Source organism: Alicyclobacillus sp. CIJ1 (genome assembly GCF_057538885.1).
The window spans coordinates 115,344-173,014 of the sequence record NZ_BAAJPH010000067.1; the positions used below are offsets into that span (position 1 = coordinate 115,344).

At 64.3% G+C, this 57,671-nt stretch carries 49 protein-coding genes (2 of these 49 cut by a window edge); 38 read left to right on the forward strand and 11 right to left on the reverse strand.

What is annotated here, in order from left to right:
- Window positions 1–826, forward strand: the 3' portion of a protein-coding gene (locus AC27E8_RS03985) for an ammonium transporter (RefSeq protein WP_487098534.1). Its footprint begins 530 nt before the window's first position; the window shows 826 of its 1,356 coding nt (coding positions 531–1,356); its start codon lies beyond the left edge, outside the window; its stop codon occupies window positions 824–826.
- Here the strand turns inward: AC27E8_RS03985 and AC27E8_RS03990 are convergent.
- Window positions 823–2,091, reverse strand: coding sequence for a glutamine synthetase family protein (locus AC27E8_RS03990; protein WP_487098500.1), 1,269 nt, complete (start codon window positions 2,089–2,091; stop codon window positions 823–825). The two genes, AC27E8_RS03985 and AC27E8_RS03990, sit on opposite strands and share 4 nt — an antisense overlap.
- 106 nt (window positions 2,092–2,197) lie before the next feature.
- On the opposite strand from AC27E8_RS03990, the gene AC27E8_RS03995 reads away from it, so the two are divergent.
- From AC27E8_RS03995 to AC27E8_RS04005, 3 genes are all read left to right on the forward strand, one after another.
- On the forward strand, window positions 2,198–3,226 hold the full coding sequence (locus tag AC27E8_RS03995) for a putative nucleotidyltransferase substrate binding domain-containing protein (RefSeq protein WP_487098533.1): 1,029 nt from the start codon (window positions 2,198–2,200) through the stop codon (window positions 3,224–3,226).
- 32 nt (window positions 3,227–3,258) lie between these two features.
- On the forward strand, window positions 3,259–3,879 hold the full coding sequence (locus AC27E8_RS04000; protein ID WP_487098499.1) for a 3'-5' exonuclease: 621 nt from the start codon (window positions 3,259–3,261) through the stop codon (window positions 3,877–3,879).
- 63 nt (window positions 3,880–3,942) lie between these two features.
- Entirely contained in the window at window positions 3,943–4,422 is a 480-nt protein-coding gene (locus AC27E8_RS04005) for a flavin reductase family protein (protein WP_283203039.1), read from the forward strand.
- 28 nt (window positions 4,423–4,450) lie between these two features.
- On the opposite strand, the gene AC27E8_RS04010 is transcribed toward AC27E8_RS04005, so the two are convergent.
- Window positions 4,451–5,431 (reverse strand): LacI family DNA-binding transcriptional regulator, encoded by a 981-nt coding sequence (locus AC27E8_RS04010; RefSeq protein WP_487098498.1) that lies wholly within the window; start codon window positions 5,429–5,431, stop codon window positions 4,451–4,453.
- A 309-nt stretch (window positions 5,432–5,740) separates the two neighbouring features.
- Here AC27E8_RS04010 and AC27E8_RS04015 point away from each other — a divergent pair, with 309 nt between their 5' ends.
- Genes AC27E8_RS04015 through AC27E8_RS04040 form a run of 6 tightly spaced genes read left to right on the forward strand, consistent with a single transcriptional unit; the run spans window position 5,741 to window position 12,713 of the window.
- Complete coding sequence (locus AC27E8_RS04015; protein WP_487098497.1) at window positions 5,741–7,069, forward strand: Gfo/Idh/MocA family oxidoreductase; 1,329 nt, start codon at window positions 5,741–5,743, stop codon at window positions 7,067–7,069.
- Window positions 7,070–7,086: 17 nt separating this feature from the next.
- Entirely contained in the window at window positions 7,087–7,965 is an 879-nt protein-coding gene (locus tag AC27E8_RS04020) for an alpha/beta hydrolase family protein (protein WP_487098496.1), read from the forward strand.
- 17 nt (window positions 7,966–7,982) lie between these two features.
- On the forward strand, window positions 7,983–9,308 hold the full coding sequence (locus AC27E8_RS04025) for an ABC transporter substrate-binding protein (protein WP_487098495.1): 1,326 nt from the start codon (window positions 7,983–7,985) through the stop codon (window positions 9,306–9,308).
- 59 nt (window positions 9,309–9,367) lie between these two features.
- Entirely contained in the window at window positions 9,368–10,300 is a 933-nt protein-coding gene (locus AC27E8_RS04030) for a carbohydrate ABC transporter permease (RefSeq protein WP_487098494.1), read from the forward strand.
- 19 nt (window positions 10,301–10,319) lie between these two features.
- Window positions 10,320–11,165, forward strand: coding sequence for a carbohydrate ABC transporter permease (locus AC27E8_RS04035; protein ID WP_487098493.1), 846 nt, complete (start codon window positions 10,320–10,322; stop codon window positions 11,163–11,165).
- A 21-nt stretch (window positions 11,166–11,186) separates the two neighbouring features.
- Window positions 11,187–12,713, forward strand: coding sequence for a glycoside hydrolase family 28 protein (locus AC27E8_RS04040; protein ID WP_487098492.1), 1,527 nt, complete (start codon window positions 11,187–11,189; stop codon window positions 12,711–12,713).
- A gap of 103 nt (window positions 12,714–12,816) precedes the next feature.
- On the opposite strand, the gene AC27E8_RS04045 is transcribed toward AC27E8_RS04040, so the two are convergent.
- Both AC27E8_RS04045 and AC27E8_RS04050 read right to left on the reverse strand, forming a co-directional pair.
- The gene (locus AC27E8_RS04045; protein WP_487098491.1) at window positions 12,817–13,899 is read right to left on the reverse strand and encodes a multicopper oxidase domain-containing protein; all 1,083 of its coding nucleotides are present in this window, start codon (window positions 13,897–13,899) and stop codon (window positions 12,817–12,819) included.
- 11 nt (window positions 13,900–13,910) lie between these two features.
- Window positions 13,911–14,990: a multicopper oxidase family protein gene (locus tag AC27E8_RS04050; protein WP_487098490.1), complete on the reverse strand. Its 1,080-nt coding sequence runs from the start codon at window positions 14,988–14,990 to the stop codon at window positions 13,911–13,913.
- A gap of 105 nt (window positions 14,991–15,095) precedes the next feature.
- Here AC27E8_RS04050 and AC27E8_RS04055 point away from each other — a divergent pair, with 105 nt between their 5' ends.
- Complete coding sequence (locus AC27E8_RS04055) at window positions 15,096–15,326, forward strand: hypothetical protein (RefSeq protein WP_487098489.1); 231 nt, start codon at window positions 15,096–15,098, stop codon at window positions 15,324–15,326.
- A gap of 114 nt (window positions 15,327–15,440) precedes the next feature.
- On the opposite strand, the gene AC27E8_RS04060 is transcribed toward AC27E8_RS04055, so the two are convergent.
- Window positions 15,441–17,144: a M3 family oligoendopeptidase gene (locus AC27E8_RS04060; protein WP_487098488.1), complete on the reverse strand. Its 1,704-nt coding sequence runs from the start codon at window positions 17,142–17,144 to the stop codon at window positions 15,441–15,443.
- A gap of 130 nt (window positions 17,145–17,274) precedes the next feature.
- On the opposite strand from AC27E8_RS04060, the gene AC27E8_RS04065 reads away from it, so the two are divergent.
- Complete coding sequence (locus AC27E8_RS04065) at window positions 17,275–19,215, forward strand: AMP-binding protein (protein ID WP_487098487.1); 1,941 nt, start codon at window positions 17,275–17,277, stop codon at window positions 19,213–19,215.
- 22 nt (window positions 19,216–19,237) lie between these two features.
- On the opposite strand, the gene AC27E8_RS04070 is transcribed toward AC27E8_RS04065, so the two are convergent.
- Together AC27E8_RS04070 and AC27E8_RS04075 are read right to left on the reverse strand one after the other, a co-directional pair.
- On the reverse strand, window positions 19,238–20,425 hold the full coding sequence (locus AC27E8_RS04070; RefSeq protein ID WP_487098486.1) for an acyltransferase: 1,188 nt from the start codon (window positions 20,423–20,425) through the stop codon (window positions 19,238–19,240).
- Window positions 20,426–20,566: 141 nt separating this feature from the next.
- Entirely contained in the window at window positions 20,567–21,511 is a 945-nt protein-coding gene (locus AC27E8_RS04075) for a G1 family glutamic endopeptidase (protein ID WP_487098485.1), read from the reverse strand.
- Between the two features lie 344 nt (window positions 21,512–21,855).
- Between AC27E8_RS04075 and AC27E8_RS04080 the strand changes: the two genes are divergently transcribed.
- From AC27E8_RS04080 to AC27E8_RS04150, 15 genes are all read left to right on the forward strand, one after another.
- Entirely contained in the window at window positions 21,856–22,395 is a 540-nt protein-coding gene (locus AC27E8_RS04080; protein WP_487098484.1) for a small multi-drug export protein, read from the forward strand.
- A gap of 314 nt (window positions 22,396–22,709) precedes the next feature.
- Complete coding sequence (gene dxs, locus AC27E8_RS04085) at window positions 22,710–24,605, forward strand: 1-deoxy-D-xylulose-5-phosphate synthase (RefSeq protein WP_487098483.1); 1,896 nt, start codon at window positions 22,710–22,712, stop codon at window positions 24,603–24,605.
- Between the two features lie 37 nt (window positions 24,606–24,642).
- A complete protein-coding gene (gene fni, locus AC27E8_RS04090) occupies window positions 24,643–25,737 on the forward strand; it encodes a type 2 isopentenyl-diphosphate Delta-isomerase (protein WP_487098482.1) in 1,095 nt (364 codons plus the stop codon).
- A gap of 110 nt (window positions 25,738–25,847) precedes the next feature.
- Window positions 25,848–26,858, forward strand: a complete 1,011-nt coding sequence (hpnH, locus tag AC27E8_RS04095; RefSeq protein WP_487098481.1) for an adenosyl-hopene transferase HpnH — start codon at window positions 25,848–25,850, stop codon at window positions 26,856–26,858.
- Window positions 26,855–27,481: a phosphorylase family protein gene (locus tag AC27E8_RS04100; protein ID WP_487098480.1), complete on the forward strand. Its 627-nt coding sequence runs from the start codon at window positions 26,855–26,857 to the stop codon at window positions 27,479–27,481. Before hpnH ends, AC27E8_RS04100 begins: the two co-directional genes overlap by 4 nt.
- Entirely contained in the window at window positions 27,466–28,455 is a 990-nt protein-coding gene (gene hpnA / locus AC27E8_RS04105) for a hopanoid-associated sugar epimerase (protein WP_487098479.1), read from the forward strand. The genes AC27E8_RS04100 and hpnA overlap by 16 nt, the downstream gene beginning before the upstream one ends.
- A 37-nt stretch (window positions 28,456–28,492) precedes the next feature.
- A complete protein-coding gene (gene shc / locus AC27E8_RS04110; protein ID WP_487098478.1) occupies window positions 28,493–30,388 on the forward strand; it encodes a squalene--hopene cyclase in 1,896 nt (631 codons plus the stop codon).
- 8 nt (window positions 30,389–30,396) lie between these two features.
- The gene (gene hpnC, locus AC27E8_RS04115; protein ID WP_487098477.1) at window positions 30,397–31,272 is read left to right on the forward strand and encodes a squalene synthase HpnC; all 876 of its coding nucleotides are present in this window, start codon (window positions 30,397–30,399) and stop codon (window positions 31,270–31,272) included.
- Complete coding sequence (locus tag AC27E8_RS04120) at window positions 31,269–32,138, forward strand: phytoene/squalene synthase family protein (RefSeq protein WP_014465453.1); 870 nt, start codon at window positions 31,269–31,271, stop codon at window positions 32,136–32,138. Before hpnC ends, AC27E8_RS04120 begins: the two co-directional genes overlap by 4 nt.
- Window positions 32,105–33,448, forward strand: a complete 1,344-nt coding sequence (gene hpnE, locus AC27E8_RS04125) for a hydroxysqualene dehydroxylase HpnE (protein ID WP_487098476.1) — start codon at window positions 32,105–32,107, stop codon at window positions 33,446–33,448. The genes AC27E8_RS04120 and hpnE overlap by 34 nt, the downstream gene beginning before the upstream one ends.
- A gap of 129 nt (window positions 33,449–33,577) precedes the next feature.
- Window positions 33,578–34,885 carry a S1C family serine protease gene (locus tag AC27E8_RS04130; RefSeq protein ID WP_487098475.1) on the forward strand — a complete coding sequence of 436 codons (1,308 nt, stop codon included), beginning with the start codon at window positions 33,578–33,580 and terminating at the stop codon, window positions 34,883–34,885.
- 85 nt (window positions 34,886–34,970) lie between these two features.
- Window positions 34,971–36,761 (forward strand): spore germination protein, encoded by a 1,791-nt coding sequence (locus AC27E8_RS04135; RefSeq protein WP_487098474.1) that lies wholly within the window; start codon window positions 34,971–34,973, stop codon window positions 36,759–36,761.
- Window positions 36,762–36,773: 12 nt separating this feature from the next.
- Complete coding sequence (locus AC27E8_RS04140) at window positions 36,774–37,976, forward strand: Ger(x)C family spore germination protein (RefSeq protein WP_487098473.1); 1,203 nt, start codon at window positions 36,774–36,776, stop codon at window positions 37,974–37,976.
- Window positions 37,973–38,179 carry a hypothetical protein gene (locus AC27E8_RS04145; protein WP_014465448.1) on the forward strand — a complete coding sequence of 69 codons (207 nt, stop codon included), beginning with the start codon at window positions 37,973–37,975 and terminating at the stop codon, window positions 38,177–38,179. Before AC27E8_RS04140 ends, AC27E8_RS04145 begins: the two co-directional genes overlap by 4 nt.
- Window positions 38,180–38,186: 7 nt before the next feature.
- Entirely contained in the window at window positions 38,187–39,284 is a 1,098-nt protein-coding gene (locus AC27E8_RS04150) for a GerAB/ArcD/ProY family transporter (protein ID WP_487098472.1), read from the forward strand.
- On the opposite strand, the gene AC27E8_RS04155 is transcribed toward AC27E8_RS04150, so the two are convergent.
- Together AC27E8_RS04155 and AC27E8_RS04160 are read right to left on the reverse strand one after the other, a co-directional pair.
- Window positions 39,285–39,683, reverse strand: coding sequence for a VOC family protein (locus tag AC27E8_RS04155; protein ID WP_008337281.1), 399 nt, complete (start codon window positions 39,681–39,683; stop codon window positions 39,285–39,287). It abuts the gene before it with no gap.
- Window positions 39,684–39,697: 14 nt separating this feature from the next.
- Window positions 39,698–40,519 carry a phosphosulfolactate synthase gene (locus AC27E8_RS04160; protein WP_487098471.1) on the reverse strand — a complete coding sequence of 274 codons (822 nt, stop codon included), beginning with the start codon at window positions 40,517–40,519 and terminating at the stop codon, window positions 39,698–39,700.
- 323 nt (window positions 40,520–40,842) lie between these two features.
- On the opposite strand from AC27E8_RS04160, the gene AC27E8_RS04165 reads away from it, so the two are divergent.
- Window positions 40,843–42,018 carry a C40 family peptidase gene (locus AC27E8_RS04165; protein WP_487098470.1) on the forward strand — a complete coding sequence of 392 codons (1,176 nt, stop codon included), beginning with the start codon at window positions 40,843–40,845 and terminating at the stop codon, window positions 42,016–42,018.
- Between the two features lie 156 nt (window positions 42,019–42,174).
- Here AC27E8_RS04165 and AC27E8_RS04170 read toward each other — a convergent pair whose 3' ends face one another.
- Window positions 42,175–43,368 carry a glycosyltransferase family 2 protein gene (locus AC27E8_RS04170; protein WP_487098469.1) on the reverse strand — a complete coding sequence of 398 codons (1,194 nt, stop codon included), beginning with the start codon at window positions 43,366–43,368 and terminating at the stop codon, window positions 42,175–42,177.
- A 161-nt stretch (window positions 43,369–43,529) separates the two neighbouring features.
- Here AC27E8_RS04170 and AC27E8_RS04175 point away from each other — a divergent pair, with 161 nt between their 5' ends.
- The 6 genes from AC27E8_RS04175 (at window position 43,530) to AC27E8_RS04200 (ending at window position 52,749) form a co-directional block, all read left to right on the forward strand.
- Window positions 43,530–45,617, forward strand: a complete 2,088-nt coding sequence (locus AC27E8_RS04175) for a peptidoglycan D,D-transpeptidase FtsI family protein (RefSeq protein ID WP_487098468.1) — start codon at window positions 43,530–43,532, stop codon at window positions 45,615–45,617.
- Window positions 45,618–45,708: 91 nt separating this feature from the next.
- On the forward strand, window positions 45,709–46,353 hold the full coding sequence (locus AC27E8_RS04180) for an HlyD family secretion protein (protein ID WP_487098467.1): 645 nt from the start codon (window positions 45,709–45,711) through the stop codon (window positions 46,351–46,353).
- Window positions 46,354–46,365: 12 nt separating this feature from the next.
- On the forward strand, window positions 46,366–48,051 hold the full coding sequence (locus tag AC27E8_RS04185) for a DHA2 family efflux MFS transporter permease subunit (RefSeq protein ID WP_487098466.1): 1,686 nt from the start codon (window positions 46,366–46,368) through the stop codon (window positions 48,049–48,051).
- Between the two features lie 238 nt (window positions 48,052–48,289).
- Window positions 48,290–50,488: an ArnT family glycosyltransferase gene (locus tag AC27E8_RS04190; protein ID WP_487098465.1), complete on the forward strand. Its 2,199-nt coding sequence runs from the start codon at window positions 48,290–48,292 to the stop codon at window positions 50,486–50,488.
- On the forward strand, window positions 50,460–51,521 hold the full coding sequence (locus tag AC27E8_RS04195; protein WP_487098464.1) for a glycosyltransferase family 2 protein: 1,062 nt from the start codon (window positions 50,460–50,462) through the stop codon (window positions 51,519–51,521). The genes AC27E8_RS04190 and AC27E8_RS04195 overlap by 29 nt, the downstream gene beginning before the upstream one ends.
- Window positions 51,514–52,749: a glycosyltransferase 87 family protein gene (locus AC27E8_RS04200; RefSeq protein ID WP_487098463.1), complete on the forward strand. Its 1,236-nt coding sequence runs from the start codon at window positions 51,514–51,516 to the stop codon at window positions 52,747–52,749. Before AC27E8_RS04195 ends, AC27E8_RS04200 begins: the two co-directional genes overlap by 8 nt.
- Here the strand turns inward: AC27E8_RS04200 and AC27E8_RS04205 are convergent.
- On the reverse strand, window positions 52,700–53,254 hold the full coding sequence (locus AC27E8_RS04205; RefSeq protein WP_487098462.1) for a precorrin-2 dehydrogenase/sirohydrochlorin ferrochelatase family protein: 555 nt from the start codon (window positions 53,252–53,254) through the stop codon (window positions 52,700–52,702). The two genes, AC27E8_RS04200 and AC27E8_RS04205, sit on opposite strands and share 50 nt — an antisense overlap.
- Before the next feature lie 369 nt (window positions 53,255–53,623).
- Here AC27E8_RS04205 and AC27E8_RS04210 point away from each other — a divergent pair, with 369 nt between their 5' ends.
- The 4 genes in view from AC27E8_RS04210 to AC27E8_RS04225 are tightly spaced (at most 22 nt apart) and all read left to right on the forward strand, a layout consistent with a single transcriptional unit that may run on beyond the window.
- Window positions 53,624–54,328, forward strand: coding sequence for a phosphoadenylyl-sulfate reductase (locus AC27E8_RS04210; protein ID WP_487098461.1), 705 nt, complete (start codon window positions 53,624–53,626; stop codon window positions 54,326–54,328).
- A 12-nt stretch (window positions 54,329–54,340) separates the two neighbouring features.
- Window positions 54,341–56,023, forward strand: coding sequence for an NADPH-dependent assimilatory sulfite reductase hemoprotein subunit (locus AC27E8_RS04215; RefSeq protein ID WP_487098460.1), 1,683 nt, complete (start codon window positions 54,341–54,343; stop codon window positions 56,021–56,023).
- 22 nt (window positions 56,024–56,045) lie between these two features.
- On the forward strand, window positions 56,046–57,476 hold the full coding sequence (gene cobA / locus AC27E8_RS04220; RefSeq protein WP_487098459.1) for a uroporphyrinogen-III C-methyltransferase: 1,431 nt from the start codon (window positions 56,046–56,048) through the stop codon (window positions 57,474–57,476).
- Window positions 57,473–57,671, forward strand: the beginning of a protein-coding gene (locus tag AC27E8_RS04225) for a sirohydrochlorin chelatase (protein WP_487098458.1). The gene runs 581 nt beyond the window's last position; only the first 199 of its 780 coding nucleotides appear in the window; it begins with the start codon at window positions 57,473–57,475; the stop codon falls past the right edge of the window. The genes cobA and AC27E8_RS04225 overlap by 4 nt, the downstream gene beginning before the upstream one ends.

The window sequence follows — 57,671 nt, forward strand, 5'->3', positions numbered from 1 at the left end:
GGGCACCGTGGTGCACATCTCGTCCGGTGTGGCTGGTCTCATGGCTGCGCTCTATCTCGGGCGCCGCGCGGAGCATGGCACCGGTGAGATCAAGGCGCACAACGTGCCGTTCGTCCTCCTAGGCACGGCGCTTTTGTGGTTCGGCTGGTTCGGGTTCAACGCGGGCAGCGCGGTTGCGGCCAACTTTCTTTCCGCGGAGGCGTTCCTTGCCACGAACACGGCAACGGCGGCTGCTGCAGTGGGTTGGATGATCGTGGAGAAGCTCCGGACGGGGCATGTCACGCTGGTCGGCGCCTGCGCCGGTGCTGTTGCGGGGTTGGTGGCTATCACGCCGGCGGCCGGCTTCGTCTCGCCGGGCTACTCTATCGTTCTCGGTTTGCTTGGTGGCGCGTTCTGCTACTTTGCGTCGACCTTCATGAAGGCGAAGCTCGGGTACGACGACGCACTCGATGCGTTCGGCGGTCACGGCATCGGCGGAACGTGGGGCGCCATCGCCACCGGTCTATTCGCATCCACTGCGGTCAACCCGTCGGGAGCCAACGGCCTTGTGCACGGCAATCCGCATCAGGTGCTGCTCCAGCTCATCGGCGTGGCGAGCACGTGGGCGTTCTCAGGTGTCGGCAGCCTCGTCTTGCTCTGGATCGTCGACAAGGTCATGGGGCTGCGCGTGACGAAGGAAGAGGAGATCATGGGGCTCGATCTCGCCCTGCACGCGGAATCCGCGTATCCAGAGACGCTCACGGCTTCGGAACTGCCGAAGTATTTCGGCGCCAACGTGACGCCGCTTCTCAAGGAGTCACCCCTTGAGCACGGAACTCAGAACTAAAGCGTGAGGTACTGCTCCCGTTCCCACACATGGACGGTCCTCGCATAGGCAGCCCATTCGAGTCGCTTGGCCTCCAGGAAGTGGTGCATGGCGTGATCGCCGAGCGCCACCTGGAGGCAGTCGTCTTGTTCGAGTGCATCGAGCGCATCCCGCAGCGTTTCGGGGAGCGCGGCGACGTGCCGCAGAAACCGCTGTTCTTCCGACCACATTTCCGGTCGTTCGTCCAGCCGGTCCGGCAGGGGCATCGCCTGTTCGATCCCGTCCGCTCCTGCAGCGAGCGCACAGGCGATGGCGAGGTATGGATTCGCAGACGCGTCGGGCGCTCGCCATTCCCACGCGCTGGCGACGGCGCGCAAGTAAGGGGCCGGATGGTGGTCGGACCAGCCGACGAATCCGGGCGCTTCGCTTCCGCCGAGGCGCTTGTAGCTGTTCACCGTCGGATTGGCGATGGCAGAGAGCCCGCGCGCGTGTGCTAGAATGCCTGCGGCAAATGCAGCACAGCGCGCTACATCGGCCGTCTCGCCGGCAGGGGCGAAGGTGAGGTGCAGGCCGGAGCCGGGATGGTCCGTGAACGGCTTCGGCATGAAGGACGCCGTGAACCCGAACCGCGCGGCTTCGCGGCGGATGACGAGTTTCGCCGTGACCAGGGCGTCCGCGGCGCATAGTGGCGGCAGCGCGGCGAGATTGATCTCATATTGGTGCGGGGCTGCCTCGTGGTGGATTTGGGTCACGGGAACGCCCGCCTCGGTGAGTCCTCCGGCCATCGATCGCAGACAGCGCGCGGCGATGTCGGAGGAGGGCGCGTCAAAGTAGCGGGCGGGATCGCCGAGATGCGCGTCTTCCAAGCGCTCGTCCTGCGGGAGCAAAAAGAACTCCAGTTCGGCAGACACCGCCATCTCCGGCGCGCCGGCTGCCCTGGCCCGCTCCGCCGCGCGGGCCAAGATGCGGCGCGGGTCACCTGCGAAGGGCACGCCGTCAGGGAGCACGACGTCGCAGATGATGCGCAGTGCGCGTTCACTGAAGTCGGAGGGCCATGTGCAGGCCGTCGCGAGGTCGGGCACGAGGCGCATGTCGGACTCTTCCTCCCGCGCAAACCCTTCGACGGACGATCCGTCAAAGCCCACGCCCCGGCCGAGGACGTCTGGTAGTCGACTTGAGGGGATGGAGACCACTTTCACCGCGCCCATCAGGTCGGTGAACTGGAGCTGCACGGTGTCGATGCGCTCGGCCTCGAGCTGGCGAAGCAGTGAAGCAATACTTGACATGATGAGCCACCACCCGGACGAGATTCTGGATTGATCATAAAGCACGAAATCTCGAAAATCTAGCAATCATCGCATGAACAAGGGTTAGGGCGGAGGGATAGCCGTGATGGTGCCGGGATGCGTGACGAACGCAGGCGACATTCGGGAGCGCGGAGAGGAGTTGCAGCGCGCGTGGTGCGAATCCGTGCTCCAGGACGACGGTCCGCCGGACGACACTGCGGCGTTTCGGCGCTGGTTCGAAGGCTATCAGGTTCAACGCCGGGCCTTCGTGCTCGCGGGCTGGGCGGAAACTGTGTCGCCGGACGTCCGGCGCCGAGCGCGTCTCGTCGCGCTTGGGTCGCTCGCGCGCGGAGAGGATCTGCCGCAGAGCGATCTCGACTTTGCGCTCGTCACGACTGCGGACCTTCGGCTCGCCGACGCAGTCCCGGACATTGAGCGGTTCGTGCGCTGGATGGGCCCCATGGGCTTTGCGCCCTGCATGGGCAACGTGATGGGTGCCAATCCGCGCTGGTTCGGCCCTGCAGGCGCATGGACGGCGCGCATTCAGTCGTATGCGGAGTTTCCGGACTGGGCCAACGTCCGCTACCTGTACATGACGGTGGACGCGCTTCCTCTTGAGGACGCGCCGGACTGGGCGCCCGTTGCGGCGCGGGTGCGCGATGTCATCGCGGGATCGGCATTCATGAAGTGGCAGATGGCGCATCTCGGCATTCGCGGGACCGTCGGATTTCGCGCCCTGCGCGGCGTGCGCTGGGAAGCGAGCGGCGCGGATATGGTCTTTCATATCAAGGACAGGTTCCTCGCGCCTATGGTCCACGCGCTTCGCTTGCTCAGTCTGCATCATGGGGTCGACGCGCTCGGCTCGGTCGATCGCGCCGCATCACTCGGCCGCCTCGGCGCCCTCGGAGACTTGCAGCCGGAGGCGATTGTGCAAGCGCTCTGGTTTGGATGGAGGCTGCGGGCGCGCCACCACGCGGAATGCTGGCTCCGGGGCCAGCGAGACAGCGTCGATCTCGTCCCTCGGTCGAGTTTGTCTCCCGCCTGGCAGGAAGCGCTTCACGAGCATTTGCGCACGGCCCAAGCCCTCGAGCGCCTGGTGTGTCGACGATTTCCGAAACCGAGGGGATCCAGATGAGGTGGTTTTTCTCCCTCCGGAGAGACGCGCCCTTGACTCCTGAACCTGTGCCGGTCTGGGAGCGGCCCCTCGGCGAAGCGCCCTACTTTGTGCTCGACCTCGAGACGTCTGGCTTTTCTCCTGTGCGCGACAAGATCCTCTCGGTCGCCTGCGCCACGTTTTCCGGGTGGCGAAGTGAGCCTGACGAGAGCTTCTACGCCATCGTGCGCCATGACGACGTCGCGGACGTCCCCCCGCACATTTGGGAGCTGACCGGCCTCACGCCACAGGCCGTGCGGGGCGGCGAGCCCCTTGAGGCGGCGCTTCGCCGCGCGCTGGAGCTCGGCGCAGGCCGCGTCTGGGTGGCCCACCACGTCCGGCACGATCTCGGCTTTCTGCAGCGCGCGACGGACGCGCTGTGGCGGCTCCGGCTGCGGCCCATCGCGATGGACACGGCGGTCGTGGCCCAGGTGCTGGCGCGGGCCGCGAGGCCCCTGACGCTCGACGAGGCCTGCGAATGGCTCGGAATTCCGGTGGTCGGCCGCCACCAGGCGGATGCGGACGTGCGCATGACCGCGGCCGTCTGGCGCAAGGAAATGGAGCTGTGCGGGCGCCTCGGGCTGCAGACCGTGAAGGACGTGATCGACTGGGTGAGCGCCCGCGCCACCGGGTGATGGAACGGCAGGGAAGCGGTATACTCAAATGGGAAACGCCTTTCGGCATCAGGAGGTGCGAGGATGGACGAGCAAGCGAAGAAGACGGCGCTCCGCCACATCACGTACGGACTCTACGTGATTGGCACCAAAATCGGAGAGGATGATGTCAACGCGTTCACCGGCAACTGGGTGACGCAGGTTTCCTTCCAGCCGCCGCTCGTGGCGATTGGCGTCAAGAAGGGCACCACGTCGTGCGACGGCATCCTCGAGAGCCGCGTGTTCTCGGTGAACGTTCTGGAGAGTGGGCAGAAGGACCTCGCCTTCAAGTTCTTCAAGCCCCTGAAGCGCGTGGGGAACAAGTTTGAGGACGTCGAGTTCTACACCTCGACGACCGGAAGCCCCATCCTGCGCGACGCGCTGTCCTGGTTTGAGTGCCGCGTGACAGACGTGGTCGACCGGGGCGATCACACGCTCATTGTAGGCGAGGTCGTGGACGCCGGGGTGCATCGCGACGGCAAGCCGCTTACGCTCGCCGAGACGGGGCTTTTCTACGGGGGTTGAGCCCGGCGGGCGCCGACGGCGCCCGAGCTCAATCCACGTCCCTGTCGGGCGCTCGTTCGACGGACGCGCGCGGAATGAGGATGGGTTGAATCACGTGCGCGTCCGGCCCGGGTTTCCCGTTGATCATGTCGACGACGCGGTGCGCCGCAAAGTCCGCCACTTCTTCGAGCGACGGGCCGACCGTCGTGATGGGCACCTCCGCAAACTGCATGTCGGGCAAGTTATCGTATCCAATGAGGCTCACGTCCTGAGGCACCCGGTAGCCGAGTTCAAGCAGCGCGCGAAGCGCCCCCTTCGTGATCAAGTTGTTCAGCCCGATGAAGGCCGTCGGCATGGGAATGTCTGGCCTCGCGTATCGAATCGCCCGGTAACCTCCCTCAAAGGTCGGTTCCGCCGGATACAGCCAGTCCGGGGACGGCTGAAGCCCCGCTTGTTCCACCGCCTCCAAAAAGGCCCGCACCTTGATCTCCTGGGAGCTGCCGATGAATCCAATCCTCCGGTGCCCAAACGAGCGCAGGTATCGGACGGCTTCCGCAATTCCGGCGCGGCGGTCAAATCGCACGTGCGGCAGCGGCACGGGCTCGTCCGTCCCGATGACGAGTGTTTTCGCCTGCCAGCGCCCCAGCTCCTCCATCAGGTGCGGGTGGCGCGAGACGAGATCGGCCCAAATCACGAGGCCATCGGCGCGCATCTGATTCAACAGGTCGATCTCGTCCGGCGAAATCGCAATCACCATCCGGTAGTCGAGCGCGGCCAGGGCCCGGTGCAGCTGAATGGTGAGGTTGGCGAAGATGGGGTTTCCCAGGTTCACGAGCCCGAAGCCAATGAGCCGCGTGCGGCCCGACACGAGGTGGCGTGCGAGCAGGTTTCGCTGATAGCCCATGCTGCGCGCGATTTCCAGGATGCGCCGCTTGGTCTCCTCCTTGACCAGCGGGCTGTCGTTGAGCGCCTTCGAAACCGTGCTGTAGCTGACGCCCGCGCGTTCCGCGATATCCTTAATGCTCACCATGGCGGGTCTCCCTCTGTCCAAAGTCCATGGGCCTCGCGGCGTCTTGCGCGTGCCGCAAAGCCAACAGGTCTGTGATTTCCTCGACATTTTAACACAAATAACAACGTTATTAAAGAGAATGTGAAACGATTCGGCGATTGGAGACGCACGTTGAGCGATTTCGAGCGTTTTCGCCATGATCGTGTCCAAAAAAGTCAAGAAGAAATGAAAACGTGGTTATTGATATCCATGAAGAACTGTGCTACCTTTTAGCAACAACGAGATGAGGTCAACTAACAACGTGGTTAATACGAGGGGTGACGGACGGCCATGACCAACTATTGCATTGTCGGGCTCGGATCGCGCGGCATCTCGATGTTCGGGCGCGATCTCGTCACGCATTACCGGGACGTCGCGCGGGTCACGGGGCTTTGCGACCGCAACGAGGGCCGCGTCCGGTATGCGCAGGAAGTCCTGGGCAAGGACATTCCGGGCTTCACGGATTTCGACGAGATGCTGGACAACGTCGAATGCGACTGCGTCATCGTTACGACGATGGATGCGACGCACGACCATTTTATCGTGAAAGCGCTTGAGCGAGGCAAGGACGTGATCACCGAAAAGCCCATGACCATCGATGCGGAGCGGTGCCGCAGGATCCTGGATGCCGAGCGGCGCAGCGGCAAGACGGTCCGCGTCACGTTCAACTATCGATACGCGCCATATAAGACCGAGATCAAGCGGCTGTTGCAGGAGGGCATCATCGGCGAAGTCCACTCGGTGGAGTTTCGCTGGTACCTCGACACCGTGCACGGCGCGGACTACTTCCGGCGCTGGCACGCGGAGAAGAAGAACTCCGGCGGCCTGTTTGTTCACAAGGCGACGCACCACTTCGACCTCATCAACTGGTGGCTGGGCCTCGAGCCCCAGGAGGTTGTCGCCATGGGATCGCGCCATTACTACGTGCCGGATCGCATGCCGGGCCACGGCGAGCGCTGCGCCACGTGCAAGGTGACGGATCGCTGTCCGTTCTACCTCGATCTCGGCCGCGACGACACCCTGAACGCGCTCTACAAGCAGGCGGAGGCCTATGACGGGTACCACCGCGATCAGTGCGTGTTCTCCGAGCGCATCGACATTGAGGATACGATGGGGGCGCTCATCCGCTATCCGAATGGCGTGCAGGCGACGTACATGCTCACTGCGGCCACCCCATTTGAGGGCTGGCAAGTGGCGTTCAACGGCAGCAAGGGTCGGCTGGAGGCGTTCGAGCCCGAGTTCTTCATCACCGAGGAGGACGCGACGGACTTCGCGCGGAGGAGCTCGAAGGACGTTCGCCGCACGGTGGACTGGCGGTTTGGCGATCCGTCGTCCGCCGAAGAGGTGCGCGAGCTGGAAATCCGCTTCTATCCCCTCTTTGGCGGCGTCCAGGTGTTCCGCGTGCCGCATGTGCGCGAGGGCCACGGCGGCGGCGACAGGCGCCTCAAGGACCACCTGTTCCGCGGCGTCGAGAGCGATCCCTACGGCCACGTGGCCGGATCGCGCGCGGGGGCCATGTCCATCCTGATCGGCGTGGCGGCGAATCTCTCGATGGCCACTGGGCAGTTCGTGCGCATCGCGGATCTGTTGGGCGAAAGCGCGCCGGTCGGCGTCCGGTGATGAGGGAGGGAAGCCTGGTGTCGCGGGGGGCGGCAAGCGAACGAGTCGAGGCCCTCGCTCGGCTGCTCGGCCTGGAGCGGTCGGAGAAGCCGAGGACGTTGAGCGAACTCGTGGCGGATCGCGAAGTCCACGTGCTCCTTCCGGAGGGCACGGCGCCCGCGGGCGGCTATCCCACCGCCGTGTTGATCCATGGCCATTCGCCGCTCGGCTACGATTACTTCCGCAGCGCGAACGAGGTGTACGTCAAGGGCGCACCCGTTGCGGAACTGCTGCGGGACGCGGGCTTTGCGGTCGTGCTCCCGTCCTTGCGCGGGTTTGGCGCCACGATGGATCCGGCGGATCGCGCCCTGGGCCTGGAGCACAGTTGTGAGCGGTTCGCGCGGCAGCGATTGCTCGTCGGCCGGACGCTCCTCGGCGACCGCGTCCGGGACCTGATAGAGCTCCTGGACGCGATGGAGATGGACGGGCGCTTCGACATGGAGAGCCTTGTCACGGCGGGATTTTCAGGCGGCGGGACGGCCGCGCTGTTTCACGCGGCGTGTGATTCGCGGGTCCGCCACCTGATCCTCCTGTCGGCGATGTGCACCGCACGCTATTCGCTCCTTGCCACGCGGCACTGCCTGTGTAACTACGTACCGGGTCTTCTCAACTTCGGCGATTGGGGGGATGTGGCGGCACTCGTGGCGCCGCGGCGCCTGACCATTGTGCATGGCGAACGCGACGGCGTGTTTCCGTTCGAAGGTGCGCGTGCAGCGTTTGCGGCCGTCAAAGCGGCGTACGAGGCCTTGGGTGTGACAAATGGGGCGGTGTTTCTTGCACAACCGGGGGGTCATGAGCCGTATCCGGAGGTTTTGTGGCAGTTGATGGGTGTCGGTCTCAAGCGTGTGACAACGTGAAACGAGGAGGAATCCGCATGCGCAAAAAGAGATGGACGTGGACGGCGAGCGCCGCGGCTGCGCTGGTGTTGGCGGGATGTGGAACTGCGGCGGCGCAAGGCGGGGCGAGCCCGTCGCATCCGGAGCAGGCGGTGGGCAGCGCGGACTCGAAGCCGGTCGTCACGCTTACCTTCGGCTTCTGGGGCGATGCGAAGGAAGAGGCAGTGACGCTGGCCGCGGTGAAAGCGTTTGAGAAGGCGTATCCGAACATTCACATCCAGACCGAATTCGGAGGACCGTTCAATCAGTACTTCACGAAGCTGTCCACCGAGGTCGCGGGCGGCAACGCGCCGGACATTATGCAGATGGACTACGAATACATTGACGCCTACGCCAAGGAAGGCCAGTTGCTCAACCTGAAGGGCGCCAAGGGCATCAATCTCTCCACCATCAGCCCGAGCGTCCTGAAGAGCGGCTACATCGACGGCGGGTTGTATGGCATTCCGAACGCGCTGAACAACTACGCGGTGATCTACGACGCGGCCGCGTTTGCCAAGGCGGGCTATCACGGTCAGCGGGTTTCGTGGCAACAGTGGGCGAGTATCCTCGAAAAGGTCCATAAGGCGACAGGCAAGTGGGCCGAGAACGACGACGAGAGCTGGCAGACCTTTGGATACTGGGCGCGTCAGCACGGACAACACTTGTACAACGCTTCCGGGACCAAGCTCGGATTTACCGAGAGCACGCTCGTCTCCTATTTGAACTATTGGGCGAATTTGCGCAAGGAGGGCGTGGTTCCGCCTGGGACCGTGACATCGCTCATCAAGCAGACGGCCGATCCGACGGATCCGATGGTGCAAGGCAAATCGGATGCGGAACTCACCTGGGTCAACTACGTCGTCAGCCTGCAGAGTGAGATGACGCGAAGCTTGGCGCTGGCCCTTCCACCGACACAGCCGGGGGGAGATGAGGGCTTGTACATCAAGCCGAGCCAGTTCTGGAGCATCTACTCGAAGACCAAGTATCCGCAGCAGGCCGAGCTCTTTGTCAACTTCTTACTGAACAACGTACAGGCAGGCAAGGCACTCGGTCTCGTGCGCGGCATTCCCGTGTCGTCTTCGGTGCGCAGTCAGTTGATGGCATCCGGCATCTCGGCACCTGAAAAAGCAGAATTCCAGTTGGTGAACGAAGCACTCAAGGTCGCCACGCCGATCGATCCTCCGCCGCCGCAGCAGGACAAGGAGATCGACCAGGATTTCGCGAACATGGTCCAGGCTGTGCAATACGGCAAAGAGACGGCTCAGCAAGGCGCCGAACAGTTTATGCAGGAGGCGAACGATCTCCTGCAGAACGGCGGTGAATGACGTCTCCGAGGACGGGGCCCGGCGCAACGCCGGGCCATTCCGGAAAGCGGGGTGATCGCGTGGCTGTGGCAACCTCGACCAAAGCCAATGTCCAAGCGAACGGCGAGGCCGCGAAGGCCGTGCGGCCGCGCAACGAGAAGGTCGCCTATCTGTTTCTGAGCCCATGGATGTTCGGCCTGGTGGTCTTTTCGCTCGGGCCCATCCTGGTCTCGCTCTACCTTTCGTTTACCAACTACAATCTCCTACAGCCACCCAGGTGGATAGGTCTCGAGAATTATGTGCACATGTTCACGCAGAGCCAGTTGTTTGCCACTTCGCTCGTGGACACGCTGGAGTACATCTTGATCTCCGTGCCGATCAAGATGGTGGTCGCCCTCGCCATCGCTCTGCTCCTCAGTCTCGAGGTCAAAGGCATCGGCGTGTACCGGACCGTGTACTACGTTCCGTCGCTCATCGGCACGAGCGTCGCCGTCGCCTACCTGTGGCAACAGATGTTTGGGCCCGACGGTCTCATCAACAAAGGCCTGGCGCTCGTCGGCATTCATGGGCCCAATTGGCTCGCCGAACCACGCACGGCCCTGTTCACGCTCGCCATGCTGCAGGCTTGGCAGTTCGGTTCGGCGATGATGATCTTCGTGGCAGGACTGAAGCAGATTCCCGAGTCGCTGTATGAGGCCGCCATCGTGGACGGCGCGGGCCGCCTGTATCGGTTCTTTCGCATCACCATTCCCATGTTGTCGCCGGTCATTTTCTTCAACTTGATTATGTCGATCATCAATGGGTTCACCCAGTTCACGCAGGGATACATCGTCACGGACGGCGGACCGCTGAACGCGACGCTGTTTTTCGCGCTCTACCTGTACGAGGAGGCCTTTAACTTCCAGAACATGGGCTACGCGTCGGCGCTGGCCTGGTTCCTCCTGGTGTTGGTGGGCGTGCTGACGTTCTTGGTGTTCAGGTTCGGAAGCCGCTACGTGTACTACGAGTCCTGAGGGAAAGGAGGAGAGGGCTGTGACGGGAACCATTCGCACGAGGCGCGGAATCGTTCTCGCCCACGCCGTGCTCGTGGTCATCGGGTTCTTCCTCATCTATCCCGTGCTCTGGATGGTGTTTGGCTCGTTCAAGCCGACCAACGAGATCTTCTCCAGTGCTTCCTTTTGGCCCAAGCACTGGACGCTCGCAAATTACCCGCAAGGTTGGAACGCGATTCCTGGCCTACCGTTTGGCACGTTCATCCTACATTCGCTGTTGGTGTCCTGTCTGGTGTCTCTCGGCACGGTCATCTCGTCCGCCATCGTCGCGTTCGGGTTCGCGCGCTTCACGTTTCGAGGGAAATCTATTCTGTTTGGCATCATGATGATCACGATGATGCTGCCGACGCAGGTCACGCTCATTCCCCAGTACGCGATGTTTCACTATCTGGGCTGGATCAATACGTATTATCCGCTCATCGTGCCCGCGTTCTTTGGTAGCCCGTTCTTCATCTTTCTCATCGTGCAATTTATCCGGGGGCTGCCCAAAGAATTGGACGAGGCGGCGAAGATCGACGGCTGCAATGCCTTCACGCTGTTTGTGCGCGTCATCCTGCCGCTCATCGTGCCGGCGCTCATCACCACGGCCATCTTCAGCTTCATCTGGTGCTGGGACGACTTTTTCTCTCAACTCATCTACTTGAATTCGGCGCAGAAGTTCACGGTGCCGCTCGGGCTGGAGTCGCTCGCGAACGCCGTCGCGCAGGAGGAGTGGGGGCCGCTGTTCGCCATGTCCACCGTGTCGCTCATTCCGCTCTTCCTCATCTTTTTCTTCCTGCAGAAGTACGTCGTCCGCGGCATCGCCACCACGGGCCTGCGCGGATGACCGCGAAAGGAGGTGACATGCGTGCCTAGGTGGAAACGGAGTCTCTCGGCAGGCGCGAGCCTCGCCCTGGTCGCGGCCGCCGCCACCGGTTGGACCGCTCACGCGCGCTTCGCCCAGGCCGACAACGTGGCCGACCTCGTCGCGCAGACGGGCGATCTCGACGCTTCTCTCGCCCAGGTCCTGCACGGCGCGCCGTTCGCCATGCCCGTCCCGCCGTTGCCGAACATCGTGCCCCGCGTCTACGACATCACCGAATACGGCGCGAAGCCGGGCATCGGGCAGGTCAACACCCAGGCCATTCAAGCGGCCATCGACGCAGCCAGCCAACACGGCGGCGGCATCGTCGACATTCCGCCGGGGTACTGGGTCACGGGCCCCATCGTGCTCAAGAGTCACGTCGATCTCAACGTGGAGTCCGGCGCCCAGCTCCAGTTTTCGGGCGATCACGACCTGTATCCGCTCGTCCCGAGCGGGAGCTCCTACATCGTTCAATCGCCCATCAGCGCGACGGACGCGGTGGATGTCGCCATCACCGGTCACGGCGTGATCGACGGGGCTGGAAACACGTGGCGGCCGGTGGAGAAGTCGAAGCTCTCGGCGGAACAGTGGAATGCGCTCGTGGCGTCGGGTGGCGTCGTGACGCCAGACGGAAGCACCTGGTGGCCGACGGCGCAGGGTGCAAACGCCCAGGCGTATATCAAGGCGCATCCGAACATGACCTATCAGGACTACCTGCAGGTGAAGGACTACCTGCGGCCGTACATGGTGTACTTCCAGGGGTGCCAAGGCGTGTGGCTCCAGGGCGTCACCTTTGAAAATTCGCCGTTTGCGACTGTGAAGGTGAACACCTCGAAGGATGTCGTCATCGACGATGTGAACATCCGCAACCCGTGGTACGGGCAGAACACGGACGGAATCGACGTCTCGGCCGATGACAAGGTCGTCTTGTATCGCGACGTGATCGACACGGGGGACGACGGCATCGCATTGGAGTCGAGCGGGAATGACGCTGCGGGGGTGTTCAACGAGCAGGACGTCGTCGTGGCGGACTGCATCGTGCACAACGGCCACAGCGGCTTCGCCGTCGGCAGTTACACGGACGGCGGCATCCGGGACGTCTGGGTCACGGGCGACGTGTACGACGGCACGGAGTCAGGCCTGCGCTTCAAGAGCGGCGTGGGCAAGGGTGGGCTGGTGGAGGACATCTACATGGATCACATCGTCATGCGGGACATCAGTGGAGCCGCCATCACCTTCGACGACGGCTATGTGGACAACGGGGCGGACACGTCTTCGCTTCAGGCGCCCGGGCCAGACTCGTACGTGCCGCAGTTTGAGAACATGACCATTTCGAACGTGAGCTGCGAGTACGCGGGCCAGTCCATCTACATGAATGGCCTGCCGAACGCACCCATCTCGAACATCGCGCTGAACGACGTCAGCATCACGGCAGACCAGCCGCCGCAGATTCAGAACACCTCGAACCTTGTGGAGCATCAGGTGCAGATTCAGTCGGGCGTGACGATGCTCGGCGAGATTCCGCACTGACAGACAGAGACCAGGCAGAAGGCCGAGGGGCAGTCGCCGCGCTCGGCCTTTTTCCATGCGACGATAGCCGACAACGAGCGCGCCCGGCGCCATCGCGCCGCCCTCATTTCACGTGAATGAACGTAACCAATCCCCCCATCATGTCGACCTCGTCGTCCGGATTCATCATGTGGTCGAGAATGTGACAGTGAAACATCCAGTCTCCGCGCACGTCGGCGGGAAATTCGATATCGGCCGTCTCGCCCGGCGCGATGGCGAGCACGTTCATCGGGCGCGGAACGGGCAGCGGGTGCCCATCTTCCGCCAGGAGCCAAAAGGTCGTCTCGTGCACGTGCATGGCGTGATAACACATGCTGCTCGCGTTCACGATGCGCAGCACGACGCGGCTCCCGTACGGCACGGTCAGTTGGGGCGCGTTGGGATACGGTTTCCCGTCCAGGCCGAATGCGTTCTCGGTGGTCGATCCGTCCACCATCCACGCGTCGATCTCGTACAGCGCGTCTACCTTGGCGAAAGGGTAGAGGGGTCCGCGCGCCGGATCGACCAGAAGCACCCCGTGCAGGCCCTGATCAATCTCGCTCGCCATGTCGGTGCCGCTCTCGTACAGGTGCGTGCCGACCATGTCCGGCGTCACCGTGAAGCTGTACAACCGCTCGCCGCCCGGCGGGACGGGCCGCTCGGTCACGCCGCCGACGCCGAGTTGGGACGCCGGCAGCGGGAGACCCGGGAAGTTCAGGGTGGTGGGTTCATTCAGCTCGTTCTTCAGCAGGATTTGGACGCGATCGCCGACGCGCACGCGGATGACAGGGCCCGGCACCTGCCCGTTGTATCCGCAAGCGACGACCGACTTGCCCGGATATAGGTACCAGTTTACCTCGCTCGCGACGAGCGTGAACCGCTTGATGCCTCCGGGCAGCATTTGCGGAGTCATGCCCTGCTCGTCCATGACCCGGTCGGCGTCTGCGTTTTGTTCGCGAATGAGCGCCGGGGTGATGGACAGCGGGCCCGCGTCGGGAACGCCTTCCGGCACGGGGAGCGATCCCATGGTGCTCGTCGGCGCCATGGACATGCTCGTGGACGCCGCCTTGGCGCCCGCGCGCAGGACGGGCGACGCGTGGACCCAGGCGAGGGCGAGCGACGCGCAGGCGCCGAGTGCTGCAACCAGAGCTGGGACGGTTCGGCGCATGGTCCACCTCCTCACGGGATCACGTGGATGAGCGTCATCATGCCACCCACGGGGTCCATGGTGTCATTCGGATTGATGAGCGAGCTCGCCACGGTGTCGTAAAACGGGAAGGTGCCGGTTTGATCCGCGGTGAACTCCACATCCACCGTTTCGCTCGGTGCGATGGACACGATGCTGACCGTCTGCGGATCCGGCTGCGGCTGACCGTCCTGCGCCACAATCTTCACATCATACCCATCGATGGTCATCGCGTGGAACGTCTCCGCGCACGCGTTGACGATGCGCATGTACACCGTCGTGCCGCGTTTCACCGTCAGCTGCGGCGTGTCCGGATACGCCTTGCCGTTGATGAGAAACGTGTTCTCGTTGTCCGATCCGTCCTGCTTACCCGCGCCGAGCACAAACAGGACGTCGCGCACGTGGCGCATGGACGGCGAGGGTGTTTTGGGGTCGACGATGATCACGCCGTTCAATCCAGCGTCCACCTGATAATCGTCGTCGTAGTGGCTGTGATACCAGTGCGTGCCGATCATCTGACTTGTCACGGTGAACCGGTAGACAAAGGTGCCGCCCGGCTGAATCGCGGGCTCGGGAAAGCCTGGAACCCCGTCCATGTCGTTTGGGACCGCCATTCCGTGCCAATGGACGGTGGTCGGTTCGGGGAGATCGTTGTGTACGACGATCTCGACGCGATCGCCGACGCGGACGCGGATGAGCGGCCCGGGGACTTGCCCGTTGTAGCCCCAGGCCCACAGGTTCACGTTTCGGTAAAAGTTCCAACCGAACTTGGATGTGGTGAGCGTGAATTGCTTGACGCCGCCGGGCAGGATGCGCGGGGTGAGCGCGACCTCGTTCATCAGGTTGACAGCGTCCCGGTCTTCTTGTAGGATTTGGGCATTCGTCAGAACGGGCGGGGGCGGGGGCGGCGGTCCGTCGTCGCTCGTTGCGTTCTGCATGGCCATCGAAGCGGCTCCGTTTGCAATCTGCGCGTCGGCGCGATGCAGCGCGGCCTCTCCGATGCCAGCCAGGGACACGGCCCCAAAGCCCCACATGGCTGCCCAAACGGCTCGACGCAGGCGTCTGTTTCGCAAGTAATGGGCCTCCCCTCGCAGGTCTCTGAGGGTATGATGAAGCCTGCATATGAAGAAAAGGCCCCGTTTTTGTGAAAGCCACGTAAAAATTGAGGGGGACGGAACATGTGGGGGCTCCGAGGATTTGGAGCGTCGCACGCGTTTTCGAGAGGTTTCTTTTCTCATAGCTATGGCTACGGTTATGGAGGTTATGGCCTGGGTCACATGTTTGTGAACGGGCTGGTGCACGGGCTCGGCTTTGGCATCGGCTACGGCATTGCGCGCCACATCCCGTTCACGCTCATTCTCGTCATTGCCATCGTCGCGCTGGTGTGGTGGCTGGCCCGCAGGCGGTGAGAACGCCCCAGCCCTCAGCGGCTGGGGCGTGCCGCCGTGCCCGGCACAGCGGTGGCCAGGCGGTGAGAGTCCGCTCCGGCGGGCCACTTCCGGCGACGTGGTCGCGAAATTCGCTCAGGACGGCAGTTTGGCTTCCAGCTGACTCAGCACATCCCGGATGCGTGGAACGACGTCCGCCAGCGTCGATTCGTCGAAGGGGGAACGCAGGCCGGCTTCGCTGACCAGTTCCAGGAACGAGCGGCTGCCCCCCAGTCCGCAAAGGCGCAGATACGACTCCCAGGCCTCCGACGGATTGTCCTGCCTCCAGAGGAAATACTGCAGCGCGCACACCTGCGCGAGCGCGTAGTCGATGTAGTAAAACGGGTAGTTGTAGATATGGAGCTGGCGCTGCCACAGGCCGCCTTCCTCGAGGTACGGCATTCCCTCGTAAAATTCGTCGCCCCGGTTCATGTAGATGCGCTCCAGTTCTCGCCACTCGGCCTTGCGCTCGGCAGGCGTCATCTCGGGGCGCTCGTACACGGCGTGCTGAAACTCGTCGACCGCGGCCATGTACGCGATGGACACCACGGAATCCGCCAGGTGCGTGTAAAAGAACTTGTCCGCGTCCTCCTGGAAGAAGAGCGGCATCCACTTCCAAGTGAAGAACTCCATGCTCATCGAGTCGATCTCGGCTGCCTCCGCTGTGGGGAAGAAATACTCGGGCAGCTTCATGTCGCGCGACTGGTACACCTGAAACGCGTGCCCGGCCTCGTGCGTGAGGACGGTGACGTCGCCCAGCGTGCCGTTGAAATTGGCGAAAATGAACGGCGCTTTGAAATTCGGGATGAAGGTGCAATAGCCGCCGACTCGTTTGCCCTCGCGGCTCAATAGATCCATGAGTTCGTGGTCCAGCATGTACTGAAAGAACGCGTCCGTCTCCGGGGACAACTCCTTGTACATGCGCCTGCCGTTCTCCAGGATGAAGGCCGGATCGCCTTTCGGGTGGGCGTTGCCATCTCGATACCAGAGGTTGATGTCATGGATGCGCAGGGACGATAGACCGAGGCGCTCCCGCTGTTTGTCGCGAATTTCGGCAGCGAGGGGCACGATGTGCTTTCGGATGGCCTCGCGAAACGCAGCGGTCTCCCTCGGGCCGTAGTCCGTTCGGTTCATGCGGTCGTAGCCCATCTGCACGAAGTTTTCGTACCCGAGTTTCTGTGCCATGGCCGTGCGCATGCGGACGAGATCGTCGTAGATTTGGTCGAATGCGTCGCCGTGCTCCGCGAAAAAGCCGAACATGGCGCGAACGGCGTTTTGCCGGGTCTCGCGGTCGGGCGATTCGGTGAACTTCGCCATCTGGCTCAGGTTGTACGTCTCGCCGCCGAATGGAATGCGGGCGCTCGCCACGAGTTGGTTGTAGTCCGTTACGCGGGCATTGATCTTCTGCATGTCTTCCACAATCGCGTCGCTGAACGATCTCGTCTGCACCTCCGCGAGCCGGAACCACTGACGGCCGAAGCGCTCCTCGAGCGCCTTGCGGTGGGGCGAGGCGATGAGCGCCTGGCGCAGCCGAGTCTCGAGCGCTTCCATCTCCGGCGCTGCCTCGTCGAAAAACGCTTTCTCCGCCCGGTAAAACTCGTCCCGCGTGTCCACGGAATTGCGGATGTACGCGAGTTCAAACATGGTCTGGAAATCCATGCGCAGCCGGTTCACTTCCTGCAGGGCGTCGAGGGCGGCCTCCGGGGTGGTGGAAGCCTCGAATTCGTCGATGAGCCGCAGGACGTCGTGTTTCAGCGCCGCCAAATCCGGCCGCTGATACTTCATCTCGGAGAACTTCATGGAAGACCTCTCCCACTCGTCAGAAATGTTCGTCCGCTCAAGCATACCATAAATGGGCGTATCCGAATCGCGCGGGCCGTGCTACACTGGTGCCACAAGTGCCCGATTTGCGATGTGATAGGAGATGGCTATGAAAGCGTTATCTTCTGATGATCGATGGAAGACGCCCGCTATCTATCTTCTGAACGTCACTCTCTACACGCGGTTCCACGAGGCGCTTGCGCTCTTTCCGGCGCACGTGCCGGTATTCGTGAATGCGAAGGTGCAGGAGCGGTATGGGACAGCGCTCGGGGCGCGGCGGGTGGGCGTGATGGACGCGGAGCGGCCCATCACCCTCAAGCCGCTCATGGAGGCGCTGTCCACGGGCGCGGTGCTCGTTGCGCTGGACACGGATCAGCGGGGCTTCCAGGCCGTCGCCCGCTATGCCACCGAGCGCCGGATCCCGGTCATTCCTGTGTATGGTCATTCGCTTGTCATCGACGAGGAACACCCGCTTCCTTTCGGCGACCCGCGCTCGGCGCTCGACACCCTACAGGAGTTCTTGCTCCAAAGTTACATGGGACCGCGCACGGTGGCGTCGGTCAACCTGTTCGACGAGCTCGTGCAGTCCGCGCGGTATTACGGCGAAGACCGCGTCATCGTCAAGGACATGACGGGCAGCGCGCGCTACCGCGACGTGCTGCTTCAAAGCTACGTGCTTGGCACCGCGCTTCGCCGGATGATTCAGCGCCAACGCGTCGGGGTGATGCTGCCGAATTCGGTGGGCCACGTGGTGGTGTTGTTCGCGATGTTTTACGCTGGGCTCACCCCGGTGATGCTCAACTACTCAAGCGGGGTGCAGACGGTCGTCGACGCGTGTGAGACCGCGGGGGTTGATACCATCCTGACGTCCCGCGAGTTCATCGAGAAGGGGCAACTGCAGGAGCTGGAGCAGGCGCTCACGGCGAGGTACAAGCTCCATTACATGGAGGACGTGCGCAAGCAGATTGGGCTTGGCGCGAAGCTCGCCGGTTTGTGGGCGTTCCGCCGCAAGCGCCCAGCGCATCCCGGATCGAACGAGATCATCCTTTTCACTTCGGGAAGCGAGTATCGCCCGCGCGGGGTGGTGCTCTCGCACGGGAACATCTACGCCAACGTCCAGCAGACGAGGTCCGTGATCGATTTTGGCACCGAGGATCGCATGCTGAACGCGATGCCGATGTTTCACTCGTTCGGGCTGACGGCGGGGGCACTGCTGCCACTCATCGCAGGCATCCAGGTCTATCTGTATCCGTCGCCGCTTCACTATAAGCGCATCCCCGAGATCTGCGGCCAGGAGCAGTCGACCATCCTGTTTGGCACGTCGTCGTTCCTCGAGAAATACGGGCAGAACGCGACGCCCGAGCAGTTTGCGCATCTCCGCTACGCCGTGGCTGGCGCAGAGCGGCTCAAGCCGGAGGTGGAGCAGGCGTGGCTCCAGAAGTTTGGGCTTCAGATCATGCAGGGCTACGGCGCCACCGAGACCTCGCCCATCATGTCCCTGGACACCCCCATCAACCACAAGCAGGGCTCGGTGGGGCGGTTCTTGCCGGGCATTCGCTATCGGCTGGAGCCTGTCGACGGGATCGAGCAAGGGGGACTGCTGCACGTGCAGGGGCCCAACGTGATGAAGGGCTATTTGGTTCACGGGGAGGGCTTCGTGGAACAGACGGGCTGGTACAACACAGGCGACGTCGTCGACGTGGACGAGGACGGCTTCGTGACCATTGTGGGCCGGCTCAAGCGGTTTGCGAAAATCGCGGGCGAGATGATCTCGCTCAACCTGGTGGAGCAACTGGCGGCGCGCGCGTACGGTCATCCGGCCTTTGCAGCCGTCTCCATCCCGGACCCGGCGCGCGGCGAGCGCATTGTGCTTGTCACGACCCAAAAAGGACTGACGCTTGCGCCCATGCGCGATCTCGTCGATCGGCTGGGCTACTCGCGCATGCACGTGCCGGCGGAGATCCGCGTGATTGACGAATTTCCGCTGCTTGGCAGCGGGAAGACCGACTACGTGACCCTGAAGGCGATGGTGGAGAAGGGGCGCGCCTGACGCGCCGCCCTACGTCACGCCATCACGCGGCCCGCCGGACGGGTTCGCCCCTAGCGCGGCGGAGTCTGGCCTTTCGGCCCACTACATAAGACACCACCGGGATCTTCATCAGGATGTACGCAGCCAACATCGAAGAGAAGTAGCTGAACAAGATGGCGGCTGGCAACAGCGCGTAGTGAAGCCACACGGGGATGCCGCGGCCGTCGAGATTGTCCATCACGACTTCCATCGCGTACAGCGGAAACGGTTGGATGAGATAGATGCCGAACGAGGTCTGGGAGGCCACGCGCACGAAGCGCGAGAAGGCTCGCCATCCAGGCAGATCCTTGCGCTTGGACCACGCCAGGCCTGCGTACCAAAAGGCGCACGTCACGACCAGGCTGTACGGCACCATGATGGGCTGCAGGACGAGTTCCGCGTCGTCCTCGCCGTCGTGCAGAACCAGCCGCTCGAGGAAATAGTGCCCGAATAGGATGCCGAGGGAGGTGACTAGCGCGACGAAGAGCGCCTTGCGGTGGCGCTCCATCCATGCCGCCACCTGATCGTAGTGGCACGCCAAGACGCCGCCGGCGATAAACCAAAACTGGTACATCAGGAGATTTCGATCTCGATACGTGTACAGATCATAAAGCCATTTGGGCCAGCCGGTGGGCGTGAGGCTGTCGAGGACGTTTTGGTTGAGCCACATCAAGCACATCTCGAGCACAAAGCTTGCCACCAAAATGTGGACGTGATACTTGGCCGCCTTCCGGACGCCGTGAAGGAGGAGCGGGAAGATGAGATAAAGCTGCATGGACACCACAAGAAAGTACAGAAAGAACATGTTTCCGGTGAGAAGGTTGTGGATGATGGCAGGCACCAGGTTGGACCATGTCCACGAGAAGCCTGGCGTCAATAGCGCCACGAACGCGATATAGGCCAGCGTCCAGACCACGTATGGAATCACGATGAGCTGGAATCGCTTGCGCCAGAAGGGAAGCGGGTGAAACGGATCCTGCTGAAGATACGTGGTGAAGAGCACAAGGCCCGTGACAAACATGAACGTCTCGCGGGTGAAGTGCGTCGCGGTGATGAGCGCGCCGAGGGCATAAAAGCCAGGTGTGCCGTCGTTGTTGAGCACATTAAAAAAGGACAACGTGTGCACGGTGAGCACGCCGAGAATGACAAACGCCCGCATCAAGTCGATCTCGTCCAGGTATCGTTTCCCCACGAGCACCTTGCCCCCTTGTCTCTCTCGCAACTCACCACATTGTATCCGATCCGCCTCGAACTTGTTTCGAAAGCTGGAGGCAGGCGCGCGAAGGTTCACCCTGCTGGTTGCCCTGGGCGGGGCGCCTAGCGTGCTGAGACCTCACGGCTCCAGGCGAGGTGCGGGTGGAGGCCACACGCCGGGCGCGTCCAGCAAGGTTTGCTCCCGGTGGGAGGTGGGCGCGACGTAAAACACGTCAAACCCCCCGGTCGCGGGGTTTGGCCCGGACGGGACGGACAAGATGAGGTGGTCGTCCATCATATATCCGCCGTCCGACGGCGTGAGGTGTGGCGGGCGACCGTTGACCGTTCCAGGCACAAAGGTGAGCGTCCCGTAATCGGCCAGCGTGGATACGTGACCGCGAATTTCGGGCGCCTCCTGAATCCACTCGGCGGACGCCCCGGGACCCGAATACGGCTGCGTGATGGTGAACTGCTCGTTCTGCGTGAGGTCGTCGAGCGTAAGCGTCCACGTGCCATGTCCGTCGCGGTAGATGCGGGCCTCCATCGCGTCACCCGGCGCCACCGCCATGGAGGGAATGACCACCTCCGTCGGGTGAACCGGCCGGATTTCCCACCAGGCGAAGTACTGAGGTCGCCCATCCACGTAGTTCTCTTCGGTCCCAATCTGAATCAAGTCGTCGTTGCTGAATCCGTCGATGCCAATCCAGGTGGAGGAATACGAGTTGCCTCGCGATGGGCTGACGGCGGGGACCACCCAGTTGCCCGAGATATCCCAGTACCGGCCTCCTGTGAGTGCGTAGCCCGACCAGTTGAGGGTGGCCCACCCGAGGTCGGAGATGGACAGCGCACCATCCATGCCTCGCGGCGATGCGCCTTCTAGGGCGGGATTGACCGGTGCAGCCTTGACATGGAGGGCGGGCGTGCGAGGCGATTCGGCCGAATGGAAAGCGGCGGTCCACACGCACCCTGATGCAGCCAGCGCCATTGCGGTGCATGCAGCCGTCCCCATCGCGCCGCGCAAGGGGGCAGGTTTCTCGGGAAACTTTGCGCCCGGCGAGACAAGCGCTTTCTTGACCGTCCACACGTGGTCATCACCTAGCGTCTCATGGGGTGCAGGAGCCGAGGCTCAGTATCCCGACCTCCTGCGACTTCAACATACGGGTCGTGCGCTCAAAATTTCATCAAATTTTGAGATCTCACGTGACTTCTGTTCAGGCGCGGCCGCCGCTTTTTACGCGCATGGATTCGAAGCGCGCCCCGTACACTTGCAATGGAACAAGCCCGGATCGCTTCCCGTGCGCTTGAGGTACAATGCATGCAAAAGGTGCCTCCGTTTCCCCGCGTGACGTTCACCCCATGTCGCATTTCTGTCCCAGGCGCATGTCTCAATCGCTCATCCCTCGCCCTCACGCCCGGGAGGTGTGAAGCTTGACGCGTTCGTGGACCCTCATCGTGGCTCGGCTCCCGTTCTGGCGACTGATGCTGTACGGTGCGGCCGCATCCTTCCTCTTTTTTGCCGGGAGTCTCGCATTGGGATTGAGTCAAGGCCGCCTCTGGCCGACTTTGTCCCTCATCGGCACGTCCATCGTGCTGGAAGCCCAGCCCGCCGCCGCTGCGAGCATTCCGCTCGGGTTCGATCCGCCCACAGGAGCCGGAATTTCCATCCTCGCCAACATGATCGCGGTGCCCATCCTGATGGTGGGGTTGCGGCAGGCCATCCAGCGATTTCGCTTCGTGCGTAGGTGGCTGGCGAAGGCGGAGGCGCTGTCACGCAAATACGGGAAGTACGGGGTCTGGGTTCTTGCGCCCCTGTGCCCGCTGCTTGGGGCGTATGCCTGTCTGGCCATCGGCAGCATCCTTAGGTGGAATCCGCTTCGGGTGCTTGCAGCGGTCGTCGCGGGCATGGTGGGTTCGGCGTTTGTCATCGCGTACGGCGGATTTGCGCTGCTGCGGCTGTTTCACCCCTGAGAACGGGAGGCGGCGCATACGCTCGTCCTCGCTCGCATATACAACAGCGAGGGCTTCCGCACTGGGTGTGCGCGCCGCCTCACACAGGCACATGGAAGGAGCCACGCGTTTCGAATTGCTTGTTTGGTACCACGAAAAGTTCTGCAGCGCAATTGCAGGGCGACACCTGACTTTGGTACGCTTTCAGATAAGACTAGGCTTTATCGATTCATGATGCGGAATACCTGTCCAGCAGGGAGGTGTGAGCGCGCGGATTTGCCTGTGCAAAACGTCCTGAGGCGGAGGCGTCAGTTTCACACTCTGGTGTAATCGAGGTGTTGACTACGTTACTCGATTCCATTCACGACCCAAAAGACCTGAAAAAGCTCAGTGAGTCGCAGTTGGTGACGTTGGCTCAGGAAATTCGCGACTTTCTCGTCACGTCCATTTCGAGGACCGGCGGGCATTTCGGCGCCAACATGGGCGTCGTGGAACTGACCATCGCGCTGCACCGGGTGTTTGACAGCCCTCGAGACAAGATCATCTGGGACGTCGGCCACCAGGGGTACGTGCACAAGATCCTCACGGGCCGCAAGGACATGTTCCCGACGCTCCGCAAACTGGGCGGGCTGGCCGGATTTTTGAAGCGGTCCGAGAGCGAGCACGATGCGTTTGGGGCGGGCCACTCGTCCACGAGCATTTCGGCCGCCCTTGGCATGGCCGTCGCGCGCGATCTGCGCAACGAAGATTACCACGTCATCGCCGTGATCGGTGACGGGGCGCTCACGGGGGGCATGGCGATGGAGGCCATGAACCACGCGGGCGATCTCGGCACCGATCTCATCGTCATTTTGAACGACAACGAGATGTCCATTTCGAATAACGTCGGCGCGGTCTCGAAGTACCTCACGCGGCTTCGGTCCGATCCGAATTACGCGCGCGCCAAGCAGGACATCGATCACCTCCTGCGCCACCTGAGCAACGTGGGCCAGAAGGTGACGAAGGTGTTGGATCGCGCCATGGAGGCGGCGCGCCACATGATCTTGCCCATCACGCCGTTTGAGGGCTTCGGCTTCAAGTACATCGGCCCCATCGACGGCCATGACCTCCGCCAGCTCATCCCGGTCTTGGAGCGCGTGAAGGAACTCAAGGGGCCCATCCTGCTCCACGTGCTGACGCAGAAGGGCAAGGGGTATCCGCAAGCGGAGAATTCGGAGGACAAGTGGCACGCGTGGCCCAGCGCGGCCAAGCCCAACCAAGCGCCGTCGTACACGAGCGTGTTCGCGCAGACCGTCGCGGAGATGGCGAGAAAGGACGAGCGGATTGTCGTGGTCACGCCCGCCATGCTGTCGGGCAGCGGGCTGGTGAAATTTCAGAAGGAGTTTCCGACGCGCACGTTCGACGTCGGCATCGCCGAGCAACACGCGGCGACGTTCTGCGCCGGGCTCGCCGCAGCAGGGAAACGGCCGATCTTCGCCGTCTACTCCACGTTCCTGCAGCGCGCATACGATCAGACCATCCACGACATCTGCATTCAGAACCTCCCGGTGGTCCTCGCGGTCGATCGCGCCGGGATCGTCGGGCCGGACGGGGAGACGCACCAAGGCGTCTTCGACATCGCCTACCTGCGCACCGTACCGAACATGTCCATCATGATGCCGAAGGACGAGAACGAACTTCGGCACATGCTGTTCACGGCGATGCAGCACGACGGACCTGTGGCCGTGCGGTATCCGCGTGCGGACGGCGTGGGCGTGCCGATGGACGAACCGCTGCACGCGCTGCCCTGGGGGAAAGCCGAGGTGCTGCGCGAAGGGCGGCATCTCACCATCGTGGCGCTGGGGCCCATGGTGCCCGAGGCGATGAAAGCCGCGGAGCGACTCGCCGCGAAGCACCAGATTGAGGCGACGGTCGTGAATCTGCGCTTCGTGAAGCCGCTCGACGAGGAGCTGTTGCTCAGCCTGGCGAAGACGGGCAGGCCCATCCTCACCGTAGAGGAGGCGTCGCTCGCGGGTGGGATGGGATCGGCCGTTGCCGAGCTTCTTCTGGATCGCGGCGTCATGGTGCCGATGCGCCGCAAGGGCGTGCCGGATCACTTCGTGGAACACGGCGGCCGCGACGAGGTCCTGCATCGGCTCGGCCTCGATGCCGACGGCATCGTGGCGGACGCGCTGGAACTGATGCGCCAAGCCGGTCAGGTGCCGCACGCCCTGAATCGGGTTGGCACGTGACGACACGCGGTCTGGCGGACGGAAAGAGGGAGGCCGTATGACGTTGACGCGAGACGTCCGGCAGCGGCGCAAGGTCGAGCACGTGCATGCCGTTCAAGCGCTCGGCGATCCGACGGGCGTCTCGAACGGGTTCGAGTGCGTCTCACTCGTGCCTTGCTCTGCGCCGGAGGTGGCCTGGGACGACGTGTCCCTGGCCACCGAACTCTGCGGCATCCGCCTGGAATCGCCGATTCTCATCAACGCGATGACGGGCGGCGCGGACGAAGTGTACGACATCAATCGAAAGCTCGCGCAGGTCGCGCGCCGCTTCGGCCTGGCCATGGCGCTCGGGTCCGCTTCGGCCGGCCTCGCCTCTCCCGAGGTGGCCTACACGTACCGCGTCGTGCGTGAGATCCATCAGGACGGCGTGGTCATCGCCAACGTGGGCATGGGCACCGGGTTGGAGCGCGCGCGAAAGGCCGTGGAGCTGGTACGGGCGGATCTGCTTCAGGTTCACTTCAACGCCGCGCAGGAACTGTTCATGGCGGAGGGAGACCGCGACTTTCGCGGTGCGCTCGACGCGCTTGCGGAAGTCGCGCGCGGCGTGGGGGTCCCGGTGGTGGCGAAGGAGGTTGGGCAAGGGATTTCGGCGGAGGATGCCATCCGATTCGCCGATGCTGGCGTGCGGGCCATCGACGTGGGCGGCCTTGGCGGGACGAACTTCATCGCGGTCGAAGCCTGGCGCCGGGGTGCCGAGATCGACGAATTTTGGAACCGTTGGGGGCTGCCGACGGCCGCATCGCTGTGCGAAGTCGCGGCGGCGGTCGGGGAGCGCGCTGACGTGATTGCGTCCGGGGGCATTCGCACGGCGCTCGACGTCGCGAAGGCGATGGCGCTTGGCGCGAGCGCAGTGGGCATCGCGGGACCGCTTGTCCGACTCGTGACGCAGCCGAACGGGGAAGAGCAGCTAAATCGTTTTATCGAGGACCTTCACTTCGGGCTCCGCGCCCTGTTGGTGCTCACCGGCTGCCGCAATTTCTCCGACTTGCGCGGCAAGCCGGTCGTCATCCTGGGCTGGCTCCGGGAATGGCTCGAGGCGCGTGGATTGAAGGGGTGGATAGACGCGCGGGGGCGGGCTCCCTTCGGCGCGTGAGCCCCGGAGACGCCATTTGCGATTGTGGTAAACCAGAGATATCCTTTCCTTCAGATGGCCTTTTTTCTACGTATTCATGCGTCGAATCGGATTGAGGAGGAGGGATTGGCATGGCGCGACAGTCATTCTCCGCAACGGTCGACATGGTGAAGTACCTGGCGAAAAACCGCATCAAGGGTATCAAGCGGTACCCGATGGTCCTCATGCTCGAGCCGACGGAACTGTGCAACCTGACGTGCACAGGCTGCGGGAAGATCCGGCAGAGCCCGGACGTCCTCAAGATGCGGATGACCGCAGAGGACTGCTTCAAGGCCATCGACGAGTGCGGTGCGCCCGCCGTGTCCATCGCGGGCGGAGAGCCGCTTGTGCACCCGGAGATTGTCGAGATTGTCAATGGCATGCTGGAGCGGCGGAAGCTCGTGATGCTGTGCACCAACGGGATCTTGCTGCACCGGGTCCTCGACAAGCTGAAGCCTCACCCGAACTTCACCTTTGTGTTCCACCTCGACGGCAAGCGCGAGCACCACGACAAGATGGTGGAGCGCAAGGGCGTCTTCGACATCGTGATGAAGGGCATCAAGGCGGCGAAGGAACGCGGATTCCGCGTCGCAACCAACACCACGCTGTACAAGGGCGCGAGCGCGGAGGATACGGCCGAGCTGTTGCTGGAGCTCATGGACATGGGCGTGGACAACTGCATCGTGTCGCCGGCGTTCACGTATGAAGAGGTCGATCCGTCCCACAGCGACATCTTCCTGCACCGCAAGGAAGTGCACCAGCTCGTGCGGGACATCATGGCGCGCTGCGGGGATCGCATCCGGTTCTACGACACGCCCATCTACTTCGACTTCCTGCAGGGCAAGCGCGAGCTGCGCTGCACGCCTTGGGCCATGCCGAATCGCAATCCGAAGGGCTGGAAAGGCCCCTGCTACCTGCTGACGGACGAACACTACGAGACGTTCCAGGAGATGATGGAGAAGACCAACTGGGAGGAGTTCGGCTACGGCGAGAATCCCCGGTGCGCGAGCTGCATGATGCACTCCGGCTACGAGATGGCGGCTCTCAAGGCCCTGACGCCCCGCGACACCTGGCGCCTGGTTCGGTGGTTCTTCGCCTCGTGACGACGCTTGTCGTCACGGCGCTCGGCTTTGAGCGCGCGGCGTTCCGTCATCTGGCGCACCGCCCTGGGTGGTGCGTCGCTTCGACGGGCGTGGGGCCTGCGCGGGCGGCGGATGGGCTCGCGCGGCTCATTCGGGCGGAGCGGCCCGCGCTCGTCGTCGGCGCAGGGGTGTGCGGCGCGCTGGACCCCGGCCTGCGCCTTGGCGATCTCGTCCTGCCGGCGGAGGCGGTGACGCCGGAGGGCTCGTGCGCGCCGCTCGCCCTCGACGAGCGGCTGTGCGAACTCGCCCGGCGCTTCTCCAAGGCCCACGGCGGATCGGCGCAGATCGGCGGGCGCATCGTGTCGGTCGAGCGCATCGCCTCGACGCCGGCGGACAAGCGCGAACTGGCCCGCCGGTTCGAGGCGTCGGCGGTCGATCAGGAGACGTTCGCGTGGGCGGGCGTGGCCCGCGAGGCAGGCATTCCGTTTGTCGCCGTGCGCGTGGTGCTGGACGAGGCCGGCGAACCCCTCGCCTCCTGGCGGCCGTCGGCGTGGCGAAGCGCGCTGCGTTTGCCCGCACGCGCACTCCGGGCGCGCCGCACGCTTCGCGCTTTCGGGAGGGAATGGCCATGCTGGCGTTCGTGACCGGGGGATCAGGCTTTGTGGGCTATCACGTCGCCCGGGTGCTGGTCGAACACGGCCACCGCGTGCGCGCGTTGGTGCGCGATCCCGGCCGCGCCCCACATCTCAAGGCGCTCGGCGTGGACATGATTCAGGGCGATCTCGCCACCGGCGAGGGGTTGCGGGCCGGGATCGACGGCTGTGACGCCGTGTTTCACGTGGCGGCGCACTACTCGCTCGATCCGCGCGACGACGCGCTGATGTACGCGGCCAACGTGGAGGGGACGCGCCGCGTGCTTGAGGCGGTCCGCGAGGCCGGCGGCCCGCGGCTCGTCTACACGAGTTCCACGGCGGCGGTCAAGCTGAGACACGACGGCCAGCCTTCGACCGAGGCGGACGGCTTCAACGATCCCGACCGCGTCGTGAGCACGTACAAGCGGACCAAGGTGCTCGCCGAGCGCCTGGTGATGCAGGCTGCCGCGGAGGGCATGGACGTGGTCGTCGTGAATCCTTCCACGCCGGTTGGCCCGTACGATGTGAAGCCGACGCCGACGGGCCGCATTGTGCTCGATACCATGCTCGGCAGGATGCCTGGCTACGTGGAAACGGGGCTGAACCTCGTGGCGGTGGAGGACGTGGCCATCGGCCACCTGCTCGCGTACGAGCGAGGACGCGCGGGCGAACGGTACATTCTCGGCAACCGGAACATGCACTTCGGCGAGTTGGTGCGGCTCATTGCGGAGCTCGCTGGACGGAAACCCCCGCGGTTGAGGATTCCCTTTTTCGCGGCCATGGCGTACGCCGTGATCGACGAGCGGGTCCTGGCGCCGCTTTTGAAGCGGCCGGCGCGGGCGCCGGTGGCCGGCGTGCGGCTTGCGAGAGAGCCGATGTACTTCGACGCGTCCAAGGCGGTGCGGGAGCTCGGGCTGCCGCAGTCGCCGGTGGAGGATGCCTTGCTTCGCGCCATCGAATGGTTTCGGAGCGCCAAGATGGCGTGACGGGATCGACCATCATCACGTGAAAGGGGGAGGTCGGATGGCTGAGCAGTTGGTGGAAGCGCCGGCCTACGCGCGGACGCTGGATCGCGCGGTGGAATATCTCCTCTCCTGCCAGAAGGACGAAGGCTACTGGTGGGGGCCGCTTCTGAGCAATGTCACGATGGAAGCGGAGTACGTCCTCTTGTGCCACATTCTCGATCGCGTCGATCGCGACCGCATGGAGAAGATCCGGCGTTACCTGTTGCACGAGCAGCGCGAGGACGGCACGTGGGCCCTCTACCCGGGTGGGCCGCCGGACCTCGACACGACCATCGAGGCGTACGTCGCGCTCAAGTACATCGGCATGTCGCGCGACGAAGAGCCGATGCAGAAGGCGCTGCGGTTCATCCAGAGCCAGGGGGGGATCGAGTCGTCGCGCGTCTTCACGCGGATGTGGCTGGCGCTCGTGGGCGAATATCCGTGGGAGAAGGTCCCCATGGTTCCCCCGGAAATCATGTTCCTCGGCAAGCGCATGCCGCTCAACATCTACGAGTTTGGGTCGTGGGCCCGGGCCACGGTCGTGGCGCTCTCGATTGTGATGAGCCGCCAGCCGGTATTCCCGCTGCCCGAGCACGCGCGCGTGCCCGAACTGTACGAGACCAATGTGCCGCCGCGCCGGCGCGGGGCCAAGGGAGGCGGCGGGCGGATTTTCGACGCGCTCGACGCCGCGTTGCACTGGTATCAGAAGCTGTCCGTGCACCCGTTCCGCCGCGCGGCCGAGATTCGCGCCCTGGACTGGCTGCTCGAGCGCCAGGCCGGCGACGGCAGTTGGGGCGGGATTCAGCCGCCTTGGTTTTACGCGCTCATTGCGCTTAAGATTCTCGACATGACGCAGCATCCGGCGTTCATCAAGGGCTGGGAAGGTCTCGAGCTGTACGGCGTGGAACTGGATTACGGCGGATGGATGTTTCAGGCTTCCATCTCGCCCGTCTGGGACACGGGTCTCGCCGTGCTCGCGCTGCGCGCTGCCGGGCTTCCGGCCGATCACGACCGCTTGGTCAAGGCGGGCGAGTGGCTGTTGGACCGGCAGATCACCGTCCCGGGCGACTGGGCGGTAAAGCGTCCGAATCTCAAGCCGGGCGGGTTCGCGTTCCAGTTCGACAACGTGTACTACCCGGACGTGGACGACACGGCCGTCGTGGTTTGGGCGCTCAACACCCTGCGCCTGCCGGACGAGCGCCGCAGGCGGGACGCCATGACGAAGGGATTCCGCTGGATTGTCGGCATGCAGAGCTCGAACGGCGGTTGGGGCGCTTACGACGTCGACAACACGAGCGACCTCCCGAACCACATCCCGTTCTGCGACTTCGGCGAAGTGACCGATCCGCCTTCAGAGGACGTCACCGCCCACGTGCTCGAGTGTTTCGGCAGCTTTGGGTACGATGACGCCTGGAAGGTGATCCAGCGCGCGGTGGCCTACCTCAAGCGGGAGCAGAAGCCGGACGGCAGCTGGTTCGGTCGCTGGGGCGTGAACTACCTGTACGGCACGGGCGCCGTGGTGTCGGCGCTGAAGGCGGTCGGGATCGACATGCGCGAGCCGTACATTCAAAAGGCGCTCGACTGGGTGGAGCAACATCAGAACCCGGACGGCGGCTGGGGCGAGGACTGCCGCTCGTACGAGGACCCGGCGTACGCGGGCAAGGGCGCGAGCACCCCATCGCAGACGGCGTGGGCGCTGATGGCGCTCATCGCGGGCGGCAGGGCGGATTCCGAGGCCGCGCGCCGCGGCGTACAATACCTCGTGGAGACGCAGCGCCCGGACGGCGGCTGGGATGAGCCATACTACACCGGCACGGGCTTCCCAGGGGATTTCTATCTCGGCTACACCATGTACCGCCACGTGTTTCCGACGCTCGCGCTCGGCCGCTACAAGCAAGCCATCGAGCGCAGGTGAGGGTTGCGATGGAATCTGTGCCAGTCGAACTCCGAGGCGATTTCGAGGTCTGCCGACGGCTCACGCGGAGCCACTACGAAAACTTCTCGGTGGTGTCGCTGTTCGTGCCGCGCCATCTTCGTCCGCACTTTTATTCGGTTTATGCCTTTTGTCGCGGCGTGGACGATCTCGGCGACGAATATGCGGGAGACCGTATGGCGGCCCTCGACGCCTACGAGGAGGAACTGCGGCGCGCGTTTGCGGGCGAGGCCACCATGCCCGCGTTCCGCGCGCTTCAGTTCACCATCGCCACCTGCAACCTGCCCATGGAGCCGTTTCTTCGGCTCATCGAGGCCAACCGGCGCGATCAGCGCAAGCACACGTACGACACCTGGGAGGACCTTCGCGACTACTGCCGCTATTCGGCCGATCCCGTCGGCCGGCTCGTGCTCGGCATCTTCGGCTGCCTGGACGACGAGCGCGCGCGCCTGTCCGACGCCACGTGCACGGCGCTGCAGGTGGCCAACCACATGCAGGACATCGACCGGGATCTCGCCCTCGGCCGCATCTACGTCCCGCGCGCGGACCTCGAGCGGTTCGGCGCGACGCTGGACGACATTCGCGCCCGGCGGGCGACGGAGGGCGTGCGCCGCTGCATCGCGCTCGAGGTGGATCGCGCCCAGGCGCTGTTCGACGAGGGCCGCAGGCTCGAATCCCTCGTGCCGCCGCGCCTGGCTCGGCAGCTGAAGCTGTACCGCCTCGGCGGCGAGGCCATCCTCGCGGCCATTCGCCGCCAGGGCTACAACCCGTTTGCCGGCAGGCCCGTGGTCTCAGGCAGGCAGAAGCTCCGCATCGCGCTCTCGGTGCTCGCTGGCGGCGCAAACGGCGAAGGAGGGTCGGCATGAATCTGGCTTCGGCCTACGAATACTGCGCGCGGCGCACGCGCGAAGCCGGCAGCTCATTTTATTACGGGATGCGCATGCTGCCGCCCGCCAAGCGCCGCGCCATGTACGCCATCTACGCGTGGAGCCGTCTCTGCGACGACGCCGTAGACGATCACACCGGCGCCGATGCCGCCTCCCACCTCGCCACCGCCGAGCGCATCTACCAGGCCGCCTACGCCGACGACTACCTCGCGTCGTCCCATCCCGTCGTCGTGGCGCTGGGAGACGCCGTGCGGCGCTACAGCATCCCGCAGGAGCCGTTCGCCCATCTCATCCGCGGCATGCGGGTCGACATGGCGCCTGTGCGTCTCAAGTCCCAGGCCGATCTCGACGCCTACTGCGACGACGTGGCCGGCACCGTCGGACTCATGTGCGTGCACATCTTCGGCTTTCGCGACCCGCGCGCGCTCGACCTCGCCCGGGACATGGGCCGTGCGCTGCAAATCACCAACATCCTGCGCGATCTCGCCGAAGACCTCGCGCGCGACCGCGTGTATCTGCCGGAAGAGGAAATGGAGCGCTTCGGCTATTCCCTGGCCGATCTCTCCGAGCGGCGCATGACGCCCGCCTTTTTCGCCGTCATGCGGGCACAGGCCGAGCGCGCGAAGGCGTACTACGCGCGTGCCGCGGAGTTGTTTTCGCTCGTGGAACCCGACAGCCTCCGCTGCCTGAGCATGCTGTACGTCATGTATCGGCGCCTCTTGGACAAGATTGAGGCGCGCGGCTTTCGGGTCTTCGATGAGCGCATCTCGCTCAGTGGATCGCAGAAATTGAGGCTGGTGTGGGGGGTCCTATGGAACAAGCGCGCGATCGGATCATCGTCGTAGGTGCGGGGTTTGCGGGCGTGAGCGCGGTCCACCACTTGCTTGGCGCCGGTGTGCCTGGGGAACGCGTCCTGCTCTTGGAGCGCGCGCCGCACGTGGGCGGCCGCGCCTTTTCCTTTGTCGACCGGGAGTCGGGTCACGTGTTGGACAATGGCCAGCACGTGCTCCTCGGGTGCTGCACGGCCTTTACGCGCCTCTTGCACGAATTGACCCGCCATCCGGGCGTCCGCTTTCAGCCGCTTCTGTCCATCCCGGTGTATGCCAACGGGCGCTTTTGTTCCATCGAAAGCCGCAGGCTGCCCGGACCGCTTCACCTCGTGCCCTCGCTCCTCCGGTACGCGCACGTCTCGCTCGACGGGCGCCTGCGCATCGCTCAGGCCGCGTTCGCCATGCTCGCCGCCCGCCCCGATCATCTCGACGCGCACTCGTTCCGCGCCTTTCTCGAGCGCCACGGCCAGACGGACGAGGTCATCCGCCTCGTCTGGGATCTCGTCGGCACTGCCATTTTGAACGGCCACGCCGGCGACATCTCCGCCGGGCTCGCCGTCGAATCGTTCCAGATAGGCTTTTTGCGTGGCCCCGAACCAAGCCGGCTCGGCCTTTTCACGCGGCCGCTTGGCGATCTCGCCGCGGAAGCCGTGGCGTCCCTCCAAGCGCGCGGAGTCGAGCTGCGGCGCGGCCGCGCGGTCCGGGTCGTCGCGGACGAAACCGGCGTGACGAGCGTGCGGCTGGCGGACGGATCGTCGCTTTCAGCGCGTTGCGTCATCCTCGCCGTCCCGCACGATCAGGCGCGATCGGTCCTTCCCGACGGCGTCATCGACCGGGCGGCGTGGCTCGCGCGTGCGCGCTACAGCCCGATTTTGAACGTGTACCTCGAGTATCCGCACGCGGTGATGGAGGCGGACGTCGCGGCCTCGTACGCGATGGGCGGCATGTTCGTCTTCAACCGCGGCCGGCTCTTGGGCAACGCCGAACTCGACGGGCGCCTTTTGTCCATCTCCATCTCGGCCGCGGACGCGTACCGCTCCTGGGCCGCGGACGAGATCGCCCGCGAAGTGGAGGCGGCGGTGGCCGAGATGTTTCCCGCCGCGAGGGAAGTGGGTGCACGCTGGCGCAAGGTGGTCTGGCAGCCGAAGGCGACGTTTCTCGCGGAGCCGGGGTTGGGGCTCAGGCGCCCGGGTGTGCGCTCCCGCCTCAGGGGCTTGTACCTCGCCGGCGACTGGGTCGACACGGGCTGGCCGGCCTGCCTGGAGGGGGCCGTTCGGAGCGGCGAAATGGCGGCCGCGGCTGCCCGCGAGGACGGATTGGCGTGAGCACGAAGGGCACAACGCGGCGGTCGGAACGCGGGAACCTGCGCTGTTCGGGCTTTCGATGCGGTTTCAAGGTTGGAGAAGCATACTAAGCGCAGAAAAGGTCAAGACCTGGATAAAGGGTGATCGTACATGCGCTTCTATCGTCCGCGCTCGGACAGCGGTTTCTTCTACGAACCTGGTGGGACGTTGCGTTGGATTGTGACCGTGGTGGTGTCGGCGCTCGTCGGCGCGGGCACGACGCTCGGCGTGATTGCTGCGACGCGCAACGGGAGCCTGTCGCTCAATACCACCAGCAACGCCACGTCGCCGGCTTCGACTACCAAGCCCATGTCGGTGAATGTGAACATCAACGACGACATCACACAGGTCGTGAAGAAGGTCGAGCCTGACGTCGTGGCGGTGGTGAACTACACCACCACCAGCAACTTCTTCACGCAGCAGTCGCAGACCCAGGAGTCGGACATCGGCTCGGGCGTTTACTTTTACAGGAACGGGGACAATGCGTACATCGTCACCAACAACCACGTGGTGCAGGGCGGATCGAAGGTGCAAATTGTCCTCATGACGAACAAGCGGGTCAACGCGACGGTGGTGGGGACGGATCCGTACACGGACCTCGCGGTCCTGCGCGTGCCTGCCTCCACGTTCCCGGGCATTCAACCGGCCCAATTTGCGAATTCGGACGACATCCAGGTGGGCGAGCCCGCGATTGCCATCGGCACGCCGATGGGACTGGACTTTGCTGACACGGTGACGGCCGGGATCATCAGCGGCGATCAGCGGATGATGCCGGTCGAGGACCCGACGTCGGACGCGGTGCTCGACTATCAGCCCGTCATCCAGACGGACGCGGCCATCAACCCCGGCAACAGCGGCGGGCCCCTGTTGAACGCGGCGGGGCAGGTCGTCGGCATCAACTGTAGCAAGATCGTGGCGCCCAACTTCGAAGGCATGGGCTTTGCGATTCCGTCGAACGAAGTGCTGAACATCGCGTTCCAGATCATCAAGACGGGTCACGCGGTCCACCCGGCGCTCGGCATCGAAGGCATCGACCTGTCCAGCATCCCGAGCGGATACCTGCCGGACAACATCCCTGTGGACTACGGCGTGTACATTGAGTCGGTGGATTCGGCCAACGCCAAGCGCGCAGGTCTGCAGCAGGGAGACGTGATCATCGCCCTCAACGGCAAGACGGTGCAGTCCATCGCGGATCTTCGGACGGAACTGTTCACGCTGAAGCCCGGTCAGACCGTGCCCATCGTGGTGTACCGCGGCAATAGGAAGTTGACCCTTCAGATCAAGATTGGCGAGGAACAGTCGCCGAACACCACGGAGAGCGGCAATTCGTCGAACCAGTCGTCGCAGAACCCGTTCGGCTCGGGGGGAGGAAGCATCTTCCCAAATCCGTTCAATTCGACAAACCCGTTTGGGTACTAAGACGAGGACGTGGTCGGGCAGCTCCGACCACTCTTTTTTTGTGGCATGATATGGTGTATTATTCCATAAAATATTTCGGGAGGTGATGAAGGTGAAAAGTGGTGTGCGCATTCGCCCGAGGCGCCGGCCGCAAGGGAGCGCAGCCCAGCTGGGCGCCGAACAGGAAAATCACGTCCAGCCGGGCGCCGAACAGGGTAGAGAGGCGCAATCGGGCGGCGAACAGGAGAGCGGTGCGCGCGGCGCCGGAGCGCCGGAAGCGTCTCTACGGGCGAAGCGCCGGACCAGGGCGTCGGCGGATCGCCGGGGTCAGGGCCGTGGCGCAGGGGAGACATCCGCGGGCGCTCCGCCGGCGCAGTCGGAGCCAGGCGGTCACGCGTCCCAACAGCGGCTTCACCGCGGTCTCGAAGACAACCTCGCGGTGCTGCACGAGCTATTCCACGGCTGCTCGGATGTCCAGTTCCGCCATCTCGAGCTTGAGGCCTCGCGCCACGCCGCGCTCGTCTATTTCACAGGCATGGTGGCGCTCGACGAGCTGAGCGATGAGGCGCTGGAGCCGCTTTTGACAGCGTTTCACCCTCACACCGTCGGCGACTACGATCCGAAGCAGTTGGCCGGGCGGTTACTGCCGGTGGCCCAGGCGGACGTGGTGAGGACCATCGACGACGTGGTGGACGCCATTGTCCTGGGGCGGGCCGTGCTGTTCATTGACGGGTTCGACGCCGCCGTGTCGCTTACCACCACTTCGCCTCCGCGGCGCGCCATCTCGGAGCCGGAAACCGAGTCGGTGGTCCGCGGGCCGCGCGAGGGGTTCACCGAGGACATCACCGTGAATATGTCGCTGTTGCGTCAGAAACTGCGCACGCCGAAGCTGAAGTCCATCCCCTACTACGTGGGCACCTACACCAAGACGGAGGTCCGACTGGTGTATATCGAGGGCTTGGCTGACGAGCAGGTCATCGCGGAGGCCAAGCGCCGGATTGAGGGAATCGAGATTGATGGCGTTCTCGAGAGCGGATATTTGGAAGAGCTCATCGAGGATCAGCCGCTGTCGCCGTTTCCCCAGTTTCAGTACTCGGAGCGGCCGGACACGGTCGCGGCGCAACTTCTTGAGGGCCGGTTTGCCATCCTCACGAACGGGACGCCGTTTGCGCTGGTGGCTCCGGTCACGTGGTGGCAGTTCCTGCAGGCGAGCGAGGACTACTATGAGCGCTTCTTTCTGGTGTATCTGGTGCGCGTGCTGCGCTATGTCTCCCTGTTCATCGCCCTGTTTCTCCCGGCCATGTACATCGCGGTGACCACGTATCACCAGGACATGCTGCCCACCAATCTCGTCATCAGCATCGCGGCGGCCCGGGAGAGCATTCCGTTTCCGGCCATCATCGAGGCGCTGATCATGGAACTCACGTTCGAGGCGCTCCGCGAGGCGGGCATCCGCCTCCCGCGTGCTGTGGGGCACGCCGTGAGCATCCTGGGCGCACTCGTCATCGGGGAGGCGGCAGTGGAAGCCGGCATCGTCTCGGCGCCAATGGTCATCATCGTGGCCTTGACCGGCATCGCTTCGTTCACGGTGCCGAGGTACAACGCCGCCATTGCCATTCGCCTGCTGCGCTTTCCCATGATGCTCCTCGGCGCCGTGCTCGGCATGTTCGGCCTGGTCATCGGCGTCATGTGGGTCACCGTGCACCTGTGCAAGCTGCGCTCGTTTGGCGTCCCGTATCTCTCTGGTTTCGCCCCCTACAAGCGCCAGGAGGTCAAGGATTTGTTCGTCCGGCCGCCCTGGTGGGAGATGGTGTATCGACCTTCTTCGTACGCCCACCAGAACCGCAAGCGCATGAACAAGCAGATGATGCCTCGCCCGGAAGGCAATCCGCAATGATGGGGTGAGACCATGCGCGTGAAGACGCGAAAGTGGGCCGTGAGCATGCTGGCCCTCGCGCTCGTGCCTTTCGTCTCGGGCTGCTGGGACCGCCGAGAGATCAACGACATGGCGTTTGTCACGGCCTGCGCGGCGGATCGCACGGAGGACGGCAAGTACCGTGTGACGGTGGAGGTGCCGCTCCCGGGCAAGATCTCGTCCGTGGGCAACCTCGGTGGGGGCGGCGGATCGAGCGGAACGAAGGCGTATTTCATCGACTCGACGGTGGGCGACACGTTTCGGGAGGCGAACGCGGATCAGCAAAAGGCGATGTCTCGCCAGCTCTACTTTGCGCACATGCGCGTGTTTGTATTTGGCGAGGCGCTCGCGCGAGACAACATTGCGCAGGCCATCGACGTCATGGCGCGCGTGCCCCAGAACCGGATGACGACGTACCTGGTGGTGAGCGAGGGGCCTGGCGCGGACGTACTGAACACCGAGTCGAGCATGGAAAAGACGCCGGCCGAGTTTCTGCGCGAGCTCGCGAGCCAGTCCGAGCGGCATCCGCGAACGGTCAAGCGAGTCACCGAGGCCCTGTTGGCCGAAGGCCAGGACCCGTATATGCCGCTTGTCTCCGTGATTGAGACCACGCCCGGCGACGAGGCACGCCGCCAGACGTATGTGAAGGTCACCGGGCTCGCCATCTTTCGCGGCCCGCGGATGGTCGGGGTGCTCAAGGGCCGCGAGGCCGACGGCGTGCTGTGGGCCCTCGGCGAGATCAAGCGGCCGACCGTGACGGTGCCGGCCCCGCACGGCACGGGCCACATTTCGGTCATCGTCACGAGGTACCGGACGCGCGTCGCCATGCACCGGGATGGCGAGAGCGTCTCCTGCCGCATCACGGTGAAGGCGATGGGGACGCTCGCCGAAAACACGTCCCCGTATATGTACGAGGTCACCCAGAACTTGCCGCGCCTCGAACATGAGGCGTCCCTCGAGATTGCGGACGAGATTGCGTCGGGGATGAAGGCGCTACAGGCCATGCGCGCGGATCCGGTGGGGCTGTGCAACCGCGTGTATCGGCTCTATCCCGCGCTCTGGCACGCAAAGAAGCAAGACTGGCGCGAATCGCTCTACGCCCACATCCCGGTTGACGTGCACGTCGAGCTCGATCTTCGCAACAGCGGCAACGCGACGTCTCCGGTGGCGATTCCAGAGGAGGATTTGAAGGCGTGATCGTCAACTTCATTGAGGCGGCGGCGTTTATCGCCGCGTTGTGCGCGTTGCAGTGGAAGGAGTGGCGCCAGGCCAACCGGCCGACGAAGGTCGCCATGGCGGCCATGATGACGATGACCGCGGGAGCCTGGGTGGTTTCAAACGTATTTCCGAACTGGCACACGTCCTTCGCGTGGCTGCCTAAGCCCTTTCACGTGAGGTGAATCGCGGATGAATCAGGTGTCGTCCCGGCAAGTGGTGCTGATGGGCTTTTGTTACGTCTTCTCCGCGACGCTCGTGACCTGGCCCGGGCAGATCCTGCGATCCGCCAAGCAGGACGCCTGGGTGGGGGTGCCGCTGTGCAGCCTCGCGGTGCTCGTGGTGCTGTGGCTGACGGATCGCGCGCTGGCGCGAAACCCGGGAAAAGACCTGTTGACGTTGTTCGTCGAGAAGTTCGGTTGGCTGGGCAAGGCGGTGCTGTTGGTCTACGTCCTGTTTTCGCTCGTGATTATGGCGAAAGACGTGCGGCTCGGGGTCGACTTCGTCAGCGTGGTCTTTTTGCCGGTGACGCCGGCGGTCGTGGTCGGGGCGCTCATCATGGCCACGTGCGTGTTCATGGTGCGGGGCGGGATTGAGGTCATCGCGCGGATGACGGAACTGTATCTGCCCGTGTTTCTTCTCTTTTCCGTGTTCTGCGGCGCGCTGCTCATTCCGGATCTCAGTTGGCAGTATCTGCAGCCGTTCTTCGAGTACGGCATGGAACGCCCGGCCGTTGGGGTGTGGTATGCGCTCAATGCCATCGGCAGCATCACGATCCTGCCCATGCTCTTTTCGCACGAGCGGTTCTCGTTTCGCCAGGCCTGGATCTCGTTGGCCGTTTCGTCCCTGTTTCTCGAGTTTGTCCTGGTCATCTGCCAGTTGAATCTCGGCAGCCCGCTCGCGGGTCATCTCATGTATCCCGCGTACGAAGCGGTGCGCGAGGTGCGCGTGACCGATTTTCTGGATCGGTTCGACATCCTCATTGTCGGCATTTGGCTGCCGACCATCGTGATCAAGATTGCGCTGAACCTGTATTTCACCATCGCCTGCATGCGGCAAGTCATCCCGCAGCTGCAGGCGGCGCAGGTGGCGCCTTCGCTCGGCTCGCTCGCCCTCGTCGTGAGCCTATGGCTGTTTCACACGTCGACGGAGGTGGTGGCCGTCGACGACGTCTGGCCGCTCGTCGTCATGGCCCTGTGGCTCGGGATTCCGGCGCTCGGCGCCATCGCAGTGGCCCTGTTGGGGCCCAAGCCGAGCGCGCGCCAGCCGAAGCCTCAGCGCGCGCCGTAATCAATACATCATGCGGTCGTCGAAGTAGTACTTGAACTCCAGCAGGTTATTGGACGGATCGATCAGGAAAAAGGTCTCGTGTTCCTCGATGAGGCCCTCAAAGCGGCGGGACAGGTCGTGGTAGAACGGGATGCCGCGCTGTTTGGCGAGCTTGTACAAATTGTCGAAGTGCTTTTTGTCCCGGAACGTGATGCCAAAGTGGCGGGGATACATGCTCACTTCGCGGTCCCAGCGATCCGACAAGTGGCACACGAGCTGATCGCCAAAGAAATCGAGCGTGATCCGGTCTGGATACCGGCGCGCCAGCTTGCAGCCGAGCTTCGTGACGTAGAAGTCGTACGCCTCGTCGAGATCGCGCGCAGGAATGGCCAGGTGAAAGACGTCGTTCGGATTTCGCATAGATGTCAGCCTCCTTACGAATGCCACAGCGCGGGCTCGGCGTCCGCCAGCGAAAGATCGCCCGTCTCAAACTGGAGCAGCGTGTCGGACCTCAGGCCTCTGCGCAAGGTCTCCAGGGGGATGGCGTCGCCGATGGCCACGTTGCCGAGGTTCACGTTTGGCCCGAGCTTGTCGATGAAGTACTTTTGCAGGGTCTTGTTGGGCGCTTCGAAGATGAGGCGATTCGTGTCGAGGGAAGCCTCGAGGATCTCCTCGATGAGCCCGAAGCGCAGTTCCCCGTTTTCGCGGCAGATGCCGCTCGTGCCCGATTCGCGCGCCTCCGTGATCACATACGAGGCGCCTGCGGAAAAGTCCTCCCGGATGAACTGAATCCAGCGGTGCGGCGGTAGGAGCAGCGACTGCTTCACGTCCTTGTAGCCCACCTCGCTCAACACCCGGAAGCGGCGAGCAAACCGCTCGATGAACCGGGCCTTCTCCGCATTGGCGAGCGGCACGGTTCCGTTCGAGATCTCGACATCCCGGCAGCCGTAATGCAGGCACATCGCCTCGTAGTCGTCCAGCCGCCCCTGGATGAGAAACTTTTCAAACAGCGTGCCGCCGAAGAAGTAACGAATGCCGAGCCGATTGAGGACTTCAATTTTCTCCTCTAGCCTCGGGGTGACCATGGCCGTTCCCCAGCCGAATTTCACGCAGTCGATCCACGCCCCGTTCGACTCCATGGCGTCTCGAAACCACCCAACAGGGACCCCGTTGTCGATCACGACGGTCAGGCCGATTTCTCTCGGCTTTTCGGGCCGCTCGGGTTGGTTCAGCACCTCTGTCCATCGCGAATCCATTGCCCATCCCCTCCGCCAAGCGCGTGTCGCAGGTTTGGCTCGAGCATACGGGGCCAAGCTTGAATTCCGGTTGAAATCCGGCGCTCTGAGGACGTTTTATCAAAAAAAGTTCAAAAGGAGCCGAGCCGACGCTGTGCTCGCTTCGCAAGGAACTGGGATGCGATTTGACACGTGGCGCCATGCAGCGCTTTCTCGCAAAAAACGAATCCATCAAGCAGGAATTCTTCACTTCCTGTCGAATATCCGTGCTTCGTAGCGAGAAAGCGCGTTGCGGGGCCCAGCCTGTCGCAAACGCGCGAAACTTGGGGTTGTGGGGAGCGATTATGCGGATCCAATCCAAGTGGTTGACTGGAGCATCGGTCGTCGTTGCCCTGTCGTTCGCCTTGTGTCCCAGACCCGCCAGCGCGGAAACGCTTTCGCAGGCGCAGCAGCAGTTGGCGCAGCTGCAGAGTCAGAAGCGCGCCGTGGAAAATCGGCTTTCCGAGGATGCCGTGAAAGAGGAGACGCTGAAAAACGCCATTCGCGCGTACCAGGTCTCCATCGAGAACGTCCAGGCGCAGATCCAGGCGAATCAGGCCCGCATGGCGGCCCTGCGCCAGCAGGAGCACGATCTCGGCATCCAGTTGAAGCAGAACGAGGCGCAGCTCAACCAGGCCGAGGAGGAGCTCGCGCAGATTGTGCGCGGCGAGTACGAGGACGGCAATGTGTCGTATCTCGAGGTGCTGTTCAACGCCACCAGCTTCACGGATTTCCTCTCGCGGCTGTATGATCTCGCCATTGTCTCGAAGACGCAGGACCAAGTCGTGCAGTCCGTCAAGGCGCTGCAGGCCTCCATCGTGGAGAAGCAGCATGAGGTTCAGGCAGCCGAGCAGCAGGCGGAGCAAGTGGGCCAACAGCTGAGCCAGCTCGAAGCCATGGACGAATCCCTCAAGCAGGCGCAGCAGGTCAAATTGAACGCTGTTTTGCAGGACATCGAGCAGGGCAAGCAGCAGCAGGGCATGCTCGAGAGTCAGATTCAACTCACGCAGTCGGACATCCAGGCCATCGAAGCGGCGACGGCGGCAGCCGAGCAGAAGGAATCGAACGCGCAGTACGTGGCTCAACAGCAGGCCGCGCTCGTTCCGGCTGATCCCAACAGCATCATCGGCTACGCGGAGCAATTCTTGGGAACGCCCTACGTGTGGGGCGGCGAATCGCCGAGCGGCTTCGATTGCTCGGGCTTCACGCAGTACGTGTTTTCGCACTTCGGGATTCAAATCCCGCGGACGTCCGAAGAGCAGTTTGCCGTCGGCGTTCCGGTCAGCCAAAACGACCTTCAGCCGGGGGATCTCGTCTTCTTCAGCACGTACGCTCCCGGCGCGACCCACGTCGGCATCTATATCGGCAACGGCCTGATGATCGACGCGCAGGACATGGGCGTCTCCATCGACAGCGTGTTCAACTCGTACTGGGGACCCAAGTACCTGGGCGCGCGCCGGTTCATCACGACGAGCGGTTGAACTTCAAACGTCCGCCTGGCCGGAACATGGCTATTCCACAAGCGAAAGGCGTCCGCCATCCCGCGTGGGGGAGCGGACGCCTTTCTTGTGGCTGCGTGCAGGCGTTGTCGCGGTTCTGCCGGGATCGTCGAGCGCCACGGGGATAGGAGGGCCAGGTCACAGCCCTCGGCGGAGTTCCCGCAGCGTGTAAAACGTGTCCCTCCACACGAGCCCTCCTCGGCGAACGGCCAGCACGGCCGAACGAATAAAGGCGTAGCTGTACAGCAACATGCCGAGCGGCAGGATGAGGAACTGGTGCTTGGGCAGCCTCAAAAACACGGCATGAAGTTCATATAAGATGCCCATGAGGACGAGACAATACAGATACACCAACCGATACCAGCCCGGCCCGAAGATGGCCCCTGCGAAGGGCGTCGTGTACAGCGCCATCATCAGCATCATGGCCGCCGTCAAAAGCACCGCGGAGTAGTGAAACGCCGGCAACGGCGCCTTCTCCATGCCAACAACCATCGCGCGGAAGCTCGGGTACCACTCGATCTCAATCATGTCCTGCGCCACGACGAATCGCTGCCGAAATCCATGCCGCTTGATGAGCTTGCCGAGGTGGAGGTCGTCGTCGGGACGCAAGCTGATGGCCCGGTGCGTGCCAATGCGCTCGTACGCCTCCCGGCTGACGAGGTTGAACGCGCCAATGCCGGCGTGCGCGCGGGCGCGCCTGCGGTACGCGCTCTGGGGCCGCTTGAACAGCACATAGTTGAAGATGTACATGGCCGTCAACAGCTTCAGCGCGTAGCCGGATGCGATGAGCCTCGGCGCCACGGTCAGGTGATGCAGCCGATGCGCGTGCACGTAGGCCATGGCCCGTTCCACCGCGTCCGGGTAAAACCGCACGTCCGCGTCCGCAAACAGCAGCCAATCGCCCGTCGCGCGCATAGCGCCTGCATACAGGGCGTGGTTCTTGCCCAGCCATCCGCGCGGCAGCTCCCGGATGTGCACCGGCACAATGCGCGAATCGCTGGCCGCCATCCGGTCAATCACGTCGCCCGTCCCGTCCGTCGACCGATCGTCAACCGCGACGATTTCGAGATCGGGATACGTCTGGCGCAGCAGCGACTCGAGCGTGGTCTCGATATGCTCTCGTTCGTCGCGCGCTGCCACGACGACGCTGACGCGGCCATACGACTCTGGGCTCGCTCTCGCCGCCTCCCGTGGCCGAAGGCGCGGCGTTCGCATGAGGTCCGGGATGGTGCGGAGAAAGATGGCTGTCCACACCACCGCGCACAGGACGGGCAGCCAAGCCGCCCGCGGGAGCGCGTGCGAAAGCCAGGACCACACGAAGCTGGAGAACATCGGATCATTCCCCCTTTTCGCGCCGCGGGGGTCCACAACTTTATGGTAATCTAGGCGTGGGGCACAGTCCAACAAATCCTGCCTGCCCACCTCATTGTACGCCGATCTCGCCGCGCCCGCACGGCGCGACCGCTCGATATCGCAAAGGACGAGGTTATCGTATGCGATTTTGGAAACGCGAAGAACTCACCGAAGAGGAGCGCCGCTGGCGCAAGCGCCAGTTTCGCACGCACGTGATCTACGCCATGATCTTTTTGTCCTTCACGAGCCTTCTGTTGCGCGCCGCGTACGTGCAGATCTCGAATGGAAAAGCGTATCGGCAGGCCGAACTCAGCATTCCCAAGGCGCGGATCCCCGTCCTGCCGCAGCGCGGCTGGATCTACGATGCCAACGGCCAGGTACTCGCGTGGGACAAACCGTCGTTGTCCATCGTGATGAACCGGTATTCCACCACGTCGGACGCGACCTATCGCCATCTTGCGAGCGCGTTGGCGCCCGTTCTTCATCAGACGCCGCAGGCGCTCTATCGCCTCATGAAATCCGACTCCGGCACGATTCAGGTGACGCTCGCCAAAAACGTCTCGCTCGCCCAGGTCGCGTATGTGGTGGAGCACCAGTCCGAGCTTCCCGGCGTGCAGGTGATTCAGGACTACATCCGCGAGTATCCGTACGGCGATCTCGCCGGCCAGGTGCTGGGCTACGTCGGCGCCATCACGGCGGAGAACGTGAGCCGATACCAAGGGTATCTGTACAGCCAGAAAGTCGGAGAGACGGGGGTCGAAGAGCAATACGAGCCGCTTTTGCAGGGCAAACCCGGGTATGAGCTCGTGACCATCAACAGCGCCGGCAATGCCATCGCGGAGGCGGGCGAGATCCCGCCGCAGAACGGCGACAACCTGCAGCTCACCCTCGACGGGCACGAGCAGGCGTGCGCGCAGATGATCATGCAGAACATGATCCAGAAGGCGAGCGACAAAAACGCGGTCGAGAACGCCGCCGCCGTGATGCTCAACGTCAAGACGGGCGGCGTCATTGCCATGGTGAGCTATCCGTACCTGGATCCGAACTGGTTCACCCTGGGCGCGCTGGAGCAACACGCGCACTACGTGTCGAACTCGGGCGCCCAGGTGAACAACGCCATTGCTATGGTGAATTACCCGGGATCGACGGTCAAGCCGGCCAACCTCATCACCGCGATGAAGGCGGGGCTGGTGAATCCGCAGACCACCATCCAGGATGACGGGTACATCTACATCGGCAAGTCGCGCAAGAACGAGGACGAAGGGTTCGCGTTCGGCGCCGTGGATCCCGTCGAAGCCATCACCGTGTCAAGCGACGTGTTCTTCTACGAGGTCGGGTTGTGGCTCGGCAAATGGTTCGGATCGAGCGCGACGCAGGGCGGGTCTTGGCCAGCGCAGGACGGATCGTATCAGCATTACCTGAACACCGACCTCGCAAAGGGGATAAACGCGCTGTTTCAGGGCGAAGCCGACTTCGGCCTCGGCTACAAGACGGGGATCGACTTGCCGTACGAGAACGACGGCGCGTTTTATATCCTCGACTCGCGCCAGGGCAATCGGCAGGTTCCGTATGACCTGAAGGCCAGCGAGCGGTCCATCGCGAAGACAGGGGAGTACGTGAACTATGGATCGCCGGCGAGTTTGGCGGATGCCGCGATCGGCCAGTCGCAGATGTTCACGCCGCTTCAGCTCGCGGAATACGCGCTCACCCTCGCGAATCGAGGGGTCCGGGTGACGCCGCACGTGTTGCAGGCGGTCTACGGGCCGAACGGGACGCCGACGAATGGGGCGAAACCCGTCTCCACGGTGAAACCGAAGGTGGCCGGTCGGGTGGACGCGCCGGATTGGCAGTGGAACCTGGTTCAGCACGGCATGATCGGCGTGACGTCGAGTCCCAATGGCACGGCGTACGCCGCGTTTGCGGGGGCGCCGTATCAGGTCGCGGGCAAGACGGGGACGGCGCAGATCATGCTCGGCGGCAAGCCAACCGATAACTCGGTCTTCATTTGTTATGCGCCGGCTGACCATCCGCAGGTCGCGGTGGCCGTGATGGCACCCGGAGGTGGCTATGGCGCGCAGTTTTCGGCTGTGATCGCGCGGCAGATGCTGGACGCGTACTTCAACGAGCATCACGCGCCGTTCATGCCGAAGAGCGGGTGGACCGACACCTCCATCCCGGCGAACTGGAAGTCGTCTCCCGCATATCAAATTCCAGAGCAAAGCCCGTAAAGGTGTGGATATAGATGGAAAGTGACGGTGAGCATGAAGCCTTGCGTCCGTGGGACACTTCACTTGACGAAGTTTTGGCGGAGGTGTCCTGATGAATGCAAGGCGGCTTCTGCTCATCCAGGTGATCATCCTCGTGGTCATCCTCGCGGCCGGATTTGTGGGGTACTATTTTTACCATCAGTCGACGCTGTATCTGAAGACGGACGACGCGCAGGTCACTGGGCGGCAGATTGTCATCACGGCGCCGGCCTCCGGCGAGCTCACGTCGTGGAACGGGACTGAAGGCGCGCAGTTTTCGGCAGGCGACGTGATTGGCACCATCAGCGTGCCTGGTGCGAAGGGCGCGACGGTCAGCGTGATCGCGCCGGAGACCTCTACGATTGTGCAGAATCAGGCCGTGAACCATCAGTTCGTCGTGGCGGGCACGCCCCTCGCGTATGCGTACAACCTGAACGATCTCTGGGTGACGGCGAACGTCAAGGAGACGGACATCAACGACGTGCACGTTGGCCAGAACGTGGACGTCTATGTGGACGCGTTCCCGGGGACGTCGTTCCAGGGCGTCGTGCAGCAGATTGGCCTCGCCACGGCGGCGACGTTCTCGCTGCTCCCGCAGACCAACAACAACGCGAACTTCACCAAGGTGACGCAGGTCATCCCAGTGCGCATCCGGCTTCAGACCTACACAGGGCAACTCGTGCCTGGGATGAGCGCGACGGTTCGGATTCACAAGTGAGGGGGCGGGCGCATGAACGGTGGAGAGACCATCGTCGGCCGCCCGCCTGCACCAGGCCCCGGCGGGCCCACGGATGAGCCGGTGGTACACAAGGGGCCCATCCTCTTCTCGCTCATCCTGGGGGCGTTTGCGGCCATTCTGAATCAGACGCTGCTGAATGTGGCTGTGCCGAAGCTCATGGTCGATTTCAACGTATCCGCGAGCACGGTTCAGTGGCTGTCGACGGCCTACCTGTTGACGAACGGCATCGTCATCCCGCTGACGGCGTATCTCATTGGCACGTTCACCACGCGCCAGTTGTTTCTCGGGGCCATGTTCCTGTTTGGCGTGGGAACGCTCCTGTGCGCGCTGGCACCCGATTTCCCGGTGATGCTCATCGGGCGGATTGTCCAGGCGGCCGGCGCGGGAATCATGATGCCGCTCATGATGACCGTGATCCTCAACCTGTATCCCCCCGAGACGCGCGGCCGCGCCATGGGCACCATCGGCATCGCAATGTTCTTTGCCCCCGCGGTCGGCCCGACGCTGTCTGGCTGGATTGTGCAGAACTACTCGTGGCGGGTGCTGTTTTACATCGTGCTGCCCGTGGCCGTGATCGATCTCGTCGTGGCCTCCATCTTCCTCAAAAACGTCACGGAGCGCACGTTTCCAAAGTTCGAGTTTTGGAGCTTCGTGGCGTCCACCATTGGGCTGGGTTCGCTTCTGTATGGCTTCAGCGAGGCGGGCAACAAAGGATGGGGCGCTACGGAGGTCCTGGTGAGCATTGTGCTCGGCGTGGTGTTTCTGATTCTGTTTGTCGTGCGAGAACTGACGTCGGCTCATCCGCTCTTGAACCTGCGGGTGTTTCGATACGGCGGATTCACCATCGCCGCGGTCGTGAGCTGTGTGGCGAACATGGCGATGTTTGGCGGATCGCTCCTCACGCCCATCTACGTGCAGGACGTCCGCGGCTATTCGGCGCTGGATTCCGGTTTGATCCTGCTGCCTGGAGCCATCCTGATGGGCATCATGTCGCCCATCTCCGGCGCGTTGCTCGATAAAATCGGGATTCGGCCGCTCGCCATCGTGGGGCTTGTCATCACGGTCATCACGACGTGGGAGTTGGGGCGCGTCGACCTGCAGACGCCGCTTGGCGACATCATGTGGATCTACACGGTTCGCATGTTTGGACTCAGCTTCATCATGATGACCATCATGACGGCGGGCCTGAACCACCTGCCGCGGCAGTATAACAGCCACGGCACGGCGGCGGCCAACACGGTGCGCACCATTGCGGCGTCGCTCGGCACGTCGCTTCTCATCACCATCATGACGGATCGGTCCAACATGCACTACCAGCAGCTCGTCGATTCGGTGCAGATGAACAACCCGTTTCTGAACATCACGCTGTCTCAGTTCGCGCACGCGCTCGCCGCGATGGCGCCGATGACTGCACAACAGGCGAACGCCCTCGTGACATACCTGCTCTATGGCCAGGCGCAACTTCTCTCCACCGTGGAGGGCATCGACGACAGCTTTCTGGTTGCAGCTGGGATTGCGCTCGTCGCGCTCGTGCTATCCCTCTTCTTGCGCAACGTGAAACGGGCGGGCGCGTCTGCACAAGCGCCCACGGAGGCGGCGCCGCCCGCGGTGGCCGAAGGTTCGCGCCGTAAGGTGGCCGTCGTCCGCAGAACGCTCCGACCCAGGCCCGAGGCATAGCGGACGTGCGCCCCATCAAGCGGACGCCCGGCTCATGGCCGGGCGGCGCTCATCCGAGCCCCTGCCACCACCTCCATCTTGCGCTCCGCACCTGAAACGTGCCTGAACCGAGGCTGACACGCTGTTTAGCGCCGCCTTCAGCCTCGCGCTCAGGATCCTTTCAGCTTGCGCTCAAACGCGATTCAGGTTGTTCGCGCATCATGTCCCCGCAACGACACGAGCACAGATGGGGAGTGGAGTGGCATTGGAGACCAAGCGCCGATGGACCTGGGACAGGAGCGTGCTCGCGCTCATCGCGGCCGTCGCCCTGTTCCTCAATCTGTACGCGCTCAACAAAGAGGGCTACGCGAACGAGTACTACGCTGCGGCTGTGCGCAGCATGCTGGAGAGCTGGCACAACTTCTTCTTCGCCTCGTTCGATCCCGGCGGCTTCATCACCATCGACAAGCCTCCTCTGGACTTCTGGATTCAGGCGGCTTTCGCGTACGTGTTCGGCTTTCACGGCTGGGCGCTCATCCTGCCCCAGGCGCTGGCCGACGTGGGCTCCGTCCTGTTGATGTTCACGCTGGTCAAGCGGCACTTCGGCAAGGTCGCGGGCCTCATCGCGTCGGCCGCCATGGCGCTCACGCCGATTGCCGTCGCGGTGAGCCGCACCAACCAGGTGGACGGGATGCTCGTGTTTCTCATGCTCCTCGCCACCTGGTTCCTGTTCCGCGCCATCGAGACGAACCGCCTGCGCCCGCTGATAGGCGTCGCCGTCATGGAGGGGCTCGCGTTTAACACGAAGATGATGGAGGCCTACCTCATCCTGCCCGCCATCTACGCGGGCTACTTCGTCGCGTGCAAGCTTCCCTGGCGCAGGAAACTCGCCTACCTCGGCGTCATGACCGTGCTCCTCGGCGCGATTTCGTTCAGTTGGGCGACCGCCGTGCAACTGACGCCTGCGGACGAGCGCCCCTACGTCGGCAGCACCACCGACAACAACGAGTTCACGCTCATCTTCGGGTACAACGGCGTGAACAGGCTCACCGGCAACATGGGAGTTGGCGGCCGAAATTTCAGGATGGAGTTCGGCCGTTTCCCCGGTTCGGGCGAATTCGGACGCCGCTTTGCCCAGGGCGCGGGGGGATTCCCTGGCGGATCCTTCCCTGGTTCGGGTTCGGCCGGAAGTCAAGGCGAGGGGCAAGGCGGGGCAGGCCGGGCGTTTGGCGGACCGGGCGCCGGATTCCCGGGGAGCCAGGGCAGTCAGGCGGCGCCGTTCCCGTTTGGCAGCGGCGAGTTTCGCCGAGCGTTCGGGACGAGCGGCTTCGGCCATCGCTTTGGCGACGGCTTCGGCGGTGGCTTCAACCGCGGCGGTTTCGGCGGCGGTGGCATGTTCGACACCGGCACGCGCGGCGTCCTGCGCCTCTTCCAGGCGCAGCTCGGGCCGCAGATCGGCTGGCTTTTGCCCATCGCTTGCCTCGCCCTTGTGCCGCTGCTTCGCAACGTGCGCTGGAAGCGGCGCCGCGAGCTGACGGATGCCGAGCGGGCGACCCTCTTCTGGGCCGCGTGGCTCATCCCCGTCGGCGCGTTCTTCAGCGTCGCGGGGTTCTTCCACCAGTACTACCTCATCACGCTGGCACCTGCCATCGCCGCGCTGGTCGGGGCGGGGCTTGTGGCGATGTGGCGGGACTTCCGGGCGGGTGGCCGCTGGAAGGGGTACTTGCTCGGCGCGGTTTTGCTCGATCTCGTCTACGAGTGCCTGATGGTCCGCAGCTATCCGACGGTGCGCGGCGCGCTCATCGCGGTGACCGTCGCGCTGGCGGCTCTCTCGGCGGCGCTGGTGTTGATTCCGCGGCTGTCTTTGCGCTGGCGGCGCGCTGGCGCTGTCATCGGGCTCCTGTCCCTCCTCGCCGTGCCGGGGTACTGGTCGCTGACGCCCGCGCTCTACGGCGTGAACGGCTCGATGCCCGCGGCGGGTCCGGCCGGATCGACGGGCGGTGGCATGGGATTTGCGGGCCGGACGAGCGAGAACGACAACGTCGCACAGTATGAGAAGCTCATCCGCTACCTGGTGGCGCACTACCGGCCCTCCAAGGGCTCGTTCCTCGTGGCGACGCTAAACGCCCAGCCCGCCGAGCCCATCATCATCGCGACGGGCCTGCCGGTGATGGCCATGGGCGGCTTCTCGGGGTCCGACGCGGCGATGACCGTCGCAAAGCTCCAGCAGCTGTGCGAGGAGGGCAAGGTGAAGTACTTCCTCCTCGGCGGGGGCGGATTCGGCGGGCGAGGCAACAGCCAGCTCGTCGCCTGGATTGAGAAGCACTGCAAACTCGTGCCGGCGAGCGCGTGGGGCGGTGTGTCGTCGAGCTCGTCAGCCAATCGCTCCAGCTTCGGCGGATTCGGCGGCATAGGGGGGCTTGAACTGTATGTCTACACAGGCGACGCCCAGGCGTGAGTGGCCTCTCAGGCAGGCGCACACGGTGCTCTCAGACCCTCTCCGCGAAGCCGACCTGCCCGAGGGCCGGCGCCTACAAGGCCGCAACCTCCTCTCCGTGGTCGTCCCGGTGTTCAACGAGGAGGACGTGATCCTCACGACGCACGAGCGGCTGACGGCGGTGCTCGACGGGCTCCCGCTGTCGTGGGAGATCCTCTATGTGGACGATGGCAGTACCGACGCCTCGCCGGCGCTTCTCGACCGATTGGCAGAAGGGGATCCGCGCGTGCGCGTCATTCACTTCGCGCGCAACTTCGGCCACCAACTGGCGATCACGGCCGGGATCGACGCGGCCATGGGCGACGCGGTGGTCGTGATCGACGCCGACCTGCAGGACCCGCCGGACCTCATCCCCGAGCTCGTCGCCAAGTGGCGCGAGGGGTACGACGTTGTGTTGGCGCGCCGAGCCATCCGCTTTGGCGAGACGTGGTTCAAGCGCGCGACGGCGGCCGCCTTTTACCGGGTGCTGAACCGCCTGACGGACGTGGAGATTCCGGTGGACGTGGGCGACTTTCGGCTGATGGACCGAAAGGTGTGCGACGTGCTCCGGGCGCTGCCCGAGCATCGCCGCTTCGTGCGCGGGCTGGTGGCCTGGATGGGCTTCCGCCAGGCCGAGGTGGAGTACGTCCGCCAGCCCCGCTTCGCCGGCGAATCCAAGTATCCGCTTCGCAGGATGGTGCGACTGGCGTTGGACGCGGTGACGTCGTTTTCCACGCGCCCGCTCGGGTGGCCGCTCTACGCGGGGGCGGTCGCCGGCCTGTTAGGCCTCGTCGCCTTCGCGGCGTTCGCGGCGCTCTTTGCCGCGAGCGGGAAGATGATGGACGTGATGGCGCTTGTGCTTTCCGGCGTGGTGGTCTGCACGGGCGCCGTGCTGGTCTCGGTCGGGCTTCTCGGGCTCTACGTGGGCAACGTCCTCGACGAGGTGCGCGGCCGGCCTCTCTACATTGTCGATCGCGCCGTGGGCGTGCGGAGGGAGGCTTCGCCGCGTGAGTGAGGCGTCTCTACGCATGTTGCACAAGCTCCCTGGCTGGGCGTGGTGTCTCGCGTGCTGCACGGCGTCGCTCGCGATTCAGCTGGCGCTTGCCGCCACCACCCGCGGCTACGTGGCGGATCAGGCCATCTTTCTCCGCTGGGCGGAGACCGTGCGCACGGCGGGCCTGTCGCGCGCGTATGAGGCGGGCGGGATCGACTATCCGCCGCTCTACTTGTACGTGCTCGACGCCTACGCGCGCCTTGCGTCGGCGCTGCATTTGGGCCTTCGCCCGGGGACGTTCTGGGCCAAGCTGCCTGGCATCGCCATCTACGCGGCGCTCATGCCGGCGATGTGGGCGCTGTCGCGGGGCATGCGAGCGGAGAAGCGCCGGTGGGCCATCGCCGCGTACTGCCTGAACCCGGTCCTCATCTTCGACACCGCGGTGTGGGGGCAGGTGGACGTCATCGACGCGACGCTCGCGGTCGCGGCGGTGTGGCTGGTGAGCAAGCGGCCGCTTGTGGCGGGCGTGGCGTTCGGGCTGGGTCTTGCGGCGAAATTCGAGACCATCGTGGTGCTGCCGGTGCTGCTCGCCGCCGCGTGGGCGCAGCCGCCGCGCCTGCGCCGCCTCGTTCAGCTCGCGTGTGGCGCCCTGGTGCCACTCGCGCTTGTCGCTCTGCCGCTTTTGGGCGGAGGGCTTTGGCCCATGATTCGCGCTGCGTACATCGCCACCACCGGCGAGTACCCGTACCTCAGCATGAACGCGATGAACATCTGGTTTGATTTCTTCGACGCGTCGCCGTATGCGTCGGATCGCGTGCCCGCCATCCTTGGGCTCACCTACAAGGAGGTGGGACTCTCGCTCCTTGCCGCGGCCTGTCTGGCCGCCCTCGCGTATCTCGCCCGATCCCGCCGGGCCCTTCCCATCCGGGCAACGAGTGCCGCCGCGTTCGTCGGCTTCTCGTTTTTTATGCTGGCGACCGAGATGCACGAGCGGTACGTGGTGCTCGCGGTGACCCTTGTCTCATGGCTCGCCGCGCTCGACAGGCGGTGGCGCGCCGTGGCCACGGCCCTTGCGTTCAGCGCGTTCTGGAACCTGTGGGTCGTGTGTTTTGGCGCGGTGAACGCGCAGCAGGACGCGTGGATGGTCTACCTGAATCTCGCTGCGTACGGGGCGATGGGCGTGGTCATGGCTCGGGAGGTCATGCCTCGTCGCCGGGCCCGTCGGCCTGTCGCCGAAGCAGCCGAATGAACGAGTCGTCGCCTGTTGTGAGATCATGTTCCAGCGCTTCGCGAAGGCGTTTCGCGAGGCCGGGGTGGGCTCCGCCGGTTGCGATGGACACCGAAACCTCGCCGACCTGGACGACGCTGGCGAAGTCGAGATCGCTATCGGATGCGTCGTCCGCCCGGTTGCACCAGATGCCGCGCACACGCGCCTCCTCGCGCACTGCCGCATTGACCTCCGCATCGTCCGTCGCCGCGACGGCGAGGGCGAAACCGGCGAGGTCGCCGGGCCGGTAGGCGCGGTCGATCCACGTCACCAGGCCTCGCTCGACGAGAAGGGCGGCCTCCGGTCCAAGCGCCGGGCTCACCAGGGTGACCTTCGCGCCAGCCTCCGCCAGCCGCCTGGCGCGCCTCGCGCCCACGCGCCCGCCGCCGATCACGGCGCACGCCATGCCGCGAGGCTTCAGCCAGACGGGGACCCGGTTCCAGGACGCGGCTTCGCCTCGGTGCGGACGTTCGGCAGAATGGGACACACCGTATGCTCCCTTCAGGCGCGCCGCCCGACGTCGACGGGCTTGGCATCGACGGGCCTACGGCCCTCACGGCGGATTCAGCGCGCTCTCTGCACATTTCTCCCTCCATCATAGGTCACGCTCCTGGTTTCACCAAGCCGAAAACGCATGGCGCTGCGCGCCGCTCCACCTCTGCTCCACCGGCCCGAGACTCGGTTGTGACGGTACCCTGCCTCGCTCCCTGCATCCTCGGACAAACGGCGCGTCAGGGGCTCGACCGTGCTCCGGCCCAATCACCCCAAAATCCGATTGACATTACGGTCAAACGAGATTAACGTGGAGATACGGCAGAATATCGCATAAACCAATTGGAATTTGGGGTGAACGTCCGTGGCTGTGACCCTGGAAGAGGCGGCGTGGATTGAGGAGTTGGCCGCGACGTACGAAGAGGCGCGACCGGAGGACATCCTGCGCGAAGCGCTGCGCAGAGTGCCGAACATCACCTTTGCCTGCTCCTTCGGCGCCGAGGACATGGTGATCCTCGACATGCTGATGTCCATCGACCCACAGGCCGATGTATTCTATCTCGACACCAACGTGCTGTTTCCCGAGACGTACGAATTGATTGAACGGGCCGTCGCCAAGTACGGCATCCCGAACCTGCACCAGGTGCTGCCGAAGCTGACGCTCGAGGAGCAGGCGGCCCAATACGGCGACGCGCTCTGGAGCCGCGACCCAAACCTGTGCTGCAAGATCCGCAAGGTGGAGCCCCTCGCGGATTTTCTCGCCGGCTACGACGGCTGGATTACCGGCATCCGGCGGGAACAGGCGCCGACGCGCCGCAACGCCAAGGTGTTCGAGTGGGACGCGAAATTCAACATCGTCAAGGTCAATCCGCTCGTGCGCTGGACGGAGAAGGACGTCTGGAACTACATCGTGGAACGCGGCGTCCCCTACAACCCCTTGCACGATCGCAACTATCCGTCCATCGGATGCCTGCACTGCACGCGTCCCGTGAAGCCGGGCGAAGACCCGCGGAGCGGCCGCTGGGCCGGCTTCGACAAGACCGAGTGCGGCCTTCACGCCGATCAGTGAGGGGGTGCGAGCGTGTCTGAGGAGAAGCTGTCGAAGGTCGAGATCATCAAGAAGAACAGCCGCTTCCTGCGCGGGTCGCTTCAGGAGGAGCTCCAGAACGACGCCTCCCACTTCACCGAAGAGGCCGTGCAGGTGCTCAAGTTCCACGGCACGTACCAGCAGGACGATCGCGACCTGCGCCGGGAACTGACGAAGCAGGGCAAGGAACGTCACTACATCATGATGATCCGCGCCCGCATCCCGGGCGGCGTCCTGAGCGCGGAGCAATACCTCGTGTTCGACCGCCTGGCCGACGAGTACGGCAACGGCACCATGCGCATCACGACGCGCCAGACTTTTCAGCTCCACGGCGTGCTGAAGCGAAACCTGAAGTCCACGATTCGCCGCATCAACGAGGCGCTCATCACGACGCTCGGCGGCTGTGGCGATCAGGTCCGCAACACCGTCGGCTGCGCGCATCCGCACCAGGGCCCGTTCGAGGAAGCGGTCCGCCGGGATCTGCTCCGGCTCGTGGACGAGACGAGCGCCAAGACGAATGCGTACCACGAGATCTGGCTCGACGGCGAGCGGGTGGACCCGGAGGTCGATCGCGCCCGGGAGACGCTGTACGGCGAAACGTACCTGCCGCGCAAGTTCAAGATTGGCTTCGCCTACGAAGGTGACAACTGCTCGGACGTGTACTCGAACGACATCGGCATCGTGGCTCACCGGGACGGCGAGGCGGTGGCCGGGTACACGCTCCTTATCGGCGGTGGGATGGGGCGCACCGCGAGCGATAAGGAGACGCACCCGGCGCTCGCGAAGCCCTTTGCCTTCGTCACGCCGGATGAGCTCGTGGACGTGGTCAAGGCCATCATCACCATCCAGCGCGATCACGGCAACCGCGAGAACCGCAAGTTCGCCCGCATGAAGTACCTCGTCGAGTCGCGCGGCGTGGACTGGTTCCGCGAGGAGACCGAGCGCCGCCTGGGCCGCAGGCTCGCGCCGCCGCGCGAACTCGTCTGGCACTCGTCGGACGATCACCTCGGCCGCATCGAGGACGGCGACAAGGTGCACCTCGGGCTGTACGTGGAAAACGGCCGGATCGCCGATAAGCCCGGCTTTCCGCTCAAGTCGGCGCTCGCGGCCGCCATCGCGAAGTACCGCCCGACCGTGCGCCTCACGACGCAGCAAAACCTGATTCTGGCCGATCTCGCCCCCGAGGCGGCTGACGCCCTCCAGGCGGATCTCGCCGCGCAGGGCATCCGCCTGCCGGACGCGTACTCGCCCGTCAAGCTGCGTTCCATGGCCTGCCCGGCCATGCCGACGTGCGGGCTCGCCATTGCGGAATCCGAGCGCGTGTTCCCGAAGGTCGTCGAGCGGCTCGAGGCGCTGCTTGCGGAACTCGGCCTCGCGGAGGAGCCCATCACCGTCCGCATGACGGGCTGCGCCAACGGGTGCGCGCGGCCGTACATCGCGGAGATTGGCTTTGTGGGCCGCGTCATCGGCAAGTACGACATCTTCCTCGGCGCCAACGTCGCCGGCACGCGCCTGAACGCGCGCTTTCGCGAGATGGTGCCGTTTGACGATCTCGTCCCGACGCTCCGCCCGGTGCTCGAGCTGTACCGCGACGAGCGGCTGCCCGGCGAGCGGTTCGGGGATTTCTGCCATCGCGTCGGGCTGGAGCGGCTGAAGGAAGCCGTCCCGGTCTCGTGACGAATGTGAAGGAGGGGGCGACATGGCATATGGCCGCGTGGCGCTCGTCGGCGCCGGCCCTGGCCATCCGGGGCTTCTGACCGAGCGCGCCCGAGCGCTCGTCGAACAGGCGGATGTGGTGGTCTTTGACAGGTTGGTCTCGCCGCGCCTGCTCATGCACGCCAAACCGGACGCCGCGCTTTTGTACGCCGGCAAGGCGCCGGGCTGCCACGCGCTCGCGCAGCGGGAGATTGAGGCGATGCTCGTCGATTTGGCGCGCCATCACGGCCTCGTCGTCCGCCTGAAGGGGGGCGATCCGCTCGTGTTTGGCCGCGGCGCGGAGGAAGCGTCCGCCCTGCGCGAGGCGGGCGTGCCGTTCGAACTGGTGCCAGGCGTCACGTCGGCCGTGGCCGTGCCCGCGTTTGCGGGCATTCCGGTGACGTTGCGCGGCGTGAGTCGCTCGTTCGCCGTGGCGACAGGGCATGCGGGCGACGGGCTGCGGGCGCACCTCGACGCCCTCGCGGGCGCCGAGACGCTCGTTCTGCTCATGGGCGTCGCCGAACTGCCGCGCATCGCGGAGGAACTGCAGGCCCGGGGCGTCTCGCGCGACACACCGGCCGCCATCGTGGCGTGGGGCTCGCGCGCGAAGCAGCGGTCCCTGCGCGCGACGCTCGCCACACTGGCTCCGGAGGCCGAGCGGCGGGGCATCGGATCGCCCGCCGTGATCGTCATCGGCGACGTGGCGGCGGACGCGTCGCTTGGCTCGTGGTTCGAGGCCATGCCGCGCTTCGGCGAACGCCACCTCCTCTTCGCGTCGTCCATCCGCGAGGCGCTCGCGCACGCGGCGCAGCTCGAGGCCGAGGGGGCGGAAGTGCTCGCGCACACGTGGGATCGCGCGCAACGCGTGCGCCTAGCGGACGTCGAGGCCGCGGTGTCCATGTCGGCGCACGGCAAGCCGGTGGGCTTCGCCTTCCGCACGGCGCTCGGCGTTGAGACGTGGCTCTGCGCCGTGCAGCGCGCCGGATTGGATCTGCGCCGGCTCTCGAACCTCAAGCTCGCCGCTGCCGACGGCTACGTCGCGCAGGCCCTGCGCGATCGCGGCCTTGCGCCCGACGCCCGCTCGCTCGGCGAGATGGCGCGGATGCCCGTGGAGGTGTGGTTCGCCGAGGTGCCCGGCTCGGGCCGCGACGCGGACGTGGAGGCGGCCTGCAGGGCGAGCGGCGCAGAGGTGCGGCCGTTTCACCTCCTGGGCCCGCGGTTCGCGCCAGCGGTGCCCCCACGCTGGCAGCCGTTCGTGCGGGCGTGGCGCGACATCGTCGCCGAATGGCTCGCCGAAGGTCCGGCCAACCTGTGGGCGCTCGGCGATCCCGCCCTGTTGCGCTCGCTCGCCGACGACGTGGGAATGGGCGGTGAGCCGCTGCGCCGCGCCGACGCGTTTGGGCTCGCGGCCGCCGAGGCGGTGTGCGGCGCATGACGGGCGGAGCGGGCAAGGTTCTGTTCATTGGCCACGGGACGAGGCTTCAAGGCGGGATGCGCATGTGGCACCGGTTTGTGGACGATGTCGCGGAGCGCGCGGGGCTTGGCGATGAAGACGTGGCGCGCGCGTTTGTCGAGATCGCCCGGCCGGATGTGGCGGAGGCGCTCGTTCGGCTGGCCGCGGCGGGCGTGA

Coding starts and splice junctions, on each gene's coding strand:
- AC27E8_RS04195 (WP_487098464.1), top strand. CDS start 50,460: ATGTCTACACAGGCGACGCCCAGGCGTGAGTGGCCTCTCAGGCAGGCG.
- AC27E8_RS04130 (WP_487098475.1), top strand. CDS start 33,578: ATGCGCTTCTATCGTCCGCGCTCGGACAGCGGTTTCTTCTACGAACCT.
- AC27E8_RS04120 (WP_014465453.1), top strand. CDS start 31,269: ATGAATCTGGCTTCGGCCTACGAATACTGCGCGCGGCGCACGCGCGAA.
- AC27E8_RS04140 (WP_487098473.1), top strand. CDS start 36,774: ATGCGCGTGAAGACGCGAAAGTGGGCCGTGAGCATGCTGGCCCTCGCG.
- AC27E8_RS04015 (WP_487098497.1), top strand. CDS start 5,741: ATGACCAACTATTGCATTGTCGGGCTCGGATCGCGCGGCATCTCGATG.
- AC27E8_RS04150 (WP_487098472.1), top strand. CDS start 38,187: ATGAATCAGGTGTCGTCCCGGCAAGTGGTGCTGATGGGCTTTTGTTAC.
- AC27E8_RS04005 (WP_283203039.1), top strand. CDS start 3,943: ATGGACGAGCAAGCGAAGAAGACGGCGCTCCGCCACATCACGTACGGA.
- AC27E8_RS04165 (WP_487098470.1), top strand. CDS start 40,843: ATGCGGATCCAATCCAAGTGGTTGACTGGAGCATCGGTCGTCGTTGCC.
- hpnE (WP_487098476.1), top strand. CDS start 32,105: ATGGAACAAGCGCGCGATCGGATCATCGTCGTAGGTGCGGGGTTTGCG.
- fni (WP_487098482.1), top strand. CDS start 24,643: ATGACGTTGACGCGAGACGTCCGGCAGCGGCGCAAGGTCGAGCACGTG.
- AC27E8_RS04055 (WP_487098489.1), top strand. CDS start 15,096: ATGTGGGGGCTCCGAGGATTTGGAGCGTCGCACGCGTTTTCGAGAGGT.
- hpnH (WP_487098481.1), top strand. CDS start 25,848: ATGGCGCGACAGTCATTCTCCGCAACGGTCGACATGGTGAAGTACCTG.
- AC27E8_RS03995 (WP_487098533.1), top strand. CDS start 2,198: ATGGTGCCGGGATGCGTGACGAACGCAGGCGACATTCGGGAGCGCGGA.
- AC27E8_RS04060 (WP_487098488.1), bottom strand. CDS start 17,144: ATGAAGTTCTCCGAGATGAAGTATCAGCGGCCGGATTTGGCGGCGCTG.
- cobA (WP_487098459.1), top strand. CDS start 56,046: ATGGCATATGGCCGCGTGGCGCTCGTCGGCGCCGGCCCTGGCCATCCG.
- shc (WP_487098478.1), top strand. CDS start 28,493: ATGGCTGAGCAGTTGGTGGAAGCGCCGGCCTACGCGCGGACGCTGGAT.
- AC27E8_RS04170 (WP_487098469.1), bottom strand. CDS start 43,368: ATGTTCTCCAGCTTCGTGTGGTCCTGGCTTTCGCACGCGCTCCCGCGG.
- AC27E8_RS04065 (WP_487098487.1), top strand. CDS start 17,275: ATGAAAGCGTTATCTTCTGATGATCGATGGAAGACGCCCGCTATCTAT.
- AC27E8_RS04160 (WP_487098471.1), bottom strand. CDS start 40,519: ATGGATTCGCGATGGACAGAGGTGCTGAACCAACCCGAGCGGCCCGAA.
- AC27E8_RS04180 (WP_487098467.1), top strand. CDS start 45,709: ATGAATGCAAGGCGGCTTCTGCTCATCCAGGTGATCATCCTCGTGGTC.
- AC27E8_RS04045 (WP_487098491.1), bottom strand. CDS start 13,899: ATGCGCCGAACCGTCCCAGCTCTGGTTGCAGCACTCGGCGCCTGCGCG.
- hpnA (WP_487098479.1), top strand. CDS start 27,466: ATGCTGGCGTTCGTGACCGGGGGATCAGGCTTTGTGGGCTATCACGTC.
- AC27E8_RS04185 (WP_487098466.1), top strand. CDS start 46,366: ATGAACGGTGGAGAGACCATCGTCGGCCGCCCGCCTGCACCAGGCCCC.
- AC27E8_RS04155 (WP_008337281.1), bottom strand. CDS start 39,683: ATGCGAAATCCGAACGACGTCTTTCACCTGGCCATTCCTGCGCGCGAT.
- AC27E8_RS03990 (WP_487098500.1), bottom strand. CDS start 2,091: ATGTCAAGTATTGCTTCACTGCTTCGCCAGCTCGAGGCCGAGCGCATC.
- AC27E8_RS04025 (WP_487098495.1), top strand. CDS start 7,983: ATGCGCAAAAAGAGATGGACGTGGACGGCGAGCGCCGCGGCTGCGCTG.
- hpnC (WP_487098477.1), top strand. CDS start 30,397: ATGGAATCTGTGCCAGTCGAACTCCGAGGCGATTTCGAGGTCTGCCGA.
- AC27E8_RS04010 (WP_487098498.1), bottom strand. CDS start 5,431: ATGGTGAGCATTAAGGATATCGCGGAACGCGCGGGCGTCAGCTACAGC.
- AC27E8_RS04135 (WP_487098474.1), top strand. CDS start 34,971: ATGAAGGTGAAAAGTGGTGTGCGCATTCGCCCGAGGCGCCGGCCGCAA.
- AC27E8_RS04175 (WP_487098468.1), top strand. CDS start 43,530: ATGCGATTTTGGAAACGCGAAGAACTCACCGAAGAGGAGCGCCGCTGG.